The sequence below is a fragment of the Klebsiella sp. CN_Kp106 genome, from assembly GCF_040064575.1.
GTDB lineage: Bacteria > Pseudomonadota > Gammaproteobacteria > Enterobacterales > Enterobacteriaceae > Klebsiella > Klebsiella michiganensis.
The window spans coordinates 114,566-172,236 of record NZ_JBEAIG010000050.1 but is presented as its reverse complement, the minus strand read 5'-3'; the positions used below and the strand labels follow the sequence as shown (position 1 = coordinate 172,236).

Here is a 57,671-nt window from a genome sequence, read left to right as displayed (position 1 = left end):
TCCTGGAAGATAGCGATTCTATCGCCAAGGCGAATCGCTTCATTGATATCATGGGTCACCAGGACGATCGTTTTGCGCAGACGCTGTTGCAGCAACAGCAGCTCGTCCTGCAGGCGCTCGCGAACCACCGGGTCGATGGCGGCGAATGGTTCGTCCATCAGGAGAATAGGCGGATCGGCGGCCAGCGCTCTGGCGATCGCTACGCGCCCCTGCTGGCCGCCGGAAAGCTGGTGCGGATAGCGGGGCAGGACGTTGCGGTCGAGAGACATCAAATCCACTAATTCGTCGATGCGCGCCTGGATATGCTTTTTGCTCCAGCCGAGAAGGCGCGGAACCGTGGCTATATTTTGCGCGACCGTACGATGCGGAAAGAGGGCGGCGCTTTGCATGACAAAGCCAATTTGGCGGCGCACCTGAATAATATCGGCAGCGGCAAGCTTAACGCCCTGAACGTATACGTCACCGGCGTCAGGAATATCCAGCTGATTAATCATCCGCAGAATGGTTGTTTTTCCGCACCCGCTGGGGCCAACGAAAGTGCACAGTTCGCCGCTATTAATCACCAGATTAAGGCCGCGAATAGCCGCATGCGCGCTGCCGGGGTAGGTCTTGCGAATATTATCGAGTTTAATCATAAAGCCGTTGCGCCCTGAATGTTCTTTCATGAAAAGCATGAATAGAGCACAAGCTACAGAGGCGGTGATTAACGAGCAAATATGATATTTGCATTTGCAATGCCGCGATTCGAATTAAAGCGTCGACGTCAATCAGCGTGCGGGAGAGATTCGGTAAAAGGGCTGGTGAGCGGGAGAGTTAAAACCCGCTGGGGCTTATCGCATCGATCCGCTCTCCGCTAACCGGATGCACGAAATGCAGTTCGCCGGCGTGCAGCATCAGACGCGGCGCCTGTTCTGTTCCCGGAAGCAACAGACCGCCGTACAGATCGCAGCCCAGAATAGGGTGGCCAAGCCACTGGCAGTGGATACGCAGCTGATGGGTGCGGCCGGTTTCCGGCGTCAGCTGGACCCGCGTCACCGGCACGCTACCTTGATAGCGCAGGCGCTCAACCACCCGATAGCCGGAGCGGGCAGGCTTGCCGCGGCGCGGGCAAATCGTCATCAGCGGAAACAGCGCCGGATCTTTGGCTATCGGAGCGTCAACGGTTCCTTCATCATCCGCCAGATGCCCGCACAGCAGCGCGCTGTAGACTTTGCTCACCGCACGCTGGCTGAACTGCTGGCAGAGCGCGGCGTTGATGGCCTTGTTGCGCGCAATCACCATCAGTCCGGAGGTGCCGAAATCAAGACGATGCGCCAGAGTGCAGCCGGGAAACCGCTGTACCAGCCGATAATGCACCGAGTCGAGATTACGCGGATTTTTCCCCGACAGACTCAGCAGGCCCGAGGGTTTATCGATCAGCAGCAGATGGTCATCCTCGTAGAGGATGTCGATTTCAGCGTGGCACGGCGGGGCGATAAAGGTATCGATAATCGTAGACATCAGGCTGCACGGAGAGGGAGTGGATGCGGATGATAGCGAATTTCCCGCCGCCATGCGAGTTATGCGGTCACGGTATTCATAGACTTAATATGCTGCCAGAAGCGCTCGGCTGACTGGTTGAGCCGCGCGCCGGAGCGGTAAATATAGGCGCCGATCGGCAGCGACAGGCTCTCATCCATAATCGTCAGGCGGCCCTCCTCAAGCTCGCGCTTGATAGAGTACTGAGGCAGCCAGCCCACGCCGTCGCCGTTGAGGATCATGCGTTTTAATAGCTCGCTCATCGAGGAGACAAAGGTCAGCGAGAAGGTGATCTCCGGCTTGCGGTCGATCACCTGATTCACCTGGCGCCCCATATAGCTGTCGTTGGCGTATTTCATCAGCGGCAGCACCCCGCGGTGTAAATGAAAAAGCGGCCTGCCGTGTTTATCGCAGGGAGAAACGAGGTGCAGCGCCGAGTCAAAAATTTTGTGATTGATAAACGGATAGTTCATCAGCTCTTCATTATAAAACGACAGGATAAAATCACTTTTGCCTTCTTTCAGGTTGAACACTGCATCGTTGACGTTAATCGATTCAACATGAAAAGTTTTATTCTTTCGGTCGGTATAACCGGCGATGATTTCCGGAAGTAATAAAACGGAAAGCGACGGCGCCGCGTCGATTCTTATTTTCTGGGTGGTGTTGTTCAGCCCTTTAATTCGGCTAATCTGGAAGTCCATGTCGTCGAGCATATTTCGCGCATAGCCGACAAAAATCTTCCCGCGGTTGGTCAGCTGCAGCGGGTTTGCCGAACGGTCGAAGATACTGAAGCCCAGCGACGCCTCGAGCGCCTGGATGCGGCGGCTGAAGGAGGACTGGGAAATATTGCGGCTTTTTGCCGCCAGGGTAAAGCTTCTGGATTCCTCAAGGGCAATCACATCGTAAAGCCATTTTACTTCAAGATTCGCCAGCACCGATCCGTTCCTCTGCCCTGCAATAATAGCTATGCAATTTTAGCATGATGCATAGAAACTATGCAATTAACATAATTATCTACAGGTGTTAACATTTTTTGCAGAGTTAGCTTATGACTTATTCGTGCAAACGATATTTCTAAAGTTCAGGCGACACCCTACACGAGCACGATTTTACATCGCCGGCTCTGGTCTGTTCATCCTGTTTATTTAATTTCACGATGGTTTTTTTATTAAAATAAATCCATCCGCTTAGCTGACAGGTTGAAATACCCTAATAGCATCTTATCCAGCCAATAGTTTGTCAGGAGTGCCATGTCACGTATTGAATCAGTAAAAGACGCTCTTCTTTCGCTCGGTATTCAGGAGAGCAGCGAGCTGTTTTATAACCCCGATTACGACTTGCTGATTGCGCATGAAACCAGCCCGGAATTAACCGGCGCGGCGCGCGGCGTCATGACCGAGTCCGGGGCCGTTGCCGTGGATACCGGGATCTTTACCGGGCGCTCGCCGCGCGACAAATATATTGTCAGGGACGATCTGACGCGTGACACCGTCTGGTGGGCCGATTCCGGCCTTGGCCGCAACGACAATAAGCCGCTATCCACCGAGATATGGGCAGATCTGAAGGCGCTGGTCGCCGGACAGCTGAGCGGCAAGAAATTATATGTCGTTGATGCGTGGTGCGGCGCCAGCCCGGCAACGCGCCTGGGCGTCCGCTTCGTCACCGAAGTGGCCTGGCAGGCGCACTTTGTCAAAAACATGTTTATTGCGCCGAGCGCAGAGGAGCTGGCTGAATTTACGCCGGACTTCGTCGTCCTCAACGGCGCGGGCTGCACCAACGATAAATGGCAGGAGCAGGGGCTCAACTCCGAGAACTTTGTCGCGTTTAACCTGAGCGAAAAAATTCAGCTTATCGGCGGCACCTGGTACGGCGGCGAGATGAAAAAAGGCCTCTTCTCGGTGATGAACTATCTGCTCCCGCAGCAGGGCATCGCCTCGATGCACTGCTCGGCGAACCGCGGTGAAGCGGGGGACGTGGCCCTGTTCTTCGGTCTTTCCGGCACCGGTAAGACCACGCTTTCCACCGATCCGCTACGTCAGCTGATCGGCGATGACGAGCACGGCTGGGATGATGACGGCGTGTTCAACTTCGAAGGCGGCTGCTATGCCAAGACGATTAATCTTGACCCGCAGGCCGAGCCGGAAATCTATCGCGCGATTCGTCGTAACGCGCTGCTGGAAAACGTGGTGGTCAGAGCCGATGGCAGCGTGGATTACGCCGATGGCAGCAAGACCGAAAATACCCGCGTCTCTTATCCGCTATCGCATATTGAAAACATCGTGAAACCGGTGTCGCGCGCGGGCCATCCGTCGAAGGTGATTTTCCTTGCCGCCGATGCCTTTGGCGTCCTGCCGCCGGTATCCCGTCTGACGACCGAGCAGATGCAGTATCACTTCCTGTCTGGCTTTACCTCGAAGCTGGCCGGTACCGAACGCGGCATTACTCAGCCCACGCCAACGTTCTCTGCCTGCTACGGCGCGGCGTTCCTGCTGCTGCACCCGACGCAGTACGCCAGCGTTCTGGCGGCCAAAATGGCGGAGGCCGGCGCCGAGGCCTGGCTGGTTAACACCGGCTGGAACGGCGAAGGCAAGCGCCTTTCGCTGCGCGACACGCGCAATATCATCAGCGCGATTTTAAACGGGACCACCGGCGAGCTTCGCGAAGAAACGGTACCGGTATTCGGTCTCGCTATCCCGCAAAGCGTGCCTGGCGTGGACAGCGCGCTGCTTGACCCGCGTAGCGGCTGGCCTTCTGCCGACAAATGGCAGGAGAAGGCCGAGAGTCTGGCGCAACTGTTTATGGATAACTTTAAGCAATATACCGATACCGATGCCGGCGCGCGGCTGGCGTTAGCCGGCCCAACGCTGACAAAATCAGCCGTCACCGCCTAAACTCTTTTTTCAGTGACCAACCCGGGCAGCCGCCCGGGTTTTTTACGTCAGCCCTCGCCGGGGGAGTGGCGCAGGAACTTGACTCTGCCTGGTTAGCGATTATAAATAAAGGGATGCAGGGCTAAGTATTGGGGCTAAATAATTTCATGACATCATTGTTATGAGAATTATCCTGGCAACCCTGCGGCGATGACTTCCCCGATACGCTGATATTAATAAATAAAGGAATGACTATGAAACTCTGGAGTAAAACGCTGATCGCTTCTGCCGTTTGCTTAATTCTCGCCGGCTGTGATGATTCATCAAAAGTTGATGCAAATCTGGATAAAGCAAAAGATAACGCGCAGCAAATTAAAGAGGCGGCGTCCGATAAAGCCGAAGCAATTAAGGATGAAGCGGATAAACACATTGATGCGATAAAAAAACAGGCGGCGGACGAGGCGAACAATCTCAGCAGCCAGGCCTCCAGCATCAAGGCGGAAGCGGATAAAAAAGCGGAAGCTATTGCTCAGCAAGCCCAGGCCCAGGCTGATGCCGTGAAGCAGGATGCCCGGCAGAAAAGCGACCAAATCGTGCAGGAAGCGGGAAAAATTAAAGACAGCGCGATTGTTGATGCCAATAACCTGGCCAACGATGCGGCGAATAAAACCAAAGAGATTAAAGAGAGTATCGCTCCCGCTAAAACTGCAGAAGAGGCGGCCGACTCCAGCCAGCCGTCATCGCACTAATTATTTATCGTCTTCCAGCCTTATCGCCACACTATCTTCAGCTCGTTGGTTCGCTGAAGATAGTGTGGATTCAGCCTGTTACCCGTGGTTCACCCAGACTAATTTTTCTACCGGGAAGCCGAGATCCCGCGCGATGCGCAGATACTCCTGCTTAATGGATTCCGGGATGGTCGGCGTGCGCGACAGGATCCACAGATAGCCGCGATCGGGACCGCTGACCAGCGCATACTGATACTGGCTATCCAGGGCGATCACGTTGTAGCCGCCGTAAAACGGGCCAAAGAAGGAGACTTTCAGCGCGGCGGTGGTTGGCACCGCGGTAAAATACGCTTTACCTTCGCTCTCGCTCCATTTCTGTTTCCGCGGATCGTAACCGCGGTTAACCACGCTGATGCCGCCATCGCTGCGCTGACCATACGTTGCGGTAACCCGCTCCAGGCCGCGTTCAAAACGATTTTCGAGCCGGGCAACCTCATACCATTTCCCCAGATAACGGCTTGCGTCAAAGTTATTTATCGGCTGGACCCCCTTGGGCGGAGTGGGGGATTTACAGGCGACAAGCGTCAGGGCGATAGCCACACCCGTCAGAACTGGCCATATCTTCATGTGAATTCCTTTTGTGAACGCGGAGGAAAATAAGTATAGCGCAAGCGCGCGGGCCTTTATTCACGCCCCAGGGATGCACCTTATATTCAGATAATTCTATCACTTCGAATGGGCTGTTGCCCTGCTCGCTATTTTCCTCGTCCTGCTTCCGTTAAGGTGATTATCACAAAAAGTTGAATATATTTTAGCGGCCCAGGTGCTAACGTTTGAACGTTATTATTCACAACGGGAAAACATCGTGAAAAAATTATCCAGTTTGATTTTGTTATCTGCTATGTCTGTCGCTCCAGCCGCATTTAGCGCCCCCGTCGGGACGCTCAGCGTGCATATTCTCAATCAGCAGACGGGTCTGCCTTCATCGGGCGTGACGGTCACCCTTGAAAAACAGCAGGCGAATAAATGGACAGCGCTGGCCACCAGCGTCACCGACAACGATGGTCGTATTAAATCGCTCTATCCAGCTGAAGGGGATATGCAGCCGGGGATTTATAAAGTGACCTTCAAAACCGGCGATGACTTCAGCAAACAGAAACTGGCCTCGTTTTTCCCGGAGATCCCGGTTCTCTTCACCGTCACGCGCACCAATGAAAAGCTGCATATTCCACTGCTGCTCAGCCAGTATGGTTACTCCACCTATAAAGGCAGCTAATCGCTACGTCCATTCTGAATAAGCAAAAAGCCTGCGCGCAAGCAGGCTTTTATCGGGCGACTATCGGGAGATAGCCGTGCTGAGTGATTCTGCTGGAGGATCCTTAAAAATCCTCTTCTCTGGATTATTATCTGGAAGCGTGCTATCAACCGCATCCCCTGTCGGGGATTATGGCGCAGAAGATCTTGCACATTAAAAACCAGAAACAGGTCTGGGCTCGTTGACCGGACCTGCTTGCGTGGCGGCTGGATATTAAAACTGCCAGGTCATGCCAACGCCAAAAGTGTCGTCGGTCGAAATACTGAAAGGCGTATTTTTATCCAGCTGATTTATTTTGTAATCGACATAGGTAAAGAAATTCTTGTTCAGGAACCAGGACAGGTTAATATCGAGATATTTCATTAAATAGATATCACCGCTATTCTCGATATCTTTTCCTCGCGACTGGAACCAACCAATGCCGGGAATAATGCCGTTATCAAAAACATAGCGGGTATAAACTTCGAAGTTTTCACTTTTATTCGCATAGCCATAATTTTTGATAGGTGTAATATTATATCCTTGAGAATATTTTACCGCCGCATAAAGACTGCCAGAATCGTATTTAAAACCGGTAGCCCACATTTCCGCGTGCTTACCACCACCGTAGGCCAAAGCCTCCTGTTCCGCCGTGCGTCGTGAGTTGCCGTAAGCGGCCAGCAGAGAGCCGCCCCAGTCGAAATCGTAGCTAACCGATGCGCCTGCGCCATCACCGTTAGAACCATAGACTGAACGGCTGCTATTGTTACTCCCGGATCCGTTCTTTCCCTGATATTGCAGAGCGAATTTAAGGTTATCGTTCAGGCCGAAGAAGTTGGTGTTACGCCAGGTTAACAGCCCGTTGGCTCTGCCCGTAAGAAAGCCATCGGTATAGCTATCGGTCATGATGTCAAAGATTGGCGCATAGTCGGTTATGCTGGCGACGTCATAGAGCACGCCGGAATTTCTTCCATAGTCGATGGAACCCAGGTCAGCGTATTTTAACCCGGCATAAGCATAGCGGGTTTTGGTACCGTCTGAACCGTCAGATTCCGCGCGATTTCCCTGAATATTATATTCCCATTGACCAAAGCCGGTGAGCTCGTCATTAATTTTAGTCATGCCCTTAATACCTAATCTGAAATAGGTATTATCGCCATCAATGGTTGTATCATCGCTAAAATAGTGGCGAGCACGAATGCTACCATATAGATCTAATTTATTGCCATCCTTATTATATATTTCTGCCGCAGGGGCTGCTGCGGACGTAAGAATAACCACCGCAAGCAGTGTGTTTTTATACATTTTCATTTTTAGCGCCTCATCATTTTAGAATAAAGGCGGTATGGAACCGCCTTTGCATTAGTTATCTGTTTAGTGAGCGTGGCCTTGCGTCTTGAGGAATTAGCGAGCGGTACTCTTCGTGGTCTCTTTGCTCAAGGTGTTCTTCCTTCGCTTGTGAAATGATCGCTGGGGTGGTGAGAACGCGAATTGCCGAGGCGGCCATCACACGACCAGCCAGCAGCAGCCCCTTGTGGGCGTAGGAGGTTTTTCCCTGGGTAACCATCTGCCATGAGTGCGGTGGTGTGCCCCAGGCGCAGGTGGTGATATAGACCTGGCCGACAGGCAGCAGCCAGCTCACGTCACCAACGTCCGTTGAGCCATTGAGGAAATCAGGTTCCTGGCGAAACGGCGTGATGTCTTCGGATAGCGTGCGGCCCCTTTTGGCGACTTTGCGCTTTTCTTCCTCAGAAAAGGTCTCTTGTATCGCCTGGGCGAAGGCTTTTTCTTCAGGGCTAAAGGTGACCGGGCCAGTTTTGAGCAACTCTTCGTTCATTACGCTGGCGAGGGTGACGTTAGGGATAAGATCGGCCGAGGCCGCATCAAATTCAATGGTGACTTCCGTTCCGGTCATCAGCGCCGCGCCGCGAGCGACATCGTCAACGCGCTGAGTGATTTCTCGAACTTCCTGCATTTTGGGTGAGCGTACTTTGTACAGAACATGGGCCTCAGACTGCACCACGTTTGGCGCGTTGCCACCCGCGTTGGTGATGGCGTAGTGGAGCCGCGCTTCAGGAATAATATGTTCACGCAGGAAATTGGCCCCAACGTTCATCAGCTCAACGCCGTCAAGCGCGCTGCGCCCCATGTGCGGACTGAATGCTGCGTGGGTGCTTTTGCCTTTAAACAGATATTTCACCTGGTTAGTCGCAAGCATTCTGGCGTTGTAGGCCAGATTCTCGTCCCACGGGTGCCAGGTGAACGCGACGTCAACACCGTCAAACAGCCCGGCACGCGCCATATAGGCCTTGCCGCCGCCGCCTTCTTCAGCCGGGCAGCCAAAGTATTTCACCGTTCCCGCCAGGCCGAGTTCTTGCATACAGGCTTTGGTCGCTAGCGCAGCTGCCAGCGCACCTGCGCCAAGAAGGTTATGCCCGCAGCCGTGGCCGTTTCCCGCAGCGACGACGGGAGAAAAAATATCGCAATTGGCCTGCTGGCTTAATGAGGGCAGGGCGTCATATTCGCCGAGAAAAGCAATGACCGGTTCGCCGCTGCCGTAGGTGGCGACAAACGCCGTATCGATGCCGCCAGCCTTTCGTGTGACCTGAAAGCCATTGTCTTCAAGCGCTTGCGCCATCAGTTCAGCAGACTGCGCTTCTTCATAGCGCACTTCGGCAAATTCCCAGATCTTGTCGCTAACGGCGGTAATACGTTCACGTTGTTGTTCAATCGTACGTTCAATAATCGATAAGTAGTTCATCGTTTCTCTCTTTTATTGGGATACATTAGATGTCGCTTCGGCCTGAGCCGCGCCAGTAGAATGAGTAATGGACAGTGCGATCAGGCAGGTGATGACCGCGCAGGCAATGATCGACAGGAAAGCGGTGGCGTAGTTTTGTTGGGTCAGCTTCAGTAAGTATCCGATCATAAGCGGCGATAAGAAGGAACCTATCTGCGCAATTGAGTTAATAAACCCCGTTGCGGTACCTACTGAGGCCTTTGGAAATTGTTTGATGATGGTAACGAACACGCTGATGCTGATGGCGTTAAGGAATATGTTAGATAGCGAAAGCCAGGCAAAGGCAATCGGCACGGAAGAGGCGTTAAACATCAGCCAGATGAACAGCGCTGAGACAGAAGAGCCAATCGCAATCAGGTATTTTTCGCGACCCTGAAAATACCTGTCGAGCAGCCACCCACAAAACAAAAATGAGGCAAAGCCCAGGGCCGGCGGCAGCATTGACCATGCGCCCATGGATACCATGCTCATCCCTTTGACTTTCACCCAATAGGATGGCAGCCAGGACTGCAAACCCCAGAATACAATATTGGTAAAGAAGTAGCAGGCGGCGATTTGCCATGTTAATGGGCGGCGAATAATATTCAACAAACGCTGCTTTTCGGGGATGCTACCGTGCGCTGCGGATGGCTGTGGCATCGTAACGCCAGCGGTGTCCGGGGCGCTGGAGCGCAGGACGCACCACAGGCAGAAAGCCAGAATCAGGCCAGCGATACCCAAAACAAAGAACATGATTCGCCAGTTGTACCAGGTAATCAGCGTAGATACGACCACCGAGCCAACGGCGAACCCGACCGATGCGCCAGATTGCAGAAATGATTTAGCGCGCGCCATTTTGCTTCTTTCAAACCTTTGGGCGATGACAACGGAGCTTCCTGCAGGGAAAACCGCTTCCCCCATTCCGACAAAAAAACGCGTAACTGCCAGCGTGAAAACGCTGCTTGCCATTCCGCCCATAGCGGTGGCAACGGACCACAGGGCAACCGCACCGGTTAAGATGGTTTTACTGCCCATCCGGTCAACAAGGTAGCCGCCAATAAGCTGGGTGAGCGAATAGGCAAGGAAAAAACCGCTGATGACCATACCGGTTTGTTCACTTCCCAGTCCAAAATCAGCAGAAATTGGAATGATCGCAATATTAATAGCGGCTTTATCGATAAACCCTACGACCCAACACAGAAACAATATCAGGATTATCAAATTGTTTTTATTCTTAAATGTAGCACTGAGCATAAAGTTCCCTCATAAGACATGAGATGATGTGATTTTGTCCTTGCTACCCTTACAGAAGTGATGATAAATATCTATGTGTAACCATACACTCAAGAGATGATTTTTATGTACAATCCTACATTTGATAATAATTCTGACTCATTACGTAAATCCTTGAGTGTTGTGTCTGTACGGTATTTTCCACAGTCGAATGTGCATATTGAACATTCCGATTTACGTTACGACTCGCTAATGGCGGGAGATACGTCCGGTTTTGAAGATAAAAATGAATCGTACATATTAATTCGTGAAAGGGATGGTGATTGCATGGTGATTAATATTATTTGCCTGCATATTGAATCATTGCGTATTGCCATCCGGACGGAACACGCGCTACTAAGTGAAGAAAATGTCAGAGTATTTCTCAGTGAAGTGAAAATACTACTTTTAACTGAAGTAATTAATTATCAAAATACGATGTTCACGAAGATTAGCGACAATACCTGGCATCTCGCCTCCGGGCTTTCGCATGAGGTTGTTACGCAGCATGTTATTGACGGCGCGCTGAAGACTATTGCATATAGCGATGCGGCAATCTTTCGTATTTATGATGATAAAAGCGACCGGCTGGTTCCGGTTGCAATGACAGGATTTAAAAATAATTATTATGATTATATTGTAGGTCTGCATGAATCGATATCCGGTAAAGTGTTTAAATCAATGCAGACGGCGGTCTTAAACTCACGGGAAGAAATTAACCACAGCTTTACGGCAAGCTCTTCCTTGCGTGATGAAATACTTAAAGATAACCCGCTGGCAACTTCGCTTATTTGCGTCCCGGTATACGATCAGTCGGCATGCTATGGCACATTGACTATGCTTTCATTTAGCCGACAGTTTGTATTTAACTCTTTAGCAAAATCGCTACTCGAAACCTATTCATCGCAGGTGGCGCTGGCCTGGCGCAATGCTCGTCTCTATGATGAACGCACGGAAAGTCTGCGGGTCGTTGAAGACCTACGCAATCAGCTGCAGGCGCAAAACACGTTGCTGAACGCGAGCGTGGATTTTTATAATTTGATGGTCTCATTGTCTATTAAATACAATAGACTAGGTGATTTTATCGCGGCGATCGCTTCACATCTCTCTTTGGATCTTAACTATCTGGATGTACTGGGAAACCAGAGTTTAAGTGAATCGCTTAGTGCATTGACGTGGAGTCACTTGCGCGCCTCTGCTGGCGAAAAAAATGTGTCGACAATCATTGTGGGCGGTAGAGACTATTGTCTGCTTCCTCTTGAAAATGAGGGGCGCTTGCTCGCCTTTTTTATCATGCGAAACCCGGACTTAAATGAACATGTATCATCGATTATCTCCAGACTAAAAGAGTTTGTGATAATGGAGATCGTCAAGCAGGCGGGTTCTGTTGCGCTGGAGAATAAAAAGAATCTGGATCTTATCGCTGAGATTATGGTGATTGGATTGACGGCAGAAAGTGAAATATCATTTGCCCGCAGGGGCATCGTTCTCCATAAATCAGTACTGTGCATTAAGCTAACAGCACCACAAGTGACCAGCGATGAAATACACTATTTGTCGACAATCAACGTTCTCACCAGAGACTTCGCATTGAAAAACGTTTTTCATTATTTTGACGCTGACGTGATAACGTTAATCATATTTGATATGAATGAGCAAAAGCTTTTCGCTCTTGAGGAAAAAGTAATCGCGCGCTATCAGCAGGACAAGCTTTATAAAGTGGGGGTGAGTTCAGTTCTGCGACGCCAGGAGGTTATCACCAGCATTAAACAAGCTAATACTGCGCTTGATGTTCTTAAAACCAGAAATAAAAGTGGCGTAATGAGTTTTCGTCATTCAGGTATTGATCGCTTGTTTATAAAACATACCCCTGAGGAACTAAAAGACTTTATCCTGGATCTGTTTTCACCTGTGCTGGAAGAGAATAACAAACCTGGTATATTGTTGGTGACGATTATCTGTTTTTTAAAAAACAGGCAGTCCGCAGTGAATACTGCAGAGGAGATGGGCATTCACGTCAATACGCTGTATCAACGGATTAAGAAGTTCGAAACGCTAACCGGTTTAAGCCTCAATAATGCAGACGAATTTATTATGATTGCCCTGACGTGCCATATGAGTCGGTTTTATCTTAGTTAAATGGTAGCCGGTAACTGATTGTAATGCATCCTGTCGTTGAGCGAGCACGCAATGAAAAGCAATCGGCTGACCGGCGTTAAGCTATTTTTTCTGTGAGACGTTGATACCCGCATTCGGCGCAAGCCGCGTCATATCATACACTCCGAGCGCAGTGATAATCGCGATGACGACAAATCCCAGGCGAAACCCCATTCCAGGAACAGTGGCGTAACCAAGATCCTCACTGAGGATGCTGCCCATGCGAATACTTAGCGCTCCCATTGTCACTCCCAGTCCGCTGGCGAGCTGAAGTGAAGTACTGAACAGCGTATTGGCTGAGCTCATCTCCTGTGACGGAACTTCAGCGAAGGCCAGTGAACTGATACCGGTGAACTGCATGGAACGGCTTAATCCGCCGAGGAACAACAGCACCAGCGTTATCAGATGCGGCGAGTCAGGCGTTAGCAGTGCGCAGAGTAACAGCGTCAATACGCAGGCGACACCGTTACCGATAAGCAGCTTACGGAAGCCAAAATAGCGAATTAGCGGCGTTGTAGCGGGTTTCATCGCCAGGTTGCCTGCAAAAACGGCCAGTACCATCGAGCCGGCTTCAAACGCGTTCATTCCGAAACCAACCTGAAACATCAGAGGCAGCATAAAGGGGGCTGAGCTAATCGTCGCACGAAGGATAAATCCTCCGCGCATGCTGATGCGAAATGAGGGGACTGAGAGCGATGACAGGCCAATCAGCGGCGTTTTACTGGTCAAAAGATGATGAATACTCCAGACCAGGGTAGCGAAGCCAACAGTAATGGTTACTGCCGCCCCGATCAGGCTAACGTTTTGTTGGCTGAGCATTTCCAGCCCTGCAACCAGGCACAGCATCGTTACGCCAGTGGCGACAAATCCTGTAAAATCAAACGGTCTGCGTTCGTTAGCCGATTGGTTTGGCATCATCTGCAATGATAGTACAATGGCGATCAGCCCCAGGGGGACGTTGAGAAAGAAGATCCAGTGCCAGCTGGCGTAGGTGGTAATAAATCCACCAAGCGGCGGCCCAATGATGGGGGCCACCAGCGCGGGCCAGGTTAGCGTGGCAATGGCCTTAATAAGCCGATCTTTCGGGGTGGTGCGCAGAACGACCAGACGTCCTACAGGAACCATCATCGCGCCGCCAATCCCCTGAAGGATACGCATCAGAACGAACTCAGTCACATTATGGGTCAGACCGCATAGCAGGGATGAAAGCGTAAAAATGCACAGTGCCAGAGTAAAGACGTTTCGTGCGCCAAAACGCTCCGCAACCCAGCCGTTGGCCGGGATCAGCACAGCCAGAGTTAATAGATAGGCGCTGATACCAATATTAAGGTCTATCGCTGTGACGCCAAACGCCTTTGCCATATCCGGCAGAGCAGTAGCAATCACCGTTCCATCAAGAAACTCCATAAAAAATGCGCTGGCAACCAGCAGCGCTAGCCCCGAAATCCTCCCTGAGCCAGAGCGTTCCTGCCGGGGCGTTTCGTCCCGCGATGAATCTGTTAAAGCCATATACCGTCCTCAGCGATTCGCTACGACGTGGTAAAGGTGTGACAAGATGGGAAGTTGTTATACCAAATAAGTAAATTTGCTGAGAACTCATTTTTAATCCCTGTTATATAAATCTTGATATTGGGCAATGAATGTACGCGTTTTATAGATACCAATCCGTTACCATCACCAAGGTAAATTATATGAATATTGATATCGGTTCAGCGCGGAAGATGATTTTGGGTGGGATGGCCCTGATAAGCGTATTTGGTTTGGTCAACGTCAGTAAAAAAGCCTGCTCGCGAGCAGGCTTTTTACAGGGATTACATGGATATACTAAGCGTTTTGACCGGTGATGAATCATTGGGGTTGGCTACGACACTCAATTTCTGTTCGTATCAAATATATCCTCCACCCTCAGTTTTGTTGCAGGATCCGCAGGAAATCCTGCTTGCTGGAGATTAATGATAGCGCCTTGGCGATAATTTCATCACTAAAAATAGAAGCAACTTCTCTCAGTACATCAATATGCTCACTTTCTTTGGCAATCACGCCAATGGCAATGAACATGACATTACTTCTGTCCCAGATAACGCCATCGGGGAACTGATAAATTTCAACCCCGGTTTTAGCAATGATATTGGTTGCTGATTTAGGCAGGTGCGGCAGCGTAATGCCATTGCCTAAAAAGGTGGAGACCTGACGCTCTCTTTCAGCAAGAAAAGTAACGCAATCTTCACTGACATAGCCTTTAGATTTAAATTCAGCGCCAATCATGGCCAGGACTTCTGCTTTATTTTTCGCCCGGCACGACAGATGGAGATTATCCTGCGTAATAGTATCGATCATAATCCGTTTTCCTTGGTGGCCGTATTGAATCCCGCTGCAGATTTATTTGCTGAAAGCTCCTCTTCCAGCTGCTCCAGCGATTTATTGGACGTTTCAGGCAGCGCCGCGATGACAAAAACAATCGCCAGGTAGTTAATCGCGGCAAAAATCAGGAATACCGGACCTAACCCGAGCTTGGCCTGCAATAATGGGAACAAATAGCTGACGATGGCATTCATCACCCACATGAAAAATACCGATATGCCCATCGACAGTCCGCGGAACTTGAGCGGGAACAGCTCAGCCAGCACCACCCAGGTGATAAAGCCCATCGTTCCCTGCATAACGCCAACGAACATCGCGCCGAGCAGCCAGATGGCCGTGGCTTTGACGTCGCCGACCAGCGTGTAGTCTACGCCGGCAATGATAAGGTGCAGGGTGGCCATGATCGCGAAACCATAAATAATGATGGTTTTACGTTTAAAACGATCGACGAGGTACAGCACGCCAAATAACATGCCGCCGACGGAGAACACGCCATTGAGTACGTTGCAGATGAGGGAGGTTCTTTCTGAGAATCCGGCGCTGCTGAGGATCTCAGTACCGTAGTACATAATGACGTTGACCCCGGTGGTCTGCTGCAGCGCCGCCCAAATGACGCCCACCAGCAGGAGTTTGAAAATCCATGGCGTCTGGAGAATGGTGACAAAGGCGTTCTGCGAATGAAGCTTTTTGTCCGCTTCGGCCTTAATTAAGGTGGTGATATCGTTGAATTCTTTGGTTGCGCGTTCCAGAGGGCGGATTTGCTTTAATATTTCCAGCGCTTCTTCATGACGGTTTTTACTGATCAGCCAGCGCGGGCTTTCCGGCGATCGCAGCATACCGATAAACAGGCAGATGGCGGGAATGGTCTGCACCATCAGCATATAGCGCCAGACGTCGGGGAGATGGCCCCAGAGGATGCCAATAATGGCGTTGATGGCAAATGCGGCGAGCTGCCCGATAACAATGGCGACTTCGTTTAAGCCGGTTAGTTTACCGCGCATTTCGGTTGGCGCCACTTCGGAAATAAAGGTGGGGGCGGTCACCGAAGCGCCACCCACGGCATAGCCGAGGATGAAACGTGAAATAAGCAGTACGGTGATATCCGGCGCCAGAGCGGACATTAATGCGCCGATGAAAAAGATGAAGGATAAAAAGAGCAGGTACTTTCTTCTGCCAAAGAAGTCCGCGAATTTTCCCCCGAATACGCTGCCTAACGCGGCGCCGATCAGCAATACGCTCATGACCAGACCTTCTGTAGTCGGGGTCAGGGCCATATATTGTTTCAGAGAGGAAAATGCGCCATTAATAACGCCGGTGTCATAACCGAATAGCAGGCCGCCAAATGTCGCAACCAGGGTTATCTGGTGTAATCGTTTTCTCTGCTGTAGGTTCAGATTCATAATAAGAGACATTTTTATACCTTTTGTTTTGATTAACGGCACGAGATAAAAACGTGTCATCCCATCCTCGTCACGGCCTGCCTGTGCGCCTGGCGAAGCGCGGCCGGGATGAAATGATTTTTTGTTCTTAGTGCAACTATTTAGCGCGATTGCTATGCGCTAAATAAAACCGATCAAAGAGGTTTCTTTTTGATTAATGATGAATCATCGGTAGATGCGGGGCTGGGGCCTCCGGGGTGGTTGACGTTCAGAAAGTCCCCGGCAGCGTGAGGGTGGAAAAGGGGCGGGCCAATATAAACGGTTCGGATAAGTCCTGATCTCACTTCCTTCATTGCATCCTCCGGGGGGTTAGGATTTCTGCTGCGCCATCAAGGCGGGCAGAGTGCGTTTAGTGAGAGATGATTATTACCGCTATAAGTGAAATAAAAATACAAACAGATCACATTTTGAAAGTTTTATTTCGGTTTGGTTTTGTGGGCTATGTGTAACAGCCTTGTGTATAGAATGGCTATTTTTATAATTAATTGATATATATGGCAATTTTTAGGATTGTTTACGGGGGGCTGGCCCGGTGGCAGGAAAATGAATTGTTAAAATTATGATATATATCACATTTGTAAACAAGTTCGTTTATGAAATTTAAATTTCATTATTGCGTCTGTTTTATTTTTTATTCGAAATCGGGGGGGCGTCAAAAAGCTTCATCACCTCGATACGCGTTTTGCCGCAGGGTGACGGTTGCGCTCAATGCCCGGCGGCGGCAGGAGCTGCGGATGCACCGCTGGCGTCACCCTGGAAACACAATTGAGAACCGCCAATTATCATAGTGATACGCATGCTCTCGTTTTGATAATCAGCGGCGACCTCATTCGCTTTTTATTCTTTAACCGGCCGCTATTTTTAGATGCGCCTCACATAACTCAGCCTGAAATAACCCTTTATTTATAGGTGGCATAGCCATTGCTTTAATCCGTTATCTTTCTTTGTGAGTGGAGACTGAAAAATATGGATACATTGCTAGTTGGCAGTGAGGTGCCCCGCGTAGACGGGCTCGCCAAGGTGACGGGTAAAGCGGTCTACGGCGATGACATTATTATGAACAATATGCTGTATGGCGTCTGTCGCTACGTGGATATTCCTGCCGGGCGCATCGATGCGCTCGACCTGTCGGAGGCGGAAAAAGTGCCCGGCGTCGTGCGTATTGCCACCTGGAACGATATCCCCGGTCAGCGCAAGCTGGGAGCGATTGTTCCCGATCATCCGCCGATTATCGACAAGGAGATCGCCTACCGCGGCGACGTGGTTGCCGTGGTGGCGGCGGAAACCTACGAGGCAGCCTGCATCGCCGTCGATAAAATCAAAATCACCTACACCCCGTGGGAGCCGATTACCTCCCCGGAAGAGGCGATGAAGCCCGGTGCGCGCCTTATTCACAGCGAACTCGATAGCAATATCATCAACCGCCACCACACGGCGAAGGGCGATATTGATGCCGGTTTTGCCGCCTCCAGCCATATTTTTGAACGTGAGTATGAGGTGGGGTTCCAGGAGCACGGCTATATTGAGCCGGAATCGATTACCGCCTACCTGGACAATAATGAACAGATCATGACCATCGAAGGGTCGATTCAGAACGCTCACCGCACCCGGGCGGTGATTGCCAAATATCTCGACCTGCCCCAGGCGAAGGTCAACATTAAGCGCTCCGTCCTCGGCGGCTCCTTCGGCGGTAAAGATGACATTATCGATAACGTCTCCTGCCGCGCGGCGCTGCTGGTGCACCTGACCGGGCGGCCGGTTAAGATCTCCTATAACCGCGAACAGTCGATGCGCGAGAGCTACAAGCGCCATCCTTATAAGATGAAATACCGCATTGGCGTGGACGACGACGCGCGCATTCAGGCGATTAAAATCGACATTATCGCCGATGGCGGCAGCTACTGCGGCCAGACGGTGTTTGTCACCTGGCGCAGTTCCGTGCAGGCGGCGGGCCCCTACAACATTCCTAACGTACGCGTCGATCTGGTGGGCGTTTACACCAACAACAACTATACCTCGGCCTACCGCGGCTACGGCGCGCCGCAGGTCATTTTCGCCAACGAATCGCTGATGGATGACGTGGCGGGCGAACTGGGCCTGTCGCCCGTTGAGTTCCGCCTGCGCAATATTCTCAGGCAGGGCGATACCAGCATGGCCGGGCAGGTCTTCAGCGAGCATACCGTCTCCGCGCGGGAGGTGCTGGAGAAGACGCTGCTCAAGGCCGAATACGAGGCCAAACGCGAGCACTACAAAAAGCTTAACGCGGAAGGCGGCCCGATCCGCTACGGGATTGGCTTCGCGCTGAGCCATCGCGGCTGCTCTCTGGGGGCCGAGGGGCTGGATGCGTCCTCGGCGCTGATTCAGGTGAATGCCGACGCCAGCGTGAACATCTCCACCTCAGTATCCGAGAACGGGCAGGGGCTGCAGACCACCATGTCGCTGCTGGCGGCGGAAGCCTTTGGTATTGGGCTCGACCGGGTGATGTTTAGCGAACCGGCCACCGCGATGATCGCCGACGGCGGCTCAACGGTCGCTTCGCGCGGTACCCTGATGGGCGGACAGGCGATTCTGAGCGCGGCGAACAGAATTAAACAACGCATGGCGGACGCCGTCAGGGAAACGCTGAAAGCGCAGAGCATCGACGATATCGCCTGGCAAAATGGCAAGGTGTTCAACCGCCACAGCCCGGAGCTGAGCCTCAGCTTCCAGCAGGTGTGCGATATGACCCGGGCTACCGGGGCAAACCTCTCCGCCTACGGCTGGCACGTGGCGCCGAATATTCACTGGGATGAAGAGAAGGGCTGCGGCAGCCCCTATTTCACTTGGGTGTACGGCTGCCAGCTGGCCGACGTGGCGGTGGATATGCGCACCGGCAAAATCATCGTCAATAACGTTGTCGCCACCCACGATGTCGGTAAAGTCATTAACCCGGTTGGTTTTAGCGGCCAGGTCTACGGCGGCGTACTGCAGGGGATGATCGGCTACGGCATGCTCGAGGATTTCAACACCGAGCACGGCGTGGTGAAATCGGAAAACTTCGATACCTATCTGCTGCCGACCATCAAGGATATGCCGCACATCGATATCATTGCGGTGGAAAACTACGATAAAGCGGGCCCGATGGGGGCGAAAGTTATCGGCGAACCGGTACTTGAACTGGGCGCTGCGGCTCTCAATAACGCGGTGAGCTTCGCCATCAACCGCCCCAACCGAATCCTGCCGCTGACCCTCGAGCAGGTTCGCCTGGGTTATAACCTCAAGAAGCCGGAGCGCCAGAGCGAGCAGATGCTGGAGTCTGGCGATAAGAAACAGGTTCACCGCCTCAACACCCTGTCGCTGAGCGTCCCGCAAACCCTGAAAGAGGCCCTGACGCTGATGGCCGAGAAGGGGGCAATGCCTATTGCCGGCGGCACCGATGTGCTGGTGCAGGCCCGGATGCTGTCCGGCGAGGTGCCGCTTGTCAACATCGCCGGACTGGCGGAGCTGAAAGAGATTTTTGACGTTGAGGGCGGGATCTCCATTGGCTCCGGCGTCTGCTTTACCGACCTGGTTAAGCATCCGTTGATTCAGCAGCGCTATCCGCTACTGGTTACGGCCTGTAAAACCGTCGGCTCCCTGCAGCTGCGCAACCGGGCAACGATCGGCGGCAATATCGTCAACGCCGCCCCGTGCGCGGACTCCATGCCGCCGCTCATTATCTACGATGCGGAAGTAGAGCTGCGCAGCGCGCGCGGAACGCGCCGGATGCCGGTCAGCGAATTTGTCGTGGGCGGCTATCGCACCCTTCTTGAGCCTGATGAGCTGGTTGTCCGCTTTATCCTGCCGGCGCCGACGCAGCAGCCGCTGATCAATCGCTATCTGCAGCTTGGCCGGCGCAATGCGTTGAACATTACGCGCCAGAGCTTAACCGGGCAGTTTATGGTCGATAAGGGCGTGGTTCGCCTGTGCCGTCTGGTGGATGGTGCGCTGATGGCCAAACCGCAGCGGTTGACTGAGGTTGAGCAGGCGCTCACCGGGAAGGCGTTAGACGCCGCCGCCATTGACTATGCGGCCGGGGTACTGCACGACAAGGTAGAAAAAGCCATCGGCGGACGCTGGTCTGCGCCTTATAAAGTCCCCGTATTTATCGATATGTTCCGGCAGATGCTGCAGGAAGTTATGACAGAGCAGAAAAAATAAGGAGCCATGAACATGAACCATATTGAGCTAAAAGTGAATGGCATCCGCATTGCCCGCGATGTGAAAGACAATGTCCGCCTGATCGATTTTCTGCGCGAGGAGCTGAAGCTCACCGGCACCAAAGAGGGCTGCTCGGTGGGCGAGTGCGGAGCCTGCACCGTGATTATGGACGGCAAATCCGTCTGCTCCTGCCTGCTGCTGGCCGCCCAGTGCAACGGGGCAGAGGTCACTACTGTCGAAGCGCTGCATCACGATCCGGTCGGTAAAAAATTGCAGAACGCCTTTATTCGTCACGGCGGCGTTCAGTGCGGCTTCTGCACGCCCGGCGTGTTGATGAGCGCCAAGGCGCTGCTGGATGCCAACCCGGCCCCCAGCGACGATGAGCTGAAAGAGGCGCTGGAGGGGAATATCTGCCGCTGTACGGGTTATCAGCCGATCATTACCTCGATTAAAGCGGTGCTGAAATCCTGATCGCCGCAAGCGCCGCCGTCGCCAGCCGACGGCGGCGTTGTATTCGGCTTCAGGGGGAGGATGACGATGAGCAAAAAAATGGATAAACAGTGCGTTATGCTGGCCGCCGGGCTCTCCAGCCGGATGGGCAAATGGAAAATGATGATGCCGTGGGGCGAGGGAACGATTCTCGATAGCGCCCTTGCCAGCGCCCTGGCGTTCTGCGATCGGGTGGTGCTGGTGACGGGGTTTCGCGGCGACGAACTGGCCGCGTGCTATCGGGATCATCCGGGCGTTGAGGTGGTCTTTAACCCGCAATATCAGGACGGTATGTTCTCTTCTATTCAGTGCGGGGTAGGCCATATTCGCGCTTCGCGCTTCTTTCTGGCGCTGGGCGATATGCCGGAGGTCACGCCGGGCGTCTACCGCCGGCTGTGGGCCAACGCCGACGCCGGGAGCTGCATTATTCCGGCCTACGATCGCGGTAAAGGCCATCCGGTTCTTCTGCCCCAGCGGGCGATTTCTCTGATTCGTCGCGCGCCGCAAGGGGCCACCCTGCGGGACGTTATCGGTCAGATGGCGGCGCGCGTTATCCCCGTGGCGAATCAGGGGATTCACTGGGATGTTGACACTCCGCAGCAGTATCTTGAGGTCGCGCGCCGCTGCCGCAAAGATCTGGCCGCCGTCGGTTAGCGCTGGCGGAGGGAAGAAGAAAAGACAATATCGCCCCGGAGCGCACAGCGCCGGGGCGATATTTTTTACCCCGCGGCGCTTTCGCGCAGACGGGCTTTCAACTGGCTGTATTCCTCACTGACGTACCGTTCGGCGGCGCGCTGATCGGCAATACGCTCAACGTTAACGGCGCAGTACTTGTACTCCGGGGTTTTGGTTATCGGGCTGAGATTCTCGGTGACCAGCTCGTTGCAGGCGCCGATCCACCACTGATAGGTCATGTAGACCGCCCCTTTATTCGGCCTGTCGCTGATTTTCGCCCGGGAAATCACCTTGCCTTTGCGCGAGTTAACCCACACCAGCTCTTCGTCCTCAATGCCGAGCCGCTTGGCGTCGGCGGTGTTGATCTGGATGTAGCCCGGTTCGTCCGCCAGTTTGGCCAGCGCAGCGCAGTTGCCGGTCATCGAACGGCAGGAGTAGTGGCCTACTTCGCGCACCGTGGAGAGCACCAGCGGATAGGCATCGCTCAGCTTATCGACCGGCGCCTGCCATTCGCAGGTGAAGAACTGCGCCAGCCCGTTCGGCGTGGAGAACCGTTCCGCAAACAGATACGAAGTGCCCTGGTCCGCCTCCGACTCGTCGCGGCACGGCCACTGCACGTAGCCCAGTTCTCCCATCTTCTCGTAGGTCGCGCCGAAGAAGTTGGGGCACAGATGGCGGAGTTCATCCCAGATCTGCTGCGTGTTGTCGTACTTCATTGGATACCCCATCCGGGTGGCGATTTCGCAGATGATTTGCCAGTCGGTCTTCAGATCCCACTTCGGCTCCACCGCCTTGAAAAAGCGCTGGAAGCCGCGGTCCGCTGCGGTATAGACGCCCTCATGCTCGCCCCACGAGGTCGAGGGCAGAATCACATCGGCCGCCGCGGCGGTTTTGGTCATAAAGATATCCTGGACAATAACCAGCTCCATCTCTTCGAAGGCCTGACGTACGGCGGAAAGCTCGGCGTCGGTCTGGAGCGGATCTTCCCCCATAATGTACGCCGCCCGCACTTCGCCGTGCGCCACGCGGTGCGGCAGCTCGCTGATGCGATAGCCAGGGCTCTCCGGCAGGCTCTCAACGCCCCAGGCGTTGGCGAACTTCTCCCGGTTTTCCGGGAATTTCACGTACTGATAGCCGGGATAGGTGTCCGGCAGCGCGCCCATATCGCAGGTGCCCTGGACGTTGTTCTGGCCGCGCACCGGATTGACGCCGACGTGCGGTTTCCCCAGATTACCGGTGAGGATCGCAAGGCTGGTCAGGGAACGCACCGTTTCGACGCCCTGCCAGAACTGGGTTACGCCCATCCCCCAAAGAATCATGGCGTTTCCGGCGCTGGCGTACAGCCGCGCGCATTCGCGAATCTGCCTGGCGCTGATGCCGGTGATGGCTTCCACCGACTCCGGCGTATAGCCTTCGACGATGTTGCGATACGCTTCGAAGCCTTGGGAACGCCCGGCGACGAAGGATTTATCGTAGAGATCTTCTTCGATAATCACCTGCCCGATGGCGTTGAGCAGCGCAATGTTGGAGCCGTTTTTCAGAGCCAGATGCAGGTCGGCGATGCGCGCGGTTTCGATTTTACGCGGATCGCAGACGATGATTTTGGCCCCGTTGCGTTTGGCATTGAGGATGTGATTCGCCACGATCGGGTGCGAATCCGCCGGGTTATAGCCGAAAATAAACACCAGATCGGTATTATCGATCTCGGTGATGGCATTACTCATCGCGCCGTTGCCGACCGACTGGTGCAGACCTGCAACCGAAGGGCCGTGTCAGACGCGTGCGCAGCAGTCGACGTTATTGGTACCAATAACGGCGCGCGCAAATTTTTGCATGATGTAGTTGGTTTCATTGCCGGTGGCGCGCGAAGATCCGGTGGTCTGAATCGCATCCGGCCCGTACTTCGCTTTTATGTCGCTGAGGCGGTTTGCCACGTAATCGAGCGCTTCCTCCCAGGAGACGGACTCCAGCTTACCGCCGCGCCGGCGGCGGATCATCGGGGTTTTCAGGCGCGGGGTGAGGATCTGCGGGTCGTCAATAAAATCCCAGCCGTAGTAGCCCTTCAGGCACAGGGTGCCCTGATTATTTTTCCCCATCGCAGCGTCGGCGCGGGTAATTTTTCCCTCTTCTACCGTGAGCTGCATTTTGCAGCCGGAGGCGCAGTAGGGGCAGACGGTCGTGACTCTTTTCATAGCAGTGGTCCTTAAACTTAGAACAGCAGGGCATAGCTAAAGCGGCCGTTCAGGCCCTGCGCGATACCCTGCTGCACGACGGGAATCGCCAGCAGCAGCAGGGTGATCAAGGCAAACAGGAGTCTGGTGAGCATCATTACCCCTCCTGCGCTTCTTCAGGCTGTCTCTCCTTCTGAACTTTGCGCAGCAGGAGCCACATTCTGACGGTTCTGACGGCCATGTTGCGCGCCGCCGAGCTTGGCGGGGCCGGATCGGGGACCGGCGTTTCGTGGTTAACGCGGAATGGCACGCTGCCGTTGAGGGTGAGGTTGGCGACGATAGCCGTCAGGGTGCCAATCGTAATCCCGCTGTGCAGAAACAGCTGAACCATCGGCGGAAACTGGGTAAACAGATTGGGCACCAGCACCGGCATCATGCCGAGGCCGAGCGTTAATGCCACCACCATACCGTTATTATTGTTGCGGTAGTTGACCTGTCCCAGGGTACGAATACCGGACACCGCCACCATACCGAACATGACAATGCCCGCGCCGCCGAGGATCGGTTTCGGTATCAGCACCACCAGCGCCGCCATCCTCGAGAACACGCCCATCAGAATCAGAATGATGCCGGAGACCGACACCACAAAACGGCTGCGCACCCCGGTTAAACCGATCAGGCCGACGTTCTGCGCGAAGGCGGCATAGGGAAACAGATTGAAGAAGCCGCAGATAGTGGTCGCGATACCGCAGGTGTTGAGGCCGTTGCGCAGCATCTTCGCGTCCACCTTTTTCCCGACGATATCCCCGGTGGCCATCATCGAGGACATGGTTTCCACCATCACCACCACCATCACCATCGACAGCAGGGCGACGGGGATAATATGAAATTCAGGTTTGGCGAAGGGCATCAGGATCGGCAGATGGAGCCAGGGGGTGGCGTGGACGAGGCTAAAGTCGAGAGGCTTAAAGCAGCTCCAGAGTACGGTGCCGATGATAAGACCGATCAGCACCGACGTGTTTTTCACGACGCCGGAGGCAAAGGTGTAAATATTGAGAATAATCACCAGCGTGATTGCCGCCATCAGCAGCGAGAAGGGGGCGCCAAAGCCGCTCATTTCGCTGCTCCCGCCGCCAATCCACCCGCCTGCCACCGGCATAATAGACATGCCGATAAGCGTGACGATGCTGCCCATCACCACCTTGGGAAAGAAGCGGATGAGCTTGCTAATCCACGGCGCGCAGCAGAGGATAAAAATACCGGACACGATCACCGCCCCGGAAATACCGCCGATCCCGTACTCCTTACCGATCAACACCATCGGGATCAGCGCGGCGAAGGTACAGCCCTGGATAAGCGGCAGCCGACAGCCGAGCCACTTACCGACCCCCAGCGACTGCACGATGGTGGCCGCGCCGCAGATAAACAGGTCGGCGCTGATCAGTAAAATAATGTGCTCCGGCGGGAGCCCTACCGCATTACCCACAACGAGCGGAACCGCCACGGCGCCCGCGTACATCACCAGCACGTGCTGTAGCCCATAAAGAATCATTTGCGTAACGGGTAAAATTTCATCGACCGGTGCGGTCGAGCTCCCGTTTTGTGAGGCGGAATTGGCGATATCTTTCATGAAGTTGTTATCTCCTGTACGACTTCACTCTGTATAAACATGAACAGAGCCGAAGTTACGATTCGAAGGCCGCTGCCTCCCTGAGCCGATGCGTTCATCAGCGTGTTGCGCGCACGAGAAGTAATATGCGTAAGCTGTGCCAAAAATAAGCGCCTGGAGAATTGAAGGAGAATTGTGTGAAATAACTCACGAGAAAAAGGCGGGAATATCGACGCGCTGCGAAACTTCTCAAATAAATCTCGTGGTGAATAAACGCGCGCTATCACATTGAGACAGGGAGCGTCTCATTTTGGTATCACGCGCGATACGTTGAATTATCAACATGATTAAACCCTGAGCGCGGAGAATAATTTTTGTTCAGCGAGAGCGGATATATATCGCGCCGCTAAGTGGGAGTGGGCCTGTTTTTTTGAGACGGCTCGCAAAAATAAGCACCATATGAATACCCTGAACAAAAGCGCCTGATTATTGCATTGCTTCCCGGTGAGTCCTGGAATAATAAAGGGAAGCAAATGAATAAATTTATTGTTGCCGATTCTGCAAACTGTATTGGCTGCCACGCCTGTGAAGTGGCCTGCGTCACCTCTCATCGCCAGGACAGCTGGCCCCGGCAGCGCAGCGACTTTCTGCCGCGCATTCGGGTGTTCTTCCACCGCCACGCCAGCAGCGCGACGACCTGCCGCCACTGCAACGACGCGCCCTGCGTCGGCTCCTGTCCGACCCAGGCGCTGCGCGTGGCGAACGACAGCGTTCAGTTTACAGAGGCGCTGTGCATCGGCTGTAAAAACTGCGTCATCGCCTGTCCCTTTGGGGCCATTGAGATGGTGGCCAACGATGACGACGCGCCGCAGCTGGCGCAGAAATGCGATCTTTGCAGCCAGCATCCTTCCGGTCAGCAGGCGTGCGTGGCCAGCTGTCCAACCCAGGCGCTGCAACTGATGGATGAGGCCGCCGTTAACCGGCTGCGTAGCGCGCGGCAGATTCGCTCCGCGCTGGAAACCCCGCTGGGCACCGTTCGCGGCGCCAGACGCAGCGCGATACTCAATAAACCTCCGCGGGTGGGGGCGAAAAAAGTGCCCGCCGATGACCGCATCCAGCACTTCGGCGAAATCTATCAGCCGCTGAGCGAGTGCGATGCGGAGTATGAGAGCGAACGCTGTCTCTACTGCGCGCAGAAAGCGTGGTGCAACTGGACCTGTCCTTTACATAATCATATTCCCGATTTCATCCGCCTGGTGAACGAGGGCAAGATTATCGAGGCGGCGGAGCTGTGCCATCAGAGCAGCTCCCTGCCGGAGATTTGCGGCCGCGTCTGTCCGCAGGACAGGCTGTGCGAAGGGGCCTGCACCTTAAAGAACGAAGGCGGCTCGGTCGCCATTGGCAACCTTGAGCGCTATATCACCGATACCGCCCTGGCGATGGGCTGGCGACCGACAATCGGCACAGTGGCCCCGCGCCCGGAGCGGGTGGCGGTGATTGGCGCCGGGCCCGCCGGACTGGGCTGCGCCGATATTCTCGTGCGCGCGGGCGTGCACGTTGACGTGTTCGATCGCCATCCGGAAATCGGCGGCCTGCTGACCTTCGGTATTCCGCCGTTCAAGCTGGATAAAAACGTGCTTGAGAAGCGACGCGACGTTTTTAGCGCCATGGGCGTCAATTTTCATCTCAACCAGGAGGTGGGGCGCGACGTGGCTTTTGCCGATCTGGTGAAAAACTATGACGCCGTCTTCCTCGGCGTGGGCACCTACGGTCTGATGGCCGCCGGCCTGGAGGGAGAGAACGCCCCCGGCGTGATTCAGGCCCTGCCGTTCCTGATTGCCAGCACCCGCGAGGTGATGGGGCTCGAAGAGAGCCCCGAGTATCCGCTGACCGACATTAAGGGGAAACGGGTGGTAGTGCTTGGTGGGGGAGATACGGCGATGGACTGCCTGCGCACCGCCGTTCGCCGCGGCGCAGCGAGCGTGACCTGCGCCTACCGTCGCGATGAGCTGAGCATGCCCGGATCGAAAAAAGAGGTGGTGAACGCGCGGGAAGAGGGGGTGAAATTTGAGTTTAACGTGCAGCCGCAGCGCATTCAGCTCAACCGCAAGGGGCAGGTCTGCGCGGTGGAGATGATCCGCACGAAGATGGGCGAGCCGGGCCCGGACGGCCGCCGCCGGCCGCAGCCGATCCCGGATTCCGGGTTTGAACTTAAAGTCGATGTGCTCATTATGGCGTTTGGCTTTCAGGCTCACGAGATGCCGTGGCTGCGAGGCCACGGGATAAAGCTGGACCGCTGGGGGCAGATAGTGACCGGCGGCAAAGGGCGCGGAACGACGCAAACCAGCCATGACAAAATCTTTGCCGGCGGCGATGCCGTGACCGGCGCGGACCTGGTGGTCACCGCCATGGTTGCCGGGCGGCAGGCGGCCAGCGAGATGTTGATGCAATTCACGGCCCGGGAGGAGATATGACTCGTTTTATCGTTGCCAGTTCGCAGGCCTGCATCGGCTGCAGGACCTGTGAGGTAGCCTGTGCGCTGGAACACGTGGCGCCGGGGGCGGAGTTTCATCCTCGCCTGAAGGTGATGCGCCTCGACGAGCTTAGCGTGCCGGTGATGTGTCATCAGTGCGAGAATGCGCCCTGCGTGGGCGCCTGCCCGACCGGGGCGCTGAGCATGGGGGCGGAGAAAGTGGAGGCCGACGGCGGGCGCTGCATTGGCTGCCAGAGCTGCGTGGTCGCCTGCCCGTTTGGGGCGATTACCATTGAGGTGGAGGCCGGTGTGACGCCGGTTATCGTTAAGTGCGATCTTTGCGGCACCCGGGAGCGCGGCCCCGCCTGCGTTGATGTCTGCCCGACGGCGGCGCTGAGTATCATGACCGAAGAGCAGCTCAGCGCGCTGCAAAAGCAGCGCAATATCGCCACCGCCGCGCTACTGTCGCTGTAAACCTCGCGCCCGGCGGCGCGGAAGCTGCCGGGCAATTTCATACGCCCGCGTTCTGTCAGCAAAAAAAACCGGCCTGCCAGGCCGGTTTAGCGTTTTTACGCGGGCTACGCGGGGAGCGCATCCATTCGCGCCCACATTTTTTTCGCCACTTTCTGCGCTTCGCGGAATATCGGCCCGCAGTCGAAGCTGAACTGGCGATCCTCGTAGATCATCACGCCGTTCACCATGACGCTGCGCACGCTGTTTGCCCCCAGACCGAAGGCGATATGTCCGGCGATGTTTTCCGCGATAAGCGGCGTCGGCGCCATATAGTCGCAAATGGTGAGGTCCGCTTTATAGCCCGCCTCAAGGCGGCCAAAGCGGGCGTTGAAGTTGCGATTCAACAGTTCATTGCCGTTGCTCAGCGCCTTCGCGAAGCTGTCCGGCCACAGCGGCCCGCCGGCGTCGCGGTGTTTAAAGAAGGCAAACTTCATCTCCTCGAACATGTCGGAACCGATGCCGTCGGTGCCGAGCGCCAGATTGCGCATCTGCGGCAGGCGGGGGTTGTAGCCGACGTGGTTGTTCATGTTGGAGCGGGCGTTGTGCACCAGGAAGCCGTCCTGCGCGTTGAGCAGCTCGACGTCGGCATCGGAGATGTACAGGCCGTGGGCAATCAGCGTCTTACTGTTGATAAGGTCGAACTCCGCCAGCCGCACCAGCAGGTCCTTACCGTAAAGGTGATGGCTGTGAGAGACATCGTAGCGGTCTTCCGCCGCGTGGATATGCAGGCCGCGGCCGGTGGCTTTTAGCGCTTCGCGCAGCATCGCCAGACCCTCATCCGGCACGGTGAACGGCGCATGGGCGCCGATATGGGCCTCGACCAGATAAGGCTGGTCGCCCTTTTCGCGCGCGGCGTCGATCTCTCTGGCGAAGCGAATGTTCTCCTCAACGCTGTCGCGCAGCTCGCGGCTGCCAAAGTTGCGGTCGGTGGTTTCGAAGCAGGTCATCCCGCGCAGCCCGATTTTGAGGAAGGCGTTGCGCAGCTGGCTCAGGGAGCCCGCGATATAGTGGGGCGACGCATGATGATCGACAACCGCCGTGCAGCCGCTGCGCACGGCCTCCATGGCGCAGATCAGCCCGCTGTAGTAGAGCGACTCTTCGTCCAGCGCCCGGTCAAGGCGCCACCACAGGTTTTTCAGCGTGGAGATAAAGTCCGGGCTGGGGGCGATATTGGCCTGAATCCCCCGGGACAGGCCGGAATAAAAGTGATTGTGGGAGCAGACCATGCCGGGCATCACCAGCTGCCCGCGCATCTCTTTCACCTGCGCCTGCGGATAGCGCTGGCACAGGCCGGGGCCGACAGCGAGAATTTTATCGCTCTCAATGGCGATATCGACGTTCTCCCACACTTTCGCCGGATAGATCTGCGCGGCGGTGGCATTTTTCAGGATCAGGATACTCATACTTCAACGCCTCCCAGAAGATAGCTTTGGTGCTGATGAATATGGCTTATGATGCGGCACATGGCGTCCAGCTGGGCCGGTACCTCGTTAAACTGGCCGCGGTCGTTAATTTCCAGCTGCCACGTCTGGTCGTCCTGACGCACTTTGACGCTGGCGCCTGCGACGAAGAAGCCCGGATTGGTGCTGTTGACAAAATCCTGCTCCAGGCTGAACACGGTGATTTTGTCTTTATACGGTTTTCCCTGCCACGGGCAGAACTGAGCGCAGTTGCCGCATTCGTTGCAATAAGCATCCAGATGCAGGGTCTGGAAGCGATTCTGGAAGCCCGGCACGGCCACGGAAATATTGGCGCGGTTCGGACAGACGTCGACGCACTTGCTGCACACGTAGTTGCACTCCAGGCAGCGGCTGGCTTCCTGCTCGACAAAAGCCTCGCGCTGGTTTTTATCCACCAGCGTGACGGCGATGGCGCCTTTACGCTGGTACACCTTCGCCGGATCGACGTTGTTCCAGACTTTGTTTCCGTAGCTGCTGGCGATATTTTCCCGGGCCAGGATCGCGTCCGTGGCCCGTCGCGCGTTGCCGATAGCGGAGACGATAGAAGAGGGGCCGCGCTGAACGTCGCCGATCAGGAAGACGTTCGGTTTGCTGGTCTCGCCATCGGCGTTGACCACCGGCCAGCCCTGCGGGTCGAGTGGGATCCCCATTGCCGACAGCGCTTCGCCGTCCTGCTGCTCGCCGATGGCGGTAATCAGAGAGTCGACTTGCAGGGTGCGAATCTCATCGGTTTCCACCGGGCGGCGGCGGCCTTTCTCATCCGGCTCGCCGAGCTTCATGACGCGTACGACGAGCGTCCCGTCGGCGTTAAACTGTTCCGGGTTGCATAGCCACTCGAAGTCGACGCCGTCGAGCAGCGCCTCATCGTACTCTTCGCGCCAGGCGGGCATCTCTTGCTGCGAGCGGCGATAGACGATGGTCGCGCTCTGCACGCCGGGCACGCGCAGCGCCGCGCGGGCGCAGTCCATGGCGGTGTTGCCGGCGCCGACCACGGCCACGCGTTTGCCCAGGTTCAGCTCGGCGCCGCGGTTAAACTCGCGCAGGAACTGCAGCGACTTATGCACGTTCTGGTTATCGCCGCCCAGCTTCACGCCGCTGTTTTTATCGGTACCGGTGCCGACCAGCACGTAACGAAAACCCTTCGCCTGCAGTTTTTCCACGCTCAGATGCGGATCGCAGCCGTACTCAATTTTGACGCCGTGGGCGACGACAAAATCGATATCGTGCTGGATAAGCTCGCCGGGAATGCGGAACTGCGGAATGATATTCTTCACCACGCCCCCGGCGCTGGCTTCGCGTTCAAAAACCGTGACCGGATGGCCGGCGCGGGCGAGGAAGTATCCGGCAGCGAGACCGGCAGGGCCCGCGCCGATCACCGCTACCGGGTGCCGGGAGCCGGATCCCGCGGGCTTATGCCAGCGGCTGCGGTACTCGTCCCAGCCTTTCTCCAGCGCCACTTTTTTCAGCTCACGGATGTTGAGCGCGCTGTCGTAATCCAGTCGCGTACAGTTGTACTGGCACTGGTGGTCGCAGATATGACCGGTGATGGCCGGCAACGCGTTGCGCTGATAGATCAGCTCCAGCGCGTCGGCGTAGCGATGCTCGCCCAGCAGGCGGATATACTCCGGAATATCCTGCTTGATGGCGCAGGCCGTCACGCAGGGGGCGACGTAGCAGTCCAGCAGCGGCAGCGGCTCGCCGGTATCAATGCGCTCTTCCGGCTTCCACTGTTTCTGGGTGTAGTCCATGCTCACCGCTTTTTCCGCCAGCGCGTTGAGGCGCTCGACGTCGATCTGCGTCATGTTCCAGCCGTCGGCTTTCTCCAGCTCGCGCATGCACTCGCTCAGGCGCAGATATCCTCCCGGCTTCAGCAGGTCGGTGGCCATGGTGATAGGGCGAATGCCGGTGTCGAAAATCTCGCGAATGTTGAGCTGGCTGGCGCCGCCGGAGTAGGAGATCGGCAGCTTGCCGTCAAACGCCCGCGAGAGCAGGGCGGCTACGTTGATCGATAGCGGGAATAGCGCGCGGCCGGACATATACATTTCATCTCCCGGCAGCGCTCCCTTGTTGTTGACGGTGCCGAGGGTGTTGGTCAGCTTGACGCCAAAGCCGAGGCTGCGCGCTTTCGCCAGCGCCATCAGGCGCGTCAGCATCTCCAGCGCCCGGTCGATCTTAAGGTCATGGTCAAATGACGCTTCGCTAAGGCCGATATAGCCGAAGCCGCAGGCGTCGAGGATCTGGCGAACGCGCGGATAGCCGAGCAGGGTCGGGTTGAGCTTCACAAAGGTATTGAGATTTTTCTCCGTCAGCATATAGCGGCAGATGGCTTCGATCTCGTCCGGCGGGCAGCCGTGCATGGTTGAGAGGGTGACGCCCTGAACCAGCCTGGCCGGCACGCGTTGAGCCAGATTGTCCAGCCCGTCTTTGCGCGCGCAGGTTGGCAGGCTGTCGATAAAGGTTCTATTTTGCAGCCAGCGGTTCAGGGTGTCGCGGTACTGGGCGAATTTAGGATGGGCGGAGGCGTCCATCATGTTGTCGATAAATTCCTGCATTGGCGGCTGCTTAATACCGTCAAGGTTGTAGCCGACGCTCATATTGAAAATAAACGACTTGCTCTCTTTATGGGTGCCCAGCGGAAAGACCTGCTCCAGCAGATGCAGCGTGAACCAGGCTTTCAGGTACTCATCCCAGGCTTTTTTGAGGGTAAATTCGGTGGACCACTCGGTGTTGAAGCACTCATCTTCGGCATCGATGCAGGGTTTTTCCAGCTCCAGGCGGTCAAGGATCTGTACGGTTTTCAGCTCGATAAACCGCCCGCCGGTTAGCCAGGCGGTAATAATGTTCTGCGCCAGCTGGGTATGCGGCCCGGCTGCCGGGCCGAGCGGCGTCGCGCAGCTTTCGCCGAATACGCCGATCGACCGCTGCGCCTGCGGCGTATAAAACTGTTGCTCGGGAATGCCAAAAATAGTCCGCTGACTCTGATACTCGTCGAAAATGCGCGTTAAAAGCTCCTCAAACGGCACGGGACGCATTATATCCCCCATAACCCTCTCCTTAGATATCATTGTAAGATCGACATTGCCGGTGGTAATCATCCCGACGGATAACGAAAGAGGAGCAACAATCACACCAGTTATTCAAACCGCGGCGGCGAAATAATTAATTTGTGAACCAGGTCGAAACTCGACGATGCCGGGCGAATAATTCCATAGCGGGTAAATGAGAACTCAAATCAATACGCTTTATCATTCGGCGAGATTTCTCAAAATCAGATCCGGAATATCAGAATGATAATTTATGTCGGCTATTCGGCGGTGATTTTAGCAGGCGGCTTATTTTTGCTGCGGTAACAGAGGAAATAATCGATGAGGTACCCCCGTTGCAGCGTCAATAGGGCTAACGAAATGACCTGACTCACAATTTACGATGAAAAATGGCAGCTAAGTATAAATATTGCATAGTTGCTACGGGTCGCTGCGACGCTATTTCAACGCCGGGTAGACTCTCAAACTGAGAACCCGGGGAAATATCGCAGATAATCAAATAGAGCCGTAAACATCGCCTTTGAGGTTGGTATGAATATTTTTGCAGAAGCTGCACGACTTGAGGAGCAGAACCGTCCCTTTGCCCTGGCGCAGATTGTCGAAAGCCGGGGCTCTACCCCCCGACACTCCGCTCAGATGCTTATCCGGGAGGACGGTTCGATTGTGGGCACCATTGGCGGCGGGATGGTGGAGCGTAAAGTCATCGATGCGGCGCTGGAAGCGCTGCGCGAACGGGCGTCGCGAATGTTTCACGGTCGCATGGCGCGCACCGGCAGCGACGCCGTGGGCTCCGACTGCGGCGGCGCGATGTCGGTTTACATCAGCGTGCACGGCCTGCGCCCGCGCCTGCTGCTGGTCGGCGCCGGGCACGTCAACCGCGCGGTTGCCCACGCCGCGGCGCGGGTGGATTTTGACATCTGCGTCGGCGATATCTATTCCGCCAGCCTTTGCCCCGACGCTTTTCCGCTTTCGGCGCGGCTGGTGCACGCTGCCAGCTTCACGGACGTAGTGGAGGCGATGGCGGTCCGGCCGCAGGATTTCGTGCTGATTGCCACCAACAACCAGGATCGGGAGGCGCTGGACAGGCTGATAACCCAGCCGGTGGCGTGGCTGGGGCTGCTGGCCAGCCGGCGGAAAGTGCAGGCCTTTGTCCGCCAGATGCGGGAAAACGGCGTAACGGAGGCGGATATCAGCCGTCTGCGGGCGCCGATTGGCTATGACATCGGCGCCGAGACGCCAAACGAGATTGCCATCAGCGTGCTGGCGGAGATCCTGCAGGTGAAAAACGGCGCGCCGGGGGGGCTGATGAACCAGGTGAGGCAAGCGTGCCAGCCGGATTGTCTGGCTGAGGCGGTTGAGGTCTGAGCTTCTGCGAGGGGAAATGTTGCCGGGAGGTTCCCGGCAACCCGTGGCGTACAGCTTATTGGCTAATAATGGTGCCCGTTTTTCCTTCAATCCCCTCTTTGGCTTTGCTCAGCATCGTGATCAGCGCTTTACGCCCCGGCCCTGAGCGGGCGAAGGCGGCGGCGGCTTCCACTTTTGGCAGCATTGAGCCTTTGGCAAAGTGCCCCTCTTCGATAAAGCGTTCGGCATCGCGCAGGGAGAGGTTATCCAGCCACTGCTCGTCAGGTTTACCGAAGTTGATCGCCACCTTTTCTACGGCGGTGAGAATGATCAGCAGGTCGGCGTCGATCATCTCCGCCAGCTTCGCGCTGGCCCAGTCCTTATCGATAACCGCGCTGGCGCCGCGCAGATGGTTACCCTCGCGAATCACCGGAATGCCGCCGCCGCCGACGGTGATCACCACGTGGCAATCATCCATCAGCGCTTTTACCGTTTGTTTCTCGATAATATCTACCGGCATGGGCGAGGCGACGACGCGACGGTAGCCGCGCCCGGCGTCCTCTTTCATGATGTAGCCGTTTTGGCTCAGCTTTTCGGCCTCTTCTTTGCTGAAGAACGAGCCGATGGGCTTGGTCGGATTAAGAAATGCCTTATCGTTAGCATCCACTTCCACCTGGGTTATCAGGGTCGCCACCGGGATATCCAGCTGGCGCGTTAGCAGTTCTTCACGAATCGCGTTCTGCAGGTCGTAGCCGATGTAGCCCTGGCTCAGGGCCACGCAGACCGACATCGGCAGCATGGGCGTATGGGCCTCGGTTTTTGCTGCGGCCTCGAAAGCCTGGTTGATCATGCCCACCTGCGGACCGTTGCCGTGAGTGACCACCACCTGGTGGCCAAGGGCGATAAGATCGACGATCGTCCGGGCGGTGTGTCGTACGGCCTGCATCTGTCCGGCGAGATCGTCGCCCAGCGCATTCCCGCCGAGAGCGAGAACAATTTTTTTACTCATAGCTTCCTCTCATTACGTTTCTGTTCCGCTGACGGCCTGGTGAGCGGTGGAAAAGGGTTGTCGGCGTAAAAAGCGGCCCTGTCCGGCGATGCCGGTAAAGGTGCCGTTATCAAAGATCACTCTGCCGTGGGAGAGCGTCTGGCGAATCGCGCCCTGACAGATAAAGCCTTCATAGGGTGAATAGTCGGCGTTGTCGTGCAGCATGGCATGACGGATGGTGGTGGTACGCTGCGGATCGATGATAACCACGTCGGCATCGGCGCCGGGCGCCAGCAGCCCCTTCTGCGGCCACAGGCCAAACAGCTTCGCCGGGTTGGCGCTGGTGAGCGCCACAAAGCGCTCAGGGGTGATGCGCCCGGTCATCACGCCGTGCGAGAACAGCAGCAGCAGCCGGTTTTCCACCCCCGGCAGGCCGTTCGGGCAGCGGCTAAAGTCGCCGCCGGAGATCTGCCTGCGCTGCTGCGCAGAGAACGCGCAGTGGTCGGTGGCGACCGTGTCAATATCTCCATCATGGATACCGCGCCATAGCGCATCGTTGTTGCTGGCGTTGCGCAGGGGAGGGCTGAGCAGATAGTTAAGCGCGTCTTCGCGCTCGTAGCAGCGCTCGTCCAGCAGCAGATACTGCGGACAGGTCTCCACCCACACCGGCTGGTGGCGTCTTCTGGCCAGGCGCAGGTACTCCAGGCCCAGGGCGTTGGAAAGATGCACGATATACAGCGGCGCGTTTCCCGCCAGCTGCGCGAGGTTGATCGTTCGGGCGATGGCTTCCGCCTCGCACTCCAGCGGGCGGCTCAGGGCGTGATAGCGCGGCGCGGTTTTACCGGCGTTGATAAATTCCGCCCGGCGCTGGGCGATGGCGGCATCGTTTTCCGGATGCACCGTCGTCAGCGCGCCGGCGCGCTGCAGGTGGCGCATCGCCTGCAATATCTCATCATCGCTGAGTTTGTACTGGTAGGTCAGATAGAGCTTAAAGCTGCTGATGCCGCTATCCACCATCATCGGGATCTCGTCGAGAATGCCGTGGTTAACGTGTTGGATAACGCCGTGAAAACTGTAGTCGATAACGGCTTTATAGGCGGCGTAGCCGCGATAGACCTCGAACTGGTGGCGCAGGTGGCAGCCGACGGGCCCGAAGCCCATATGATCAACAATGGTGGTGGTACCGCCGCAGGCCGCGGCCCGGGTGCCGGTAAAGAAATCATCGCAGCTGCGGGCGAGCCCCACATCAATATTGAAATGCGTATGAACGTCGACGCCGCCGGGCATCACGTAGCAGCCCTCGGCGTCAATCACTTCGCAGGGTTGTTCTGCCTCAATAGAACTGGCAAGGCGCTTGACGAGGCCATCTTCAATGAGCAGGTCCTGCTTTAGCTGTCCGTCGGCGTTGACGACGAGGCCATTTTTAATCAGTACGCGCATAGAAACCTCAACATACCGCCGCAGAGCGCGGCGGCAGACAGGACGAACAATTACTCCGTGGCCAGCCAGCTCAGCGGGATAGCGGCATACATCGCGGCGCAGGTTACCAGATGCGATTTCCAGGTTTTCTCATTCGGCGCATGCGCCTCCGGCTCTTTCCCAGGCCCAAAGCCGATAACCGGAATGCCGTGGCGGCCCATAATGGAGACGCCGTTGGTGGAGAAGGTCCACTTATCCACCACCGGCGCTTTGCCGAACAGACCTTCATAGGCGTTGCTCAGGGCGCGAACGGTGAAGTGGTTCTCTTCCACTTTCCAGGTCGGGAAGTAGCATTCGGTCGGGTAGACCAGGCCGGTCCAGGAGGGGCGTTCGTAGTTGTACATCGAGACCACCGCGGCGGCTTTTTTCACCGCCGGCAGCGCGCGGATCTCTTCCAGCGCGCCTTCCCATGTTTCGCCCCAGGTCAGACGGCGGTCAATGGAGACGGCGCAGCTATCCGCTACCGCGCAGCGGCTCGGCGAGGTGAAGAAAATCTCGGAAACGGTCAGGGTGCCTTTGCCGAGGAACTCGTCATCGCCCAGCTTGTGCGAAAGCTGTTCCAGCTCGGTGAGAACGGGCGCCATTTTGAAGATGGCGTTATCGCCGCGCTCCGGGGCGGAGCCGTGGCAGCTGACGCCCTGAACCTCCACGCGGATCTCCATACGCCCGCGCTGGCCGCGGTAAATCTGGCAGTCGGTAGGTTCGGTGCTGACCACGAATTCCGGACGTATGCCGGATTGTTCAATAATGTACTGCCAGCACAGGCCGTCGCAATCCTCTTCCTGAACGGTACCGGTCACCAGCAGGGTATACTCATCTTCCAGGCCCAGATCTTTAATGATTTTACCGGCGTAAACCATTGAGGCCATTCCGCCCTCCTGGTCAGACGCGCCGCGTCCGCCGATCAGCTCATCGGTCTCCATACCTTCGTACGGATCGAAGTTCCAGTTCTTGATGTTGCCAATGCCGACGGTATCAATGTGCGCGTCCATGGCGACCAGACGCGGGCCGTGGCCGATGTAGCCCAGCACGTTACCCATCGGATCGATTTCCACTTTGTCGAACCCGACTTTCTCCATCTCCTCTTTGATACGGTGCACCACGCGCTTCTCATCGCTGCTTTCGCTGGGGATGGCGATCATATCGCGCAGGAAGCGGGTCATCTCTTTTTCGTATTGTTTTGATTTTTCCAGGATCGCGTTGAACGGAATTTGCTTAGCCATAAGGATGTTCTCCAGTTCTGAATACGGGGGTCCCGCCGGGCGGGAGGAATGTTGATCAATCGGCTACTGCGCGGCCGGATGTTTGCCTTCCCAGACGACTTCGCGATAGTGCTTAACGTCGGTGTCGCCTTCGGTGCTAATCACCAGCACCACGGAATCGCTATCCAGCTTGAGCTTGTGCATCAGCGCTTCGCGCTGCGGATGGAAATAAATCGCCGCCAGCAGGCCGAGACCGACGGCGCCGGATTCGCCGGAAATAACGCGCGGATCCTGGCCCGCCGGGTTTCCCAGCACCCGCATGCCGAGGGCGGCGACGGCGTCCTGACAGGAGACAAACTGCGTGGCGCAGTTGCGCAGCACTTCCCAGCCCAGCGGGTTGGGCTCACCGCAGGCGAGACCGGCCATAATGGTGGCCATATCGCCGCTGACGTTGACGATCTGGCCCTTTAGCGCAGAGCGGTAGAGACAGTCGGCCAGCTCCGGCTCGACGATAATGGAATGGAGATGCTTCGCGCCGTAGACATCGGCCAGGTAGCCCAGCACGCCGCCCGCCATCGCCCCCACGCCGCCCTGCAGAAGCACGTGCGTCGGACGGGCGATACCCATTGAGGAGAGCTGTTCTACCGTTTCATCGGCGAGGGTGGCGTAGCCCTGCATAATCCAGGTCGGAATTTTTGTGTAGCCTTCCCAGGCGGTGTCCTGCACCACCTCCCAGCCGTTTTTCTGCGCGGTCTGCATGGTAAAGCGGACGGTGTCGTCGTAGTTCATGTCGGTGACGATACACTCGGCGCCGAGGCGCAGTATGGCGTCAACCCGCTCCTGCGCGGAGCCTTTCGGCATATAGATGACGGCGTTCTGGCCTAACTGGCGGGCTGCCCACGCCACGCCGCGGCCGTGGTTGCCGTCGGTCGTGGTGGCGAACGTCATCTTCTCTTTGATGCTGGATTTGAGCGTTTCGAAGGAGAGATCGTTGATATCTAAATGATATTTTTCACACAGCAGCCGGGCGATAGCATAAGAGCCGCCGAGCATTTTGAAGGCATTGAGGCCAAAGCGCCGGGATTCATCTTTAACGAGGATTTTTTGTACCCCAAACAGCGCGGAAAGTTCGTTCAGCGCCACCAGCGGCGTAGGCTGATAGCCGGCGATCTTTTGATGAAAGCGGCGAGCCTGCTGCGCCTGCTGGCGTGAAAACAGCGGTGAAATCTCTCCGTTAAAAAAACGGTTTTCGGCAATATCCATTTTCAGTGAGAAAGCAGACATACTCGATCCTTATCCTTTTTGAAATGCGAAAGTCGTGGGGCTGGCCCGCAGGCCAGCCTGGGGATTATTTGATGCGTTTCTGCGCTTCCTTGAGCAGCTGCTCCAGCACCTTGCCCGGGTTCGCGTATTTGCGGCAGACGATCATCGCGGCGATGATGTACGGCTTCCAGCTGGCCTCTTTGTAGGTCGGGATCCGGTACTTCTCGAAGACTCCCTCGGTGACTTCGCCCGCGTCGCAGGAGACGCCGGTGATATCCGCCGGCAGGCAGTGCATATACAGCGCGTCACCGTCGCGGGTGTGCTTCATCATCTCTTCCGTACAGTGCCAGTCTTTATGGCCGGCGTTCTGCTCAAGGCAGGCTTTCTCCAGCGCCTTCAGACCTTCATGGTCATTTGCGCGCAGCAGCTCGGTGCGTTTTTCCATTACCTTGTACGGCGCCCAGGATTTCGGATAGACGATATCGGCGTCTTTAAAGGCTTCCTCCATGCTGTTCACCTGGCGGAAGCTGCCGCCGGAGGCCTGGGCATTGTTTTTTGCCACTTCGATAACGTCAGGGATCAGGTCGTACCCTTCCGGGTGGGCGAGGGTGACGTCCATACCGAAGCGGGTCATCAGGCCGATAATGCCCTGCGGCACCGAGAGGGGCTTGCCATAGCTCGGCGAGTAGGCCCAGGTCATGGCGATCTTCTTACCTTTCAGATTCTCCAGCGAACCGAAGTGCTCGCGCAGCCAGGCGAGATCGGCCATGGATTGCGTCGGGTGGTCGATATCGCACTGCAGATTGATCAGCGCCGGTCGCTGCGGCAGGACGCCCTGCTTGTGGCCGTCGTCCAGCGCTTCGCCTACCTCACGCATGTAGGCGTTGCCCGCGCCAAGGAACATGTCATCGCGGATGCCGATGGCGTCGGCGCAGAAGGAGATCATATTGGCGGTTTCACGGACCGTTTCGCCGTGGGCAATTTGCGATTTCCCCTCATCCAGATCCTGTTGCGCCAGACCTAACAGGTTGAGCGCGGAGGCATAGGAGAAGCGGGTGCGGGTTGAGTTATCGCGGAACACGGAAATACCCAATCCGCTGTTAAACACTTTGGTGGCGATATTTTCAGCGCGTAGCGTTTTTAGCGCGGCGGCGACGTCCAGCACCTGTTTCAGCTCATCCGGCGATTGTTCCCAGGTCAGCAGAAAGTCTTTCTCACTGAGATGAGAGTTAAGTTTATTGATATCCTTAATCAGTTCGTTAACAGTTTTCATGTTTCAATCCTGGTCGTGAATGACGGCTTATTGATTGCTGTGCGGTCGGATATGCAGAGTTGCCGAATTAGCGACTGCCAGCGCTGTATTACCACTAACAATAAGCGTGCCAAATCCTCCGGGAGAGGCGGCGGAGAGGATTGAATAGTTAAGATTATGCCAGGTCTGTCACGAATTCAGGCGAGTTATCCCGGGAAGAGAAAGGTGAAATTTTTCCCCCCGCTGTCCATTTCAGCGGGACAGGCGCGGGTTGCCACCGTAAATAATGCGATTATCATCTTCACATTGCGCCAATATGATAAAAACCGCTGCAAATTTATCATAATGATAAGAAACTGTGATAGCTCTTGCATATTTAAGATAAGGTGGGGGAATTGGCCCTATCTATAACAACGCGGGTGGCTAAAAGGAGTGGTATCATTCCCCGCAGATAAATAAAGCCGCTTCGCTTGACGCCGAACAGGTGAGCAATAATAGAAGGCCGATAGACATGATACCGTCCAAAGCACCCTCCATTTTAATGCAGATTCAGCCTACAATTCAAAAGTTTGCAAGGATGTTATCCAGCGTGCTGCAGCTGGAGGTCGAGATTGTTGATAACGAATTATACCGGGTCGCCGGAACTGGCGCTTATAGTAAACAGATTGGCTATAAATTAAATTCAAATTCACGGCTTCTGCGTTACATTATTGAAACACAGACCGAGAAGGTCGTTACCCACTCCCGCTTCGACCCCCTGTGTAAAGACTGTAAAAATAAGGAGAAATGCGAAGAGAAAGCCTTTCTTGGCACGCCGGTGATGTATCACGACCGCTGCGTCGGCGTTATTAGCCTGGTTGCGCTGACGCGCGAGCAGCAGGAACGTATAAATGCGAATATCCAGGAGTTTTCTGATTATGTTCGTCATGTCTCAACCATATTCGTTTCCCGCTTTTTGCAGGAGCGGGCGGTCGGCGACAATATCCATAAAATATTTTTAACCATGATCGAAAATATGGATCAGGGCGTTCTGGTCGTGGGTAACGATCAAAGAGTCAAATTTGCCAACCAGGCCGCTTTGAAAATAATGAGCGTCACTCAGGGGCAGGTGATTGGTAAGTCAATCCAGTTTCAGCCGTTGACCTTCGAAGATAATTTCAAGCACGGCCATATGCAGCACATTATCTCCTTTGACGATCGCAAGGAGCTCATTATCGGCCAGCTGCACGCGGTGCAGGATCAGTGGTTATTTTTAATGGCGTTCCATCAGTCGCACTCTTCGGCCGATTTCAGCTGCGGGCAGGAAGGGCCGCAGATTGAGGCGATGGTGGGAGAGTGTCGACCTATGCGGCAGCTTAAAAAGCTGATCAGCCGCGTGGCCCCGAGCCCCTCCAGCGTGATGATTGCCGGTGAAAGTGGGACCGGGAAAGAGGTGGTTGCCCGCGCTATCCATAAGCTCAGCGATCGCCACGCGAAGCCCTTTATCGCGATTAACTGCGCCGCGATACCCGAGCAGCTGTTAGAAAGCGAACTGTTTGGCTACGTGAAGGGGGCGTTTACCGGCGCATCGGCAAACGGTAAGACCGGCCTGATTCAGGCGGCCAATAGCGGGACGCTGTTTCTTGACGAAATTGGCGATATGCCGCTCACTCTGCAGGCCAAGCTGCTGCGGGCCATTGAGTCACGTGAGATTCAGCCGGTGGGCGCCAGCCATCCGGTTCAGGTCGATATTCGTATCATATCCGCGACCAATCAAAACCTGGAACAGTACATCGCGGAAGGGAAGTTCCGCGAAGATCTCTACTATCGTCTGAACGTGATTCCGCTGCGCCTGCCGCCGCTGCGCGAACGTCAGGACGACATTGAGCTGCTGATTCACTATTTCCTGCATCTGCACACCGGTCGTCTCAATCTGGTTTATCCCGGCGTCGCGCAGGACGTGATCGATTTCCTTAAGCGCTATCGCTGGCCGGGCAATATTCGCGAACTCAGCAACCTGATGGAGTACCTGGTCAACGTGGTGCCGTCGGGAGAAATCATCGATATGTCGCTGCTGCCGCCGAATCTGTTAAGCAGCGGTGAAGCGGCGAGCCAGGCGACGTCGTCGGCTTCAGCGCCAGCGACCCTCACTCAGGAGGAGAACGTGACGGCGCTGGAGGAGATGGAGCGGCAGATGATCCGCGATGCGCTCTCTCGCTACAGTAATAAAAAGCAGGCGGCGGATGAGCTGGGCATCGGCATCGCCACGCTGTATCGCAAAATAAAGAAATATTCGCTGGCGGCGGGTCAGAACTGACGGGAACGGCGGGCAATAAAAAATCCACGCGAACGCGTGGATTTTGTGGATGGCATGACGGCGAAGAAACGCTTAGACGTTGAACAGGAAGTTCATCACATCGCCATCTTTCACGATGTAGTCTTTACCTTCAGCGCGCATTTTCCCGGCTTCTTTGGCACCCTGTTCGCCTTTATAGGTAATAAAGTCTTCATAGGCGATGGTCTGCGCGCGGATAAAGCCTTTTTCAAAGTCGGTGTGGATTTTACCCGCGGCCTGCGGAGCAGTGGCGCCGACGGGGATAGTCCAGGCGCGCACTTCCTTCACCCCTGCGGTAAAGTAGGTCTGCAGGTTCAGCAGCTCGTAGCCGGCGCGGATAACGCGGTTCAGGCCCGGCTCTTCGAGACCCAGCTCGGCCATAAACTCATCGCGGTCGGCATCGTCCAGCTCGGCGATATCGGACTCAACGGCGGCGCAAACGGCGACCACCACAGAACCTTCGGCGGCGGCAATTTCGCGAACTTTATCGAGATAAGGGTTGTTCTCAAAGCCGTCTTCGTTGACGTTGGCGATATACATGGTCGGCTTCAGGGTCAGGAAGCTCAGGTATTTAATCGCCGCTTTGTCTTCTTCAGTCAGGTTCTTCAGCGAACGCAGCATGCCGGCGTTCTCAAGGTGCGGCAGGCATTTTTCCAGCGCCGCCAGCTCGGCTTTCGCGTCTTTATCGCCGCCTTTGGCTTTCTTCTGCACGCGGTGGATAGCGCGCTCGCAGGTGTCCAGGTCGGAGAGCGCCAGCTCGGTGTTGATAACGTCAATATCGTCAGCCGGATCCACTTTATTGTTAACGTGGATGATGTTGTCGTTTTCGAAGCAGCGCACTACGTGACCGATAGCTTCGGTTTCGCGGATGTTGGTCAGGAACTGGTTGCCCAGGCCTTCACCTTTCGACGCGCCTTTAACGAGGCCTGCGATATCAACGAATTCCATCGTGGTCGGCAGAATACGCTGTGGTTTGACGATTTCAGCCAGTTTGTCCAGACGCGGATCGGGCATCGGCACGACACCGGTGTTCGGCTCAATGGTACAGAAGGGGAAGTTGGCCGCTTCAATACCCGCTTTAGTGAGCGCATTGAACAGGGTGGATTTGCCGACGTTGGGCAAACCGACGATACCGCATTTGAATCCCATGATTTAAATCACCTTAATCTTTGGATAATCAACCTGTTACAGTGAACAGATTGCAGAAAAGTAAATAGCTTCGCCTATTATACACGGTGCGTGACAAAAATTCCGCACGCCGACCGGTTATTGCGCTTTAAAAGCGTGTAAACGGTTGGTCGCCTTGGTCAGGCCATCCTTCAGCCACACCTCGGTGCAGCGTACCGCTTCGTCAACGGCCTCATCAATCAGCTTCTGTTCACTGGCGGGGGGCTTGCCCAGCACAAAACCGACAACTTTATTTTTATCGCCCGGATGGCCGATTCCCACGCGTAAGCGGTGAAAGTTCGGGTTATTGCCCAGCTTGCTGATGATGTCTTTCAGGCCATTATGGCCGCCGTGGCCGCCGCCCAGCTTGAACTTAGCCACGCCTGGCGGTAAGTCGAGCTCATCGTGGGCGACCAGGATTTCGTCCGGGTTGATGCGAAAGAAGGTCGCCATCGCGCCGACGGCTTTGCCGCTCAGGTTCATAAAGGTGGTCGGCACCAGCAGGCGGACATCCTCGCCGGCAAGGTTAATCCGCGAGGTGTAGCCGAAGAATTTGCTCTCTTCGCGCAGCGGCGCGCGGTGGCGTTCAGCCAGTAAATCCACGTACCAGGCGCCGGCGTTATGTCGCGTCGCCGCGTATTCAGCGCCGGGGTTCGCCAGGCCGACAATTAATTTTATGCTCACTTTTTTATCCTGCTTGGATCGTTCTCTGGCGCGTAGTGTACTGTCTGCGCGCGCGGTTGACAAAATTCTGCCAGCGAAACGCACCTGCCACAGATAATCACGGGTTTGAATAATTAGAATTTGATGTTGTTCAGTGGGTTATTTGTAAACTTTTGTTGGCAAGATGTTCGCTTCTGTGATCGTCCACGCAATCGCTATATTGGCCATTGTCTATACTACACCTATAAGATTTGGGGATATTCCCATGCAACCCAAGGTTCCGGAGGTGACATATGAAACGCAGAAACGCTTCGTTACTCGGTAATGTGCTGATGGGGTTGGGGTTGGTCGTCATGGTTGTCGGCGTTGGTTATTCTATTTTAAACCAGCTTCCGCAGCTTGACCTGCCGCAGTTTTTCGCACACGGCGCGATCTTGAGTATCTTTGTCGGCGCGGTACTGTGGCTGGCTGGCGCCCGTATCGGCGGTCATGAACAGGTTAGCGACAGATACTGGTGGGTTCGCCACTACGATAAACGCTGCCGCCGCGATCAGCATCGCCACAGCTGAGTGAATTCCAGACCGCCAGCCGTTGTGAACGGCTGGTGCGTTTTCATGCCGCCCGTTCAGGCTGCCCGCCTGTTGGTGTCTCAAATCCTCCTTTCTCTCTTCGTCTTTCTTCGGCACCGCCTGCCTAATACAATTCCTGTACAGAACGCTTGACCCTGACGTCACGTCAGGCAGCAGAGTGGCGCCACTGGTAAACGAAAGGAGCAGTCATGTTAATTCAGGTGGGTGAACTGGCGAAGCGCGCCGGCATAACCGTCCGCACGCTACATCACTATGAACAAACGGGACTGCTGACGCCTTCGGCCAGAAGCGCGGCGGGTTACCGGCTCTATAATCTGGCGGCCGTTCAGCGACTGCATATGATCAAAGCGCTGGCGCAGGCCGGGCTGGAACTCGCCACTATCAAGGACTATCTCGACCGGGACGCCTTCTCGCTGTCCGACCTGCTGGTCAAGCAGATCGCCACCCTCGACCGGCAGCTGCAAACCCTCTCCACGCTGCGCCAGCGCCTGGCGCTGCTGCGTGAAGAGCTGGACAGCGGAGACGAGCCCGACCTGGAGTCCTGGCTACAAACGCTGGAGCTGATGAAAATGTACGATCGCTGGTTTAGTCAACAGGAATTACAGGTGCTGCCGTTCGCAGAGCAGGATGCGCAGCGTAACCAGATATGGCTGGAGCTGGTAGGTGAAGCGCAGCAGCTTATGGGCGAACGCTGTCCGGCCGATGAGCCTCGGGCGATTGCGCTGGCCACCCGCTGGATGGCGCAGCTGGAGCAGGATACCGCCGGCAGGCCGGAGTTTCTGACTCGCCTGAATGAGATGCACGCCGCCGAACCGCAGATGCGCGAACAAACCGGGGTAACGCCGGAGATGATTGATTTCATTACCCGTGCTTTTGCCGAAAGCAAGCTGGCCATCTGGGCGCGCTATCTGAACGCCGAAGAGCTGGCTTTTACACGGCAGCACTATTTCGATCGCCTGATGGAGTGGCCGGCGCTGGTGGCCGAGCTGCATCGGGCCTGTCGTGAGAAGCGGGAGCCTGCCTCAGCGGAAGGTCAGCAGCTGGCGCAGCGCTGGCTGGCGCTGTTCCAGTCTTACGCGGGAAAGGATCCGCACACGCAGCAGAAGTTTCGTTATGCCATGGAGCGGGAGCCGCATTTGATGAAGGGAACGTGGATGACGCCGGAGGTGCTTGGCTGGCTTCAGCAGGCGATTGGCGTAATGATGCGGCAGGCGCCGGGGCCTGCCGCCGGGTAATTAAATATCCTCCAGCGCGGCGCTGCGGTCCGGGTAGAAGCTCAGGCGGCCCGGAATCGGCTTAACGCCTGCCCGCGCCAGGGTACGCAGGGGCTGAAATTCCAGGTTCGACACGCGTAGCTCACAGCCTTCCGGCAGCTTATTCACGAAGCGCTGGAAGGCATCCAGCCCGCCGGCATCCAGCACCGGCACCGCATCCCACTTCAGCACGACGATACGCTTGCCAGCAATCCGCGTTTCCAGATCGGTAAACAACCCTTCCGCGGCGGCGAAAAACAGCGGACCAATGACGCGCAGCACCAGTACGTCATCGGGAACCTCGACGTTGACCGGCGCGAGGCGGGTCATCCGCGCGATCCGGCGCATAAACAGCAGGGAAGCCAGCACAATACCGACGCTAATAGCGATGACCATATCAAACAGGACGGTCAGCGACATACACATCAGCATGACGATAATGTCGTCTTTTGGCGCATAGCGCAGCAGGTTAACGACCTTGTGCGCTTCGCTCATATTCCATGCCACCATCAGCAGCAGCGCCGCCATCGCGGAAAGCGGCAGCCAGGAGAGCAGAGGGGCAAGCACCAGCAGCGCCATGATCACCAGCAGCGCGTGGATCACGGCGGAAACCGGCGAGGTCGCCCCGGCGCGAACGTTGGCCGCCGAGCGGGCGATAGCGGCGGTGGCGGTAATGCCGCCGAAGAACGGCGCGACGATATTGCCGAGCCCCTGGCCAATCAGCTCGCTATTGGCCTTGTGTTTGGTGCCGGTCATGCCGTCCAGCACCACGGCGCACAGCAGGGACTCAATCGCCCCGAGCATGGCCATGGAAAACGCCGCCGGCAGCAGCGCCTGCAGCGAGGACCAGCTGAGGGTAAAGTCTGAACCGGGCATATCCCACGGCAGCACCAGCTGCGGCAGCAGCTGCGGAATACCGTTGCCCTGGCTGCCGTCGGCGAGAATATAGTGGAACTGAGAGCCGATGGTGGCGACGTGCCCGCCAAGCAGGTTGACCACGCCCATCACCGCGCAGCCCGCCAGCAGGGCCGGCAGGTGGCCCGGCAGACGAATCCCCAGACGCGGCCAGATAATCAGCGTGCCCAGCGTGACAACGCCGATGGCGGCATCGCCGGGGTTAATGGTCGGCAGCGCCATCGCCAGCGCGCCGACTTTCTGCAGATAATGTTCAGGCACGTGGGCCATCTGCAGACCGAGAAAATCTTTAATTTGCATGGTACCGATGGTGATACCGATCCCGGAGGTGAAGCCGAGGGTGACCGATAGCGGAATATACTCAATCAGGCGGCCAAAGCGCGCCAGGCCGAAAAGAATCAGGAAGATCCCCGACATCAAGGTGGCGACCAGCAGCCCGGCGAGCCCGAACTGCTGCGAGACCGGGTAGAGGATCACCACAAAAGCGGCGGTTGGACCGGACACGCTGAAGCGCGAGCCGCCGGTTAACGCAATCACGATCCCCGCCACCGCGGAGGTATAGAGACCGTACTGCGGCGCCACCCCGCTGCCAATTGCCAGCGCCATCGCCAGCGGGATAGCGATAATCCCGACGGTAATTCCGGCAATCACATCACGAGTAAACCGCGAAGCGGTATATTTTTCTTTCCAACAAGCGTCGATGAGGGCGCGGAAAGGCATCACATGTGAGGAAAATAATCTGTTCACAATAATGTTTCATCCATGAGCGCATCATCTGTCAACTAAATGGCAGGTGAAGGAGGCATCGGTCATTTCCACGTCATCCTTCGGGATGCCTCTGTGTTGGCTGCGTTCATTTATCCCGGTCTCGTACTGCCTGTACGCTGCCGGAGATTCATTCACTTGCCGCCTTGACGCATGCCGAATGATTTTGTGGAGAATAAAAGGTTCAGAGACAAAAAAACCCGCCGCAGCGGGTTTTTGAGCCGGGCTCGATTAATGTTCGAACATAGCAGAGATAGATTCTTCGTTGCTGATACGACGAATCGCTTCGGCCAGCATACCAGACAGCGTCAGAGTACGTACCTTTTCCAGCGCTTTGATTTCCGGCGTCAGCGGAATGGTATCGCAGACGACGAATTCGTCAATCACAGAGTTTTTGATGTTCTGGATGGCGTTGCCGGAGAAGATCGGGTGCGTGGCGTAGGCGAATACGCGTTTCGCGCCGCGCTCTTTCAGCGCTTCCGCAGCTTTACACAGGGTACCGCCGGTATCGATCATATCGTCAACCATTACGCAGTCACGGCCGGCGACGTCACCGATGATGTGCATCACCTGAGAAACGTTAGCGCGCGGACGGCGTTTGTCGATGATAGCCATATCGGTATCGTTCAGCAGCTTGGCGATAGCGCGAGCGCGAACCACGCCGCCGATGTCCGGAGAAACCACGATAGGGTTATCCAGGTTCAGCTGCAGCATATCTTCCAGCAGGATCGGGCTGCCGAATACGTTATCCACCGGAACGTCAAAGAAGCCCTGAATTTGTTCTGCGTGCAGGTCAACGGTCAGAACGCGGTCAACGCCGACGCTGGACAGGAAGTCAGCAACCACTTTCGCGGTGATAGGCACACGAGCAGAACGAACACGACGGTCCTGGCGAGCATAACCGAAGTAGGGGATAACAGCGGTGATACGACCTGCCGAAGCACGACGCAGAGCATCAACCATAACAACCAGTTCCATCAGGTTGTCGTTGGTGGGAGCACAAGTGGACTGGATGATGAAAATATCACCACCGCGTACGTTTTCATTGATTTGTACGCTGACTTCGCCGTCGCTAAAACGACCTACAGCGGCGTCGCCAAGAGAAGTGTACAGGCGGTTGGCAATACGTTGTGCTAGTTCCGGGGTGGCGTTACCAGCAAAAAGCTTCATATCAGGCACGAGAAGAACCTCAGGCATGCGTCCAGTGGTGGATGAAATGGGCCAAAAACGGTGCGGGTGGGCACGATTTCATCCAGGCGGTGTATTTAAAGAGCCCGATGCAACGTCTGGAACAGGGTGACGTTGTCACCGTAACTCAGTTTCCCCGGCGTTTTCACCAAATTTGCTATAATGAGCAGAACTTAGCGCAGCGCCTGCTTGAGCGGAGAGATATTAACACCTCGCGCTACGAAGCCATGCAGCCATGCCGGGGCTTTTTCAAGCACCTGACGAGCGGCGGATTCAGTGTCAAATTCAGCAAACACACATGCACCGGTGCCAGTCAGGCGCGACGGCGCATATTCTAACAGCCAGGAAAGCGCTGCATCAACCTCACGAAAACGTTTTCTTGCGATAACCTCGCAATCATTGCCGAATTTACATTTTAATAACGTATTAATTGACCTTGACGGGGTATTGCGCGGGAGTTCCGGATCGCGAAAAATGATCGGCGTGGGAATGCTCACTCCCGGATGGGCCACCAGATACCATTTTTCCTCCGGTTCGGCCGGGGTGAGAATTTCCCCGACGCCTTCGGCAAAGGCCGCATGGCCGCGCACGAACACCGGCACGTCGGCGCCCAGCTGCAGACCCAACGCCGCCAGCTCATCTTCCGAGAGATGGCAGCCCCATAAGTGATTCAGCGCCACCAGTACGGTCGCGGCGTTGGACGAACCGCCGCCGAGGCCGCCGCCCATCGGAAGAACCTTGTCGATGCTGATATCGGCGCCGCTGCTCGCAGGAAGCTTCCCGGCCTGGGCTGCGGCCTGCATTAAAAGCCTGGCCGCGCGAATAATCAGGTTCTCTTCATCCGGCACGCCGTCAACCGGCGTCAGCAGACGCAGCTGGCCATCGTCGCGCGGTTCAATCATCAGCGTGTCGCCATAATCCAGAAACTGAAACAGCGTCTGCAGGGTGTGGTAACCGTCGGCGCGCTGCCCGGTAATATACAAAAACAGATTCAGCTTTGCGGGAGAAGGCCAGCGGGTCATCATTTCACAATCCAGTTATCCATTTTCAGCTTGATGCGCTGACTGCCGTCGTTAAGCTCCATATTGGCCGGTAGCGAAGGTTTGGTGTCCGAGGTGTAGCCACCGTAGGTGACGTGCCAGGTTTTGCCGTTTTGCGTGTAGTTCAGCTCGCGCAGGCGGTACTGGTCGTCAAGCGAGTAGTCGGTGGCCTCGCCCGGCAGGCCAATAATCCACTGGCGCAGGCTGTTGAGCGGAATCGGCATGCCGGTCAGGCGGCCAATCATCTCTTCGGCGTCGGTCGCCGTGTAGGTCTGGCCTTTATTGTCAATCAGCTGCACGCTGCCCGGCTGGGCGGTTAACGACAGCTCGGTGCTGCCGAGGGGGTTAGTCAGCAGCAGGCGGTAGCGGTCCTGGCCGGTTTGCTGCCAGAAGAAGCGGGCATAGACTTTTTGCTCATCAGAAAGATAAGCAAAAGCGCCGCGCGTCTGGAACTGATTAAGATTGCGGACATCTTGCTGGTGCTGACGCCACTGTGGAGAATCCGGGCTTTTACCCGGCCCTTTCGGAGCATTAATCGCACAGGCGGTCAGAACGAGGCTTGCCAGCGGCAACAGGCGGAACAGTCGATTCATAATGATGACAAATCCTTGATGTCTACAGTGAAATGCGGCGAATGGGAGAAACAGGCGGCCGATTTGTGTAGCGGGTTACAATTATAACCATTAATGCTAGCGTTGCCGGACGGTAGCGTCTACGTTCAAGTTGTCTGAAATCAAAAAATTACCGTTAATGGCTATTACAGATTAGCTATTACTCCAAAAGGGGAGCCTCTCTTTTATTGATTACGCGCATCCTGTATGATGCCTGCAGACTAACCTTAGCAACGCTGGTACTACTCCCTCACAATGACGCTTTTAGCTCTTGGCATTAACCACAAAACAGCTCCTGTAGCGCTGCGAGAACGCGTAACGTTTTCGCCGGATACGCTCGATCAGGCGCTGGAGAGCTTGCTGGCCCAGCCAATGGTGCAGGGCGGGGTGGTGCTGTCGACCTGTAACCGCACGGAACTCTATCTCAGCGTCGAAGAGCAGGATAACCTTCAGGAAGTGCTTATCCGCTGGCTGTGCGACTACCACGGTTTAAATGAAGACGACCTGCGCAAAAGCCTCTACTGGCATCAGGACAACGAGGCGGTTAGCCATCTGATGCGCGTCGCCAGCGGCCTGGATTCGCTGGTGCTGGGCGAGCCGCAGATCCTCGGGCAGGTGAAAAAAGCCTTTGCCGACTCCAGCCGTGGTCACCTGAACGTTAGCGAGCTGGAGCGCATGTTCCAGAAGTCGTTCTCGGTGGCCAAACGCGTGCGTACCGAAACCGATATCGGCGCCAGCGCGGTCTCCGTGGCGTTTGCCGCCTGTACCCTGGCGCGACAAATCTTCGAATCACTCTCCAGCGTGACCGTGCTGCTGGTTGGCGCCGGTGAGACTATCGAGCTGGTGGCCCGCCATCTGCGCGAGCATAAGGTGCGCAAGATGGTGATTGCTAACCGCACCCGCGAGCGCGCTCAGGCGCTGGCCGATGAAGTCGGCGCGGAGGTGATCGCCCTGAGCGACATCGACGAACGGCTAAAAGAAGCGGATATCATTATTAGTTCTACCGCCAGCCCGCTGCCGATTATTGGCAAAGGGATGGTGGAGCGCGCGCTGAAGGCGCGCCGCAATCAGCCGATGCTGCTGGTGGATATCGCCGTTCCGCGCGATGTCGAACCGGAGGTTGGCAAGCTGGCGAACGCCTATCTCTACAGCGTGGACGATCTGCAAAACATCATTCAGCACAATCTGGCGCAGCGTAAAGCCGCGGCGGTGCAGGCGGAAACCATTGTCGAGCAGGAAGCCAGCGAATTTATGGCCTGGCTGCGCGCTCAGAGCGCCAGCGAGACTATCCGCGAATATCGCTCCCAGGCCGAACAGGTCCGCGAGGAGCTGACGGCAAAAGCGCTGGCTGCGCTCAATCAGGGCGGCGATGCGCAGGAAATCATGCAGGATCTGGCACGTAAGCTGACTAACCGCCTGATCCACTCGCCAACCAAATCTCTTCAGCAGGCCGCCCGTGACGGGGATGATGAACGCCTGCATATTCTGCGCAACAGCCTCGGGCTGGAATAGCGCACCTTTCTCTCTTTTTTAGGACAGGGTGAATTCACGCCTATGAAGCCTTCTATTGTTGCCAAACTGGAAGCCCTTTACGAACGCCATGAGGAAGTTCAGGCGCTACTCGGCGATGCCGCAACCATCGCCGATCAGGATAAATTTCGCGCATTGTCGCGCGAATACGCACAGCTGAGCGATGTCGCCCGCTGCTACACCGACTGGCGTCAGCTGCAGGATGATATCGAAGCCGCGCAGATGATGCTCGACGACCCGGAAATGCGCGAAATGGCGCAGGAAGAGCTGCGCGAAGCGAAAGAAAAGGGTGAGCAGATGGAGCAGCAGCTGCAGGTTCTGCTGCTGCCAAAAGACCCGGACGACGAGCGTAACGCGTTTGTTGAAGTTCGCGCCGGTACCGGCGGCGATGAAGCGGCGCTGTTCGCGGGCGATCTGTTCCGTATGTACAGCCGTTACGCGGAATCACGCCGCTGGCGCGTGGAAATCATGAGCGCCAACGAAGGCGAGCACGGCGGCTTTAAAGAAGTGATTGCCAAAATCAGCGGCGACGGCGTCTATGGGCGACTGAAGTTCGAATCCGGTGGCCATCGCGTACAGCGCGTACCGGCCACCGAATCCCAGGGGCGTATCCATACCTCCGCCTGCACAGTGGCGGTCATGCCGGAGCTGCCGGAAGCCGAAATGCCGGATATCAACCCGAGCGATCTGCGCATCGATACCTTCCGCTCCTCCGGCGCGGGCGGTCAGCACGTTAACACCACCGACTCGGCGATCCGTATTACCCACCTGCCGACCGGCATCGTCGTCGAGTGTCAGGACGAACGTTCTCAGCACAAAAACAAAGCCAAAGCGCTGTCGGTGCTTGGCGCGCGTATTCGCGCCGCGGAAGTCTCCAGGCGCCAGCAGGCGGAAGCCTCAGAGCGTCGTAACCTGCTGGGCAGCGGCGATCGCAGCGATCGTAACCGCACCTATAACTTTCCGCAGGGCCGCGTGACCGATCACCGCATCAACCTGACGCTTTACCGTCTGGACGAAGCGATGGAAGGCAAGCTGGATATGCTGATTGAGCCGATCGTTCAGGAATATCAGGCCGATCAGCTGGCCGCCCTTTCCGAGCAGGAATGATGACTTTTCAGCAGTGGCTGACGCAGGCCATCGTCCGCCTGAGCCAAAGTGAAAGCCCGCGCCGGGATGCCGAAATCCTGCTGGGTCACGTGACCGGCAGGGCGCGGACCTATATTCTCGCCTTTGGCGAAACGGCGCTGACGGCGGCGCAGGCCGCCGAGCTGGAAACGCTGCTCAGCCGTCGCGCCCTGGGCGAGCCGGTGGCTCATCTGGTGGGCCAGCGCGAATTCTGGTCGCTGCCGCTGTTCGTTTCTCCCGCCACGCTGATCCCGCGTCCGGATACCGAATGCCTGGTTGAACAGACGCTGGCGCGGTTATCCGACAAGCCGTGCCGCATTCTCGATCTCGGCACCGGCACCGGCGCCATCGCTCTGGCGCTGGCCAGCGAACGCCCCGATTGCCACGTCACCGCCGTTGACGTAATGCCCGACGCGGTGGCGCTGGCGGCGCGTAACGCTGAACATCTCGCTATCCCTAACGTCAGGATACTGCAAAGCCACTGGTTTAGCGCGCTCGCCGGGCAGCAGTTCGACATCATCGTCAGCAATCCGCCCTATATCGATGAAACCGACCCGCATCTTGCGCAGGGCGATGTGCGCTTTGAGCCGAAAACGGCGCTGGTCGCCGCCGATGGCGGTCTGGCCGATCTGGCGCATATCATCCGCGAAGGCCGCCGCTATCTGGCTGCCGGCGGCGTGATGCTGCTGGAACACGGCTGGACGCAGGGGGAAGCGGTGCGCGCAATCTTTCGCGCGGCGGGTTATGGCAATATTGCCACCTGTCGCGACTACGGAGACAACGAGCGTCTGACGCTCGGGCAATATCAGGGAGGCGTATGAATCTGTTTAACGCGGTACTGTATCTGCATATCGCCTGCGTGGTGGTTTCGGTGAGCCTGTTCGTGCTGCGCTACTGGTGGAGCTGGAGCGGAAACCGTCTGCTCGACCAGCGCTGGGTTCGTATCGCGCCGCACTGTAGCGATACGCTGCTGTTTCTCAGCGGCGCCGGATTAATGGCAATAACGCACTATCTGCCGTTTACCGAAGAGGGTACATGGCTGACTGAGAAGCTGTTTGGCGTTATCATTTATATCGCATTGGGATTTATCGCGCTGGGCCGTCGTCGCCAGCGCAGTCAGCAGAGCCGGTTTGTCGCCTTTCTGCTGGCCCTGGTGGTGTTGTTTATCATTATTCAACTCGCCATCACAAGAACACCGTTACTGGGGTAAGGCATGAGGTCGTTAGCTGATTTCGAATTTAATAAAGCGCCGTTATGCGACGGCATGGTCCTCATTTCTGAATTAATCCGCGACGATTTTCCGACGCACTATGTGCAGGATGAGCTGGAGCGGCTGCTGGGCCTGGCGCGTGAGGAGATTGCCTCTTCGTGGGACCAGGAGCGCCAGATAGAACGTCTGCTGGAGCTTTTCTATCATGACTGGGGCTTTAGCGATTCGCGCGGCGTTTACCGCCTGTCCGACGTGCTCTGGCTTGATAAAGTCCTGAACAATCGTCAGGGTAGCGCGGTATCGCTAGGCGCAATCCTGCTGTGGATTGCTCAGCGTCTGGCGCTGCCGGTGGTGCCGGTGATTTTTCCGACCCAGATGCTGCTGCGCGCCGACCCTGAAGAGAGCGAAGAGATGTGGCTCATTAATCCATTTAACGGCGAAACGCTCAACGAGCATACGCTGGAAGTGTGGCTGAAGGGCAATATTAGTCCGGTCGCCGAGCTGTTTAACGAAGACCTCGATGAAGCCGACAACGCGGAAGTGATCCGCAAGCTGCTCGACACGCTCAAATCGGCGCTGATGGAAGAGCGGCAGATGGAGCTGGCGTTACGGACCAGCGAAGCGCTGCTGCAGTTCAATCCGGAAGACCCGTACGAAATTCGCGACCGGGGACTGATATACGCCCAGCTGGATTGCGATCACGTGGCGCTGCAGGACCTCAGTTACTTCGTTGAACAGTGCCCGGAGGATCCCATCAGCGAGATGATCCGCGCGCAGATCAACACCATTTCGCACAAACAAATTACATTGCATTAGTCTGAAACCATTCCGGTTACACCCTGATAAGGCGAACTTATGAAACAAAAAGTGGTTAGCATTGGTGATATCAACGTAGCAAACGACCTGCCATTCGTGCTGTTTGGTGGCATGAACGTGCTGGAATCCCGCGATCTGGCGATGCGTATCTGCGAACACTACGTGACCGTCACGCAGAAGCTGGGCATTCCTTATGTGTTTAAAGCCTCTTTTGATAAAGCTAACCGTTCTTCCATCCACTCCTATCGCGGGCCGGGGCTGGAAGAAGGGATGAAGATTTTCCAGGAGCTGAAACAAACGTTCGGCGTGAAAATCATCACCGACGTTCACGAAGCCAGCCAGGCTCAGCCGGTCGCTGACGTGGTGGACGTTATTCAGCTGCCTGCGTTCCTCGCCCGTCAGACCGATCTGGTTGAAGCGATGGCGAAAACCGGCGCGGTGATCAACGTGAAAAAACCGCAGTTCGTGAGCCCGGGCCAGATGGGCAATATCGTCGATAAGTTTATCGAAGGCGGCAACGACAAAGTGATCCTTTGCGATCGCGGCGCGAACTTCGGCTACGATAACCTGGTCGTCGACATGCTGGGCTTTGGCGTGATGAAGAAAGCCTCCAATAACTCACCGGTTATCTTCGACGTTACTCACGCTCTGCAGTGCCGCGACCCGTTTGGCGCCGCTTCCGGCGGACGCCGCGCGCAGGTTGCCGAACTGGCGCGCGCCGGGATGGCGGTGGGTATCGCCGGCCTGTTTATTGAAGCGCATCCGGATCCGGAGCACGCGAAATGCGACGGTCCGTCCGCGCTGCCGCTGGATAAACTGGAGCCGTTCCTCAAGCAGATGAAAGCCATCGACGATCTGGTTAAAGGCTTCGATGAGCTCGATACCAGCAAGTAACCGTCGCTGAAATGACAAAAGCCTGCCCGTTGCAAAACCGGCAGGCTTTTTTATCTCCCCGACAGGCGGACGCCGCCGGGGGAGGTTCAGGCAAAAATGGTCATCAGGTAGGCGGCGAACAGCGCCAGGTGCGCCGCGCCGTTCAGCACGTTGGTACGCCCGGTAGAGAACGATATCTGGCACAGCAGCAGCGAGGCGACCATCACCACCATTTCCGGCGCGCCAAGGCCAAAGCGCAGTTCGTTGCCGGTGAGGAAGGCGATAAGCGTCACCACCGGCACCGTCAGGGAAATGGTGGCCAGCACGGAGCCGAAGAACAGGTTCATCGCCCGCTGGACCTGATTGTTCAGGACCGCTTTCAGCGCGCCAAGGCCTTCCGGAGAGAGGATCAGCAGCGCGACCAGGAAGCCGGTAAAGGCGACGGGGGCATTCATGCTGGTCAGCAGCGTCTCCAGCGGATTGGCGTTCATTTTAGTCACGGCGATAACCGCAACCAGGTGTACCAGCAGCCAGGCGGTGTGCCACTTGCTGCTATGGGCCGACGGTTTGCCGTGATGCGGGTCATCGTCGTCGCCGTCATCCTCGTGTTCGTAAACAAACAGGCTCTGGTGCGTTTTCGTTTGAATCAGCAGGAACACGCCGTACATGGCGGCGGAGATCAGCGCAACCAGCAGCGCCTGGCCGGTAGTGAAATTAGCCCCGGGCAGCGCCATGGGAAAGACCAGGACGATGATCGCCAGCGGAAAGAGGGCGATGAGGTACTGTTTAAGGCCGAACAGATTCATATACTGGGTGGCGAATTTGCGCCCGCCCAACAATAAAGAAAAACCTACCAGCCCGCCGGTAACAATCATGATGATTGAATAAAGCGTATCTCGCATCAGGGTCGGCGCGGCGTCGCCGGTGGCCATTAATGCGGAAATCAGGCTGACTTCGAGAATAACTACTGAAAGGCTTAAAATTAACGAACCATAGGGTTCGCCAAGGCGGTGCGCCAGAACGTCGGCGTGGCGAACAACGCTGAACGCGCT

At 56.1% G+C, this 57,671-nt stretch carries 45 protein-coding genes and 1 pseudogene (2 of these 46 running past the window's edge); 20 read left to right on the top strand and 26 right to left on the bottom strand.

The genetic code is table 11. The features are described from left to right. The 3 genes from ABLU96_RS16470 to ABLU96_RS16460 all read right to left on the bottom strand — a co-directional run. Nucleotides 1-635, bottom strand: the 5' portion of a protein-coding gene (locus ABLU96_RS16470; protein ID WP_048262569.1) for an ABC transporter ATP-binding protein. Its footprint begins 454 nt before the window's first position; 635 of the gene's 1,089 nt are visible here — the first part of the coding sequence; the start codon lies at nt 633-635; its stop codon lies off the left edge, out of view. A gap of 178 nt (nt 636-813) precedes the next feature. Further along, the gene (locus ABLU96_RS16465) at nt 814-1,500 is read right to left on the bottom strand and encodes an RluA family pseudouridine synthase (RefSeq protein WP_064405776.1); all 687 of its coding nucleotides are present in this window, start codon (nt 1,498-1,500) and stop codon (nt 814-816) included. Nucleotides 1,501-1,559: 59 nt separating this feature from the next. Then, on the bottom strand, nt 1,560-2,453 hold the full coding sequence (locus ABLU96_RS16460) for a LysR substrate-binding domain-containing protein (RefSeq protein WP_004851947.1): 894 nt from the start codon (nt 2,451-2,453) through the stop codon (nt 1,560-1,562). Between the two features lie 315 nt (nt 2,454-2,768). On the opposite strand from ABLU96_RS16460, the gene pckA reads away from it, so the two are divergent. Both pckA and ABLU96_RS16450 read left to right on the top strand, forming a co-directional pair. Further along, nucleotides 2,769-4,409 (top strand): phosphoenolpyruvate carboxykinase (ATP), encoded by a 1,641-nt coding sequence (gene pckA / locus ABLU96_RS16455; RefSeq protein ID WP_014229780.1) that lies wholly within the window; start codon nt 2,769-2,771, stop codon nt 4,407-4,409. A 233-nt stretch (nt 4,410-4,642) separates the two neighbouring features. After that, nucleotides 4,643-5,137 (top strand): hypothetical protein, encoded by a 495-nt coding sequence (locus tag ABLU96_RS16450; RefSeq protein ID WP_014229779.1) that lies wholly within the window; start codon nt 4,643-4,645, stop codon nt 5,135-5,137. 78 nt (nt 5,138-5,215) lie between these two features. On the opposite strand, the gene ABLU96_RS16445 is transcribed toward ABLU96_RS16450, so the two are convergent. Next, nucleotides 5,216-5,743, bottom strand: a complete 528-nt coding sequence (locus ABLU96_RS16445; RefSeq protein WP_046877752.1) for a lipocalin family protein — start codon at nt 5,741-5,743, stop codon at nt 5,216-5,218. 238 nt (nt 5,744-5,981) lie between these two features. On the opposite strand from ABLU96_RS16445, the gene uraH reads away from it, so the two are divergent. Further along, nucleotides 5,982-6,392 carry a hydroxyisourate hydrolase gene (gene uraH, locus ABLU96_RS16440; protein WP_064358150.1) on the top strand — a complete coding sequence of 137 codons (411 nt, stop codon included), beginning with the start codon at nt 5,982-5,984 and terminating at the stop codon, nt 6,390-6,392. Between the two features lie 252 nt (nt 6,393-6,644). Here uraH and ABLU96_RS16435 read toward each other — a convergent pair whose 3' ends face one another. The 3 genes from ABLU96_RS16435 to ABLU96_RS16425 are packed head-to-tail and all read right to left on the bottom strand — an operon-like array spanning nt 6,645 to nt 10,443. Continuing rightward, the gene (locus tag ABLU96_RS16435) at nt 6,645-7,721 is read right to left on the bottom strand and encodes a porin (RefSeq protein WP_048262544.1); all 1,077 of its coding nucleotides are present in this window, start codon (nt 7,719-7,721) and stop codon (nt 6,645-6,647) included. A 55-nt stretch (nt 7,722-7,776) separates the two neighbouring features. Then, nucleotides 7,777-9,171: a M20 family metallopeptidase gene (locus ABLU96_RS16430; protein ID WP_064358149.1), complete on the bottom strand. Its 1,395-nt coding sequence runs from the start codon at nt 9,169-9,171 to the stop codon at nt 7,777-7,779. Between the two features lie 12 nt (nt 9,172-9,183). Continuing rightward, nucleotides 9,184-10,443, bottom strand: a complete 1,260-nt coding sequence (locus ABLU96_RS16425; protein WP_048262540.1) for an MFS transporter — start codon at nt 10,441-10,443, stop codon at nt 9,184-9,186. A gap of 105 nt (nt 10,444-10,548) precedes the next feature. Between ABLU96_RS16425 and ABLU96_RS16420 the strand changes: the two genes are divergently transcribed. After that, nucleotides 10,549-12,600 (top strand): helix-turn-helix domain-containing protein, encoded by a 2,052-nt coding sequence (locus tag ABLU96_RS16420; protein ID WP_157835623.1) that lies wholly within the window; start codon nt 10,549-10,551, stop codon nt 12,598-12,600. An 81-nt stretch (nt 12,601-12,681) separates the two neighbouring features. Here the strand turns inward: ABLU96_RS16420 and ABLU96_RS16415 are convergent, their stop codons facing one another. Then, the gene (locus ABLU96_RS16415) at nt 12,682-14,127 is read right to left on the bottom strand and encodes an MFS transporter (RefSeq protein ID WP_025108433.1); all 1,446 of its coding nucleotides are present in this window, start codon (nt 14,125-14,127) and stop codon (nt 12,682-12,684) included. Between the two features lie 182 nt (nt 14,128-14,309). On the opposite strand from ABLU96_RS16415, the gene ABLU96_RS16410 reads away from it, so the two are divergent. After that, on the top strand, nt 14,310-14,462 hold the full coding sequence (locus tag ABLU96_RS16410) for a hypothetical protein (protein WP_157835624.1): 153 nt from the start codon (nt 14,310-14,312) through the stop codon (nt 14,460-14,462). A gap of 61 nt (nt 14,463-14,523) precedes the next feature. Here the strand turns inward: ABLU96_RS16410 and ABLU96_RS16405 are convergent, their stop codons facing one another. Together ABLU96_RS16405 and ABLU96_RS16400 are read right to left on the bottom strand one after the other, a co-directional pair. Continuing rightward, nucleotides 14,524-14,955, bottom strand: coding sequence for a PTS sugar transporter subunit IIA (locus ABLU96_RS16405; RefSeq protein WP_025108434.1), 432 nt, complete (start codon nt 14,953-14,955; stop codon nt 14,524-14,526). Next, nucleotides 14,952-16,439 (bottom strand): sugar porter family MFS transporter, encoded by a 1,488-nt coding sequence (locus ABLU96_RS16400; protein WP_228291682.1) that lies wholly within the window; start codon nt 16,437-16,439, stop codon nt 14,952-14,954. The genes ABLU96_RS16405 and ABLU96_RS16400 overlap by 4 nt, the downstream gene beginning before the upstream one ends. Nucleotides 16,440-17,384: 945 nt before the next feature. Between ABLU96_RS16400 and ABLU96_RS16395 the strand changes: the two genes are divergently transcribed. From ABLU96_RS16395 to ABLU96_RS16385, 3 genes are all read left to right on the top strand, one after another. Continuing rightward, nucleotides 17,385-20,597: a molybdopterin cofactor-binding domain-containing protein gene (locus ABLU96_RS16395; protein ID WP_348862624.1), complete on the top strand. Its 3,213-nt coding sequence runs from the start codon at nt 17,385-17,387 to the stop codon at nt 20,595-20,597. Between the two features lie 12 nt (nt 20,598-20,609). Next, a complete protein-coding gene (locus tag ABLU96_RS16390; protein WP_009651983.1) occupies nt 20,610-21,068 on the top strand; it encodes a (2Fe-2S)-binding protein in 459 nt (152 codons plus the stop codon). A 66-nt stretch (nt 21,069-21,134) separates the two neighbouring features. Further along, entirely contained in the window at nt 21,135-21,740 is a 606-nt protein-coding gene (locus tag ABLU96_RS16385) for a CTP--molybdopterin cytidylyltransferase (RefSeq protein WP_014838779.1), read from the top strand. Between the two features lie 65 nt (nt 21,741-21,805). Here ABLU96_RS16385 and fdhF read toward each other — a convergent pair whose 3' ends face one another. Then, nucleotides 21,806-23,953: a formate dehydrogenase subunit alpha gene (gene fdhF / locus ABLU96_RS16380; RefSeq protein WP_348862623.1), complete on the bottom strand. Its 2,148-nt coding sequence runs from the start codon at nt 23,951-23,953 to the stop codon at nt 21,806-21,808. A gap of 136 nt (nt 23,954-24,089) precedes the next feature. Then, entirely contained in the window at nt 24,090-25,562 is a 1,473-nt protein-coding gene (locus tag ABLU96_RS16375) for a nucleobase:cation symporter-2 family protein (RefSeq protein ID WP_025108440.1), read from the bottom strand. Between the two features lie 512 nt (nt 25,563-26,074). Between ABLU96_RS16375 and ygfT the strand changes: the two genes are divergently transcribed. After that, on the top strand, nt 26,075-28,015 hold the full coding sequence (ygfT, locus tag ABLU96_RS16370; protein WP_064405783.1) for a formate-dependent uric acid utilization protein YgfT: 1,941 nt from the start codon (nt 26,075-26,077) through the stop codon (nt 28,013-28,015). Then, the gene (locus ABLU96_RS16365; protein WP_014229768.1) at nt 28,012-28,488 is read left to right on the top strand and encodes a 4Fe-4S dicluster domain-containing protein; all 477 of its coding nucleotides are present in this window, start codon (nt 28,012-28,014) and stop codon (nt 28,486-28,488) included. Before ygfT ends, ABLU96_RS16365 begins: the two co-directional genes overlap by 4 nt. Nucleotides 28,489-28,592: 104 nt before the next feature. Here ABLU96_RS16365 and ssnA read toward each other — a convergent pair whose 3' ends face one another. Both ssnA and ygfK read right to left on the bottom strand, forming a co-directional pair. Further along, nucleotides 28,593-29,924, bottom strand: coding sequence for a putative aminohydrolase SsnA (gene ssnA / locus ABLU96_RS16360; protein WP_162934476.1), 1,332 nt, complete (start codon nt 29,922-29,924; stop codon nt 28,593-28,595). 2 nt (nt 29,925-29,926) lie between these two features. Then, a complete protein-coding gene (ygfK, locus tag ABLU96_RS16355) occupies nt 29,927-33,031 on the bottom strand; it encodes a putative selenate reductase subunit YgfK (protein WP_004851914.1) in 3,105 nt (1,034 codons plus the stop codon). Nucleotides 33,032-33,562: 531 nt separating this feature from the next. Between ygfK and ABLU96_RS16350 the strand changes: the two are divergent. Then, a pseudogene (locus tag ABLU96_RS16350) lies at nt 33,563-34,339 on the top strand (XdhC family protein); the annotation flags it as partial. Between the two features lie 112 nt (nt 34,340-34,451). Here ABLU96_RS16350 and arcC read toward each other — a convergent pair. The 5 genes from arcC to ygeW form a co-directional block, all read right to left on the bottom strand. Beyond that, the gene (arcC, locus tag ABLU96_RS16345; RefSeq protein WP_014229764.1) at nt 34,452-35,384 is read right to left on the bottom strand and encodes a carbamate kinase; all 933 of its coding nucleotides are present in this window, start codon (nt 35,382-35,384) and stop codon (nt 34,452-34,454) included. A 12-nt stretch (nt 35,385-35,396) separates the two neighbouring features. Next, nucleotides 35,397-36,803 carry a dihydropyrimidinase gene (hydA, locus tag ABLU96_RS16340; RefSeq protein WP_032749942.1) on the bottom strand — a complete coding sequence of 469 codons (1,407 nt, stop codon included), beginning with the start codon at nt 36,801-36,803 and terminating at the stop codon, nt 35,397-35,399. Between the two features lie 50 nt (nt 36,804-36,853). After that, complete coding sequence (locus ABLU96_RS16335) at nt 36,854-38,065, bottom strand: YgeY family selenium metabolism-linked hydrolase (protein WP_004851906.1); 1,212 nt, start codon at nt 38,063-38,065, stop codon at nt 36,854-36,856. 63 nt (nt 38,066-38,128) lie between these two features. After that, nucleotides 38,129-39,328 carry a diaminopropionate ammonia-lyase gene (gene dpaL / locus ABLU96_RS16330; protein WP_064379852.1) on the bottom strand — a complete coding sequence of 400 codons (1,200 nt, stop codon included), beginning with the start codon at nt 39,326-39,328 and terminating at the stop codon, nt 38,129-38,131. Between the two features lie 64 nt (nt 39,329-39,392). Then, nucleotides 39,393-40,580, bottom strand: coding sequence for a knotted carbamoyltransferase YgeW (gene ygeW, locus ABLU96_RS16325; RefSeq protein WP_004851903.1), 1,188 nt, complete (start codon nt 40,578-40,580; stop codon nt 39,393-39,395). A gap of 490 nt (nt 40,581-41,070) precedes the next feature. On the opposite strand from ygeW, the gene ABLU96_RS16320 reads away from it, so the two are divergent. Beyond that, on the top strand, nt 41,071-42,855 hold the full coding sequence (locus ABLU96_RS16320; protein ID WP_064405785.1) for a sigma-54-dependent Fis family transcriptional regulator: 1,785 nt from the start codon (nt 41,071-41,073) through the stop codon (nt 42,853-42,855). 72 nt (nt 42,856-42,927) lie between these two features. Here ABLU96_RS16320 and ychF read toward each other — a convergent pair whose 3' ends face one another. Both ychF and pth read right to left on the bottom strand, forming a co-directional pair. Then, nucleotides 42,928-44,022 carry a redox-regulated ATPase YchF gene (ychF, locus tag ABLU96_RS16315; RefSeq protein WP_004851898.1) on the bottom strand — a complete coding sequence of 365 codons (1,095 nt, stop codon included), beginning with the start codon at nt 44,020-44,022 and terminating at the stop codon, nt 42,928-42,930. A gap of 117 nt (nt 44,023-44,139) precedes the next feature. Then, complete coding sequence (pth, locus tag ABLU96_RS16310; protein ID WP_032749932.1) at nt 44,140-44,724, bottom strand: aminoacyl-tRNA hydrolase; 585 nt, start codon at nt 44,722-44,724, stop codon at nt 44,140-44,142. Nucleotides 44,725-44,996: 272 nt separating this feature from the next. On the opposite strand from pth, the gene ychH reads away from it, so the two are divergent. Together ychH and ABLU96_RS16300 are read left to right on the top strand one after the other, a co-directional pair. After that, nucleotides 44,997-45,272 carry a stress-induced protein YchH gene (gene ychH / locus ABLU96_RS16305; RefSeq protein WP_004103160.1) on the top strand — a complete coding sequence of 92 codons (276 nt, stop codon included), beginning with the start codon at nt 44,997-44,999 and terminating at the stop codon, nt 45,270-45,272. 209 nt (nt 45,273-45,481) lie between these two features. Further along, on the top strand, nt 45,482-46,528 hold the full coding sequence (locus tag ABLU96_RS16300; protein WP_049083990.1) for a MerR family transcriptional regulator: 1,047 nt from the start codon (nt 45,482-45,484) through the stop codon (nt 46,526-46,528). Here the strand turns inward: ABLU96_RS16300 and dauA are convergent, their stop codons facing one another. The 4 genes from dauA to lolB form a co-directional block, all read right to left on the bottom strand. Further along, the gene (gene dauA, locus ABLU96_RS16295) at nt 46,529-48,208 is read right to left on the bottom strand and encodes a C4-dicarboxylic acid transporter DauA (RefSeq protein WP_074189031.1); all 1,680 of its coding nucleotides are present in this window, start codon (nt 48,206-48,208) and stop codon (nt 46,529-46,531) included. A gap of 249 nt (nt 48,209-48,457) precedes the next feature. Continuing rightward, nucleotides 48,458-49,405 (bottom strand): ribose-phosphate diphosphokinase, encoded by a 948-nt coding sequence (gene prs / locus ABLU96_RS16290; protein ID WP_004103157.1) that lies wholly within the window; start codon nt 49,403-49,405, stop codon nt 48,458-48,460. Nucleotides 49,406-49,587: 182 nt separating this feature from the next. After that, nucleotides 49,588-50,436: a 4-(cytidine 5'-diphospho)-2-C-methyl-D-erythritol kinase gene (gene ispE, locus ABLU96_RS16285; protein WP_163520787.1), complete on the bottom strand. Its 849-nt coding sequence runs from the start codon at nt 50,434-50,436 to the stop codon at nt 49,588-49,590. Beyond that, entirely contained in the window at nt 50,436-51,047 is a 612-nt protein-coding gene (lolB, locus tag ABLU96_RS16280) for a lipoprotein insertase outer membrane protein LolB (RefSeq protein ID WP_004851888.1), read from the bottom strand. Before lolB ends, ispE begins: the two co-directional genes overlap by 1 nt. Nucleotides 51,048-51,320: 273 nt before the next feature. Here lolB and hemA point away from each other — a divergent pair, with 273 nt between their 5' ends. From hemA to kdsA, 6 genes are read left to right on the top strand one after another with little or no spacing between them, the layout of a single operon-like run. Then, nucleotides 51,321-52,577, top strand: coding sequence for a glutamyl-tRNA reductase (gene hemA / locus ABLU96_RS16275; RefSeq protein WP_004851885.1), 1,257 nt, complete (start codon nt 51,321-51,323; stop codon nt 52,575-52,577). Nucleotides 52,578-52,619: 42 nt separating this feature from the next. Continuing rightward, nucleotides 52,620-53,702, top strand: coding sequence for a peptide chain release factor 1 (gene prfA / locus ABLU96_RS16270; RefSeq protein ID WP_004851884.1), 1,083 nt, complete (start codon nt 52,620-52,622; stop codon nt 53,700-53,702). Then, nucleotides 53,702-54,541 (top strand): peptide chain release factor N(5)-glutamine methyltransferase, encoded by an 840-nt coding sequence (prmC, locus tag ABLU96_RS16265; protein WP_057173984.1) that lies wholly within the window; start codon nt 53,702-53,704, stop codon nt 54,539-54,541. The genes prfA and prmC overlap by 1 nt, the downstream gene beginning before the upstream one ends. Continuing rightward, nucleotides 54,538-54,930 carry an invasion regulator SirB2 gene (gene sirB2 / locus ABLU96_RS16260; RefSeq protein WP_004851880.1) on the top strand — a complete coding sequence of 131 codons (393 nt, stop codon included), beginning with the start codon at nt 54,538-54,540 and terminating at the stop codon, nt 54,928-54,930. Before prmC ends, sirB2 begins: the two co-directional genes overlap by 4 nt. 3 nt (nt 54,931-54,933) lie before the next feature. Next, complete coding sequence (gene sirB1 / locus ABLU96_RS16255; protein WP_057173985.1) at nt 54,934-55,746, top strand: invasion regulator SirB1; 813 nt, start codon at nt 54,934-54,936, stop codon at nt 55,744-55,746. A gap of 39 nt (nt 55,747-55,785) precedes the next feature. Then, nucleotides 55,786-56,640 carry a 3-deoxy-8-phosphooctulonate synthase gene (gene kdsA, locus ABLU96_RS16250; protein WP_004851877.1) on the top strand — a complete coding sequence of 285 codons (855 nt, stop codon included), beginning with the start codon at nt 55,786-55,788 and terminating at the stop codon, nt 56,638-56,640. A gap of 86 nt (nt 56,641-56,726) precedes the next feature. On the opposite strand, the gene chaA is transcribed toward kdsA, so the two are convergent. After that, nucleotides 56,727-57,671, bottom strand: the 3' portion of a protein-coding gene (chaA, locus tag ABLU96_RS16245; RefSeq protein ID WP_004121802.1) for a sodium-potassium/proton antiporter ChaA. Its footprint extends 156 nt past the window's final position; the window shows 945 of its 1,101 coding nt (coding positions 157-1,101); its start codon lies beyond the right edge, outside the window — the gene reads right to left on this strand; it ends in the stop codon at nt 56,727-56,729.

Coding starts and splice junctions, on each gene's coding strand:
- ABLU96_RS16465 (WP_064405776.1), bottom strand. CDS start 1,500: ATGTCTACGATTATCGATACCTTTATCGCCCCGCCGTGCCACGCTGAA.
- pckA (WP_014229780.1), top strand. CDS start 2,769: ATGTCACGTATTGAATCAGTAAAAGACGCTCTTCTTTCGCTCGGTATT.
- ABLU96_RS16450 (WP_014229779.1), top strand. CDS start 4,643: ATGAAACTCTGGAGTAAAACGCTGATCGCTTCTGCCGTTTGCTTAATT.
- ABLU96_RS16445 (WP_046877752.1), bottom strand. CDS start 5,743: ATGAAGATATGGCCAGTTCTGACGGGTGTGGCTATCGCCCTGACGCTT.
- ABLU96_RS16435 (WP_048262544.1), bottom strand. CDS start 7,721: ATGAAAATGTATAAAAACACACTGCTTGCGGTGGTTATTCTTACGTCC.
- ABLU96_RS16430 (WP_064358149.1), bottom strand. CDS start 9,171: ATGAACTACTTATCGATTATTGAACGTACGATTGAACAACAACGTGAA.
- ABLU96_RS16425 (WP_048262540.1), bottom strand. CDS start 10,443: ATGCTCAGTGCTACATTTAAGAATAAAAACAATTTGATAATCCTGATA.
- ABLU96_RS16420 (WP_157835623.1), top strand. CDS start 10,549: ATGTACAATCCTACATTTGATAATAATTCTGACTCATTACGTAAATCC.
- ABLU96_RS16415 (WP_025108433.1), bottom strand. CDS start 14,127: ATGGCTTTAACAGATTCATCGCGGGACGAAACGCCCCGGCAGGAACGC.
- ABLU96_RS16410 (WP_157835624.1), top strand. CDS start 14,310: ATGAATATTGATATCGGTTCAGCGCGGAAGATGATTTTGGGTGGGATG.
- ABLU96_RS16405 (WP_025108434.1), bottom strand. CDS start 14,955: ATGATCGATACTATTACGCAGGATAATCTCCATCTGTCGTGCCGGGCG.
- ABLU96_RS16400 (WP_228291682.1), bottom strand. CDS start 16,439: ATGACACGTTTTTATCTCGTGCCGTTAATCAAAACAAAAGGTATAAAA.
- ABLU96_RS16395 (WP_348862624.1), top strand. CDS start 17,385: ATGGATACATTGCTAGTTGGCAGTGAGGTGCCCCGCGTAGACGGGCTC.
- ABLU96_RS16390 (WP_009651983.1), top strand. CDS start 20,610: ATGAACCATATTGAGCTAAAAGTGAATGGCATCCGCATTGCCCGCGAT.
- ABLU96_RS16385 (WP_014838779.1), top strand. CDS start 21,135: ATGAGCAAAAAAATGGATAAACAGTGCGTTATGCTGGCCGCCGGGCTC.
- ABLU96_RS16375 (WP_025108440.1), bottom strand. CDS start 25,562: ATGAAAGATATCGCCAATTCCGCCTCACAAAACGGGAGCTCGACCGCA.
- ygfT (WP_064405783.1), top strand. CDS start 26,075: ATGAATAAATTTATTGTTGCCGATTCTGCAAACTGTATTGGCTGCCAC.
- ABLU96_RS16365 (WP_014229768.1), top strand. CDS start 28,012: ATGACTCGTTTTATCGTTGCCAGTTCGCAGGCCTGCATCGGCTGCAGG.
- ygfK (WP_004851914.1), bottom strand. CDS start 33,031: ATGGGGGATATAATGCGTCCCGTGCCGTTTGAGGAGCTTTTAACGCGC.
- arcC (WP_014229764.1), bottom strand. CDS start 35,384: ATGAGTAAAAAAATTGTTCTCGCTCTCGGCGGGAATGCGCTGGGCGAC.
- hydA (WP_032749942.1), bottom strand. CDS start 36,803: ATGCGCGTACTGATTAAAAATGGCCTCGTCGTCAACGCCGACGGACAG.
- ABLU96_RS16335 (WP_004851906.1), bottom strand. CDS start 38,065: ATGGCTAAGCAAATTCCGTTCAACGCGATCCTGGAAAAATCAAAACAA.
- dpaL (WP_064379852.1), bottom strand. CDS start 39,328: ATGTCTGCTTTCTCACTGAAAATGGATATTGCCGAAAACCGTTTTTTT.
- ygeW (WP_004851903.1), bottom strand. CDS start 40,580: ATGAAAACTGTTAACGAACTGATTAAGGATATCAATAAACTTAACTCT.
- ABLU96_RS16320 (WP_064405785.1), top strand. CDS start 41,071: ATGATACCGTCCAAAGCACCCTCCATTTTAATGCAGATTCAGCCTACA.
- ychF (WP_004851898.1), bottom strand. CDS start 44,022: ATGGGATTCAAATGCGGTATCGTCGGTTTGCCCAACGTCGGCAAATCC.
- ychH (WP_004103160.1), top strand. CDS start 44,997: ATGAAACGCAGAAACGCTTCGTTACTCGGTAATGTGCTGATGGGGTTG.
- ABLU96_RS16300 (WP_049083990.1), top strand. CDS start 45,482: ATGTTAATTCAGGTGGGTGAACTGGCGAAGCGCGCCGGCATAACCGTC.
- ispE (WP_163520787.1), bottom strand. CDS start 50,436: ATGACCCGCTGGCCTTCTCCCGCAAAGCTGAATCTGTTTTTGTATATT.
- lolB (WP_004851888.1), bottom strand. CDS start 51,047: ATGAATCGACTGTTCCGCCTGTTGCCGCTGGCAAGCCTCGTTCTGACC.
- hemA (WP_004851885.1), top strand. CDS start 51,321: ATGACGCTTTTAGCTCTTGGCATTAACCACAAAACAGCTCCTGTAGCG.
- prfA (WP_004851884.1), top strand. CDS start 52,620: ATGAAGCCTTCTATTGTTGCCAAACTGGAAGCCCTTTACGAACGCCAT.
- prmC (WP_057173984.1), top strand. CDS start 53,702: ATGACTTTTCAGCAGTGGCTGACGCAGGCCATCGTCCGCCTGAGCCAA.
- sirB2 (WP_004851880.1), top strand. CDS start 54,538: ATGAATCTGTTTAACGCGGTACTGTATCTGCATATCGCCTGCGTGGTG.
- sirB1 (WP_057173985.1), top strand. CDS start 54,934: ATGAGGTCGTTAGCTGATTTCGAATTTAATAAAGCGCCGTTATGCGAC.
- kdsA (WP_004851877.1), top strand. CDS start 55,786: ATGAAACAAAAAGTGGTTAGCATTGGTGATATCAACGTAGCAAACGAC.